We start from the raw sequence: 57330 nt of genomic DNA, 5'->3' as shown, positions 1-57330 counted from the left end.
GGCCTTCAATTCATTCATGGTTGAGATAACGTCTTCAACATTTTTCAGCAACAAGCTTTCCGTGATTTCCAGCTTGAGGCGTGCCGGATTGATGGCGTGTCGTTGCACGACTTCTCGCACCTGGGCAACAAATTGAACCTGACGAAATTGCTTGGCACTCACGTTCACCGCCAAAACCAGATCGCGGGTGCGTGCATCGTTTTGCCAAGCCTTGAGTTGCGCGCAAGCCGTATCCAGTACCCAATAACCGATAGGCAAGATCAACCCGGACTCTTCGGCCAGTGGAATGAATTGCATGGGCGACACCAGCCCTCGCTGTGGCTGCAGCCAGCGGATCAATGCCTCAGCACCCACTGGCCGCGCCATGCCGTCTACCTGAATTTGGTAATACAGACGCAGTTCCTTCTTTTCAAGCGCCTCATACAATTCATTTTCCATTTCCAGCTTTTCATGGGCATGCAGGTTCATGGCTGGTGAAAAGAAGCGAAATCCATTGCCCCCATCTGATTTGGCGACATACATGGCCGTATCGGCATTCCTCATCAGATCGTCAATGTGGTTTGCATTGTCCGGATACAGTGCGATGCCGATGCTGGCCGATGCGCGCAAGGTATGGTTGCCCACCAGGTAGGGCTGGCTGAGACGATGATTGATTTTTTTTGCGACGATGGCGGCATCAGACAATATGTCATGGCCTCGCAAGATGACGACGAACTCGTCGCCGCCCAAGCGCGCCACCGCGTCGTATTCGCGCAGGCAGGACTTCAAACGAGTTGCCACTTGAACCAGCAACGCATCTCCGATTGAATGACCGAGGGTGTCATTGACGACCTTGAATCGATCAAGATCAAGAAACATGACGCCCAATTGTTCCGACATGCGTGTGGCAATCAACATGGATTGCTCCAGGAATATCTGCAGATGTAGCCTGTTTGGCAAGCCAGTCAGGGTATCGTGGTGGGCGAGATGCTCAATGCGTTTTTCGGATTCCTTGTAGTGGCTGACGTCAACGAAATTGGCCAGATGGAATTCGATTTCACCAGCCTTGTCGCGCACCACAGAAATCGTCATCAGCTTGGGGTAAACGCTGCCATCCTTGCGCCGGTCCCACAGCTCACCCTGCCAGACGCCGTCGTTCAGGACGGTCTGCCACATGAGCTTATATTCCTCCTGGCTGGTTCGTCCGGTGGACAGCAGCTTGGGGTTGCAGCCCAGTACGTCGGCCTTGTCGTACCCGGTCAATTTGCTGAAGGCGGCGTTGACATCGACAATGAGGTTATTGCGGTCGGTGATCAGGATCGCTTCACCGCTGTAATGGAAGACGAAAGCGGCCAGCCGTAGTCTGCTGCGTTCCGCATTGCGCTGAATCAAATTGCGTACCCGAATGATCAGCGTGCCTTTGAAAATGGGTTTGACCAGATAGTCATCCGCACCCAGGTTCAGTCCGGCCAGTTCGTTTTGTTCTGAGAGGTCAGCGCTCACCAGAATGACGGGAATATCGCAAGTGCGAGAGTCAAGGCGCATTTGACGGAGCACCTCGATGCCGCTCATGCCGGGCATTTTGACATCCAGTACGACCAGTTTCGGCAACTCAGACTGAGCGGTGAGCAGTGTCAGCGAGGATGCGCCGCTGGTGGCTGTCTTGAGGCGAAAATCAGACTTTAACGCCGACACCAGGACGTGCAGATTGGTCGGTAAATCGTCTACCAGCAGGATCAGCGGTTTTTCGAATTGGATCAACTGAGTGTCCTTCATTGCTGCACCTCGTCCGTGGATTTCAATAGATTCAAGGTCGCCAGGGCCTCTGGATGTTCGAAGCTGTTGAGGTGCTGCTGCAATTCCCGCATCAGCACGGAACAAGGCAAGTGAGCATCGGCGAGCTGAAGTACTGATTCAAATAACGCATCAGGAACAACTTCCTGACCGACGATGAACGGTTCCAGCGAGCGCAAAGTGTCCCGCAGCGAAACGGGTGCTGTAGGCGTCCTTTTAATCGGGCCGGGTTGAACATAATCGGCAACTTGTTGCCGCATTACGTTGATGGTTTCGACCACGGTCGCTTCGAAGGTGGCGCGAGTGAGCAGTGGTGCTTTTGACCTCAATTCCGCAATCAAGCGGCCGCTGGCCCCGGTCAGCGCTCCCGCACCCAGGTTGGCGGCGATCCCCTTGACGGAATGAATGAGATCGATGGCTTCATGGCCACGGTCTTCAGTCAGCAGCACATCCAGGCGTTGGATCAGGTTATGGTAATTCTCGATAAAACTGTGGAGCAGGCGTTGCTGAAGTGCCCGGTCACCGTCGAGTCTGCGCAATCCCTGCACCAGGTCAAGCACCGGTTCACCCGCCTGCACGGCGGACATGGGATTAGACGAACTTTTTGTCCCCGGTTGGGTGTGGGTTCTGAGCACCCGGACGATGTCCTCAGGCTCCACCGGCTTGGGTATGAAGTCGACCATGCCAACGGCCCGGCAGCGCTCCCGGTCTTCCGCCATGACGGCGGCGGTCATGGCAACGATAGGCAGGTTTCTTCCCAGTGGAAGCTGGCGAATCTGGCGAGTGGCTTCAATGCCGCCCATCACTGGCATGTGCAGATCCATCAGCACCATATCAAAGGTTTGGCGTTGCACCAGTTCCACCGCTTCGCCGCCATGCGAGGCAATGGTGAGGGTTGCGCCGCGTTTTCTGATGATGCTGGCAGCCACTTCCTGATTGAGTTCGTTGTCCTCGACCAGCAGCACGCGCAGGCCGTCGAATTGCTGGGTATTGGGTGCTTCCACCGGCTGCACAGCTCGGACGCCGCCGTGCAGCAAGGCATCGAACAAGTAGGAAGGCACCACTGGTTTGGTAAGGACTCCATTGATGCAGGCCGCTTCGGGTTTTAGCAGCAGCGTCGTCTTGTTGTGGGCCGTCACCATCAATATCGGCAATGGTGTGATCAGGCCGCTGGCTTCTTCCTGTGCCCGCAGTTCGGCCGCCACCTCCAGGCCGCTCATGCCGGGCATGTGCCAATCCAGCAACAGGGCGTGGAACGGTCGTCCCGCCTTGTTTGCTGTTGCAACTTGAGCCAGGGCTTGCAGGCCGGTTTCGACCTCGACCACCTCCATGCCCCATGCCATCAGCAACAACAAGAGGATCTGGCGCGAATTCGCCTGGTCGTCCACCACCAGCACCCGCTTGCCACGCATTTGCTGTAAATCCCGATCCGTGTGGTCGACCTGGCCCATCTCGTCCGGTGCGATGCCAACCTCGATGGTGAACGTGACATTCGTCCCGTTGTCAATGGTACTGTCGAGTGTGACGTGGCCACCCAGGAGCTCGACCAATTTCTTGACAATCGCCAGTCCCAAGCCGCTGCCACCGAATTTGCGTGTCGTGCTGGAATCAGCTTGCGAGAAGGGCTGGAACAGGAGACCCACTTGATCCGGCGCGATGCCGATACCGGTGTCGCGCACGTTGAATCGCAGGGTCATGGTGGTCTCGGCCCGATGCTCGATCCGCACACCGATATGGATTTCGCCATGGTCGGTGAACTTGATGGCGTTACCGACCAGATTGTTCAGTACCTGAACCAGGCGAAACGGGTCACCCATCACGAGCAGCGGGGTGTCGTGATCGATATCGAAGAACAGTTCCAGCCCCTTGTCTTCGGCCTGCAGACCGAGCAGCTCCGCGACTTCAATGAGGACCGCCTCCAGCCGCATGGGGATCCGCTCGATTGCCAGGCGCCCGGCTTCGATGCGGGAAAAGTCCAGAATATCGTCGATGATGCGCACCAGTGCCTTGCCTGACCTGTTGACCTTGTCGAGTTGCTCGCGCTGTTCCGGTTTCAGGTCTGACTCCATCACCATGCGCGTGAGCCCCAGGATGGCATTCATCGGGGTTCGGATCTCGTGGCTCATATTGGCCAGAAACTGCGACTTGGCCAGCAAGGCAGCCCGGGCGGTCTCCTCGGCACGCTTGCGCTCGGTGATATCGCGCGCAGCGGCGAAAACGCCCAGCACATTGCCATTGCCATCGCGGTACAGACTGGAGTTGTAGAGCACCTCAGTGACCTTGCCCGAGACATGGCGAATCGCCAAGGGGTAATCGGTCACCGACCCTCGCGAGAACACCTGCCGGTAGCCGTCGCGGGCTTTATCGGGATTGGTGAAATAGTCGGCAAAGTCGCTGCCTATCAGACGGGCTCGGGCCACGCCCGTCACTTGCTCAGTGGCGGCATTGACATCGGTTATTTTGCCTTGCGCACTGATCATCACCAAGGGGTCCAGACTTGCTTCGATCAGACTGCGGGCGTATTGAGAGGCCGCCTGAATTGATTCTTCGGCCTGCTTGCGCGCCGTGTTGTCGGTGCCAATCAGCAAATAGCCAATGATGGCGTTTTGATCGTCTCGCAGGGCCGTCACCGACACCACGGCCGGGAAGCGGCTGCCGTCCTTGCGGATGTAGGTCAGTTCGTAGATGTCCTCGATGCCGCGCGAGGCCTTGAACACCAGCGCCTCGAAGCCCGGCGTGATCGTGGTTGCCAGCTCCCGACTCAGGGCTTTGGCGCGGGCAATCACTTCCTGCGGATCGGAGATATTGGCTGGCGTGATCTTGTTCATCACCTCCAGGGCGGTGTAGCCCAACATGCGCTCGGCGCCCACATTGAAAATCTGGATGACGCCCTTGGCGTCGGTCGCAATGCTGGAAAAATTGGCACTGTTGAAAATAGCACTCTGCAAGGCACCGGCCTTGAGCAAAGCCTCTTCGGCCTGCTTGCGCGCCGTGTTGTCGGTGCCAATCAGCAAATAGCCGATGATGGCGTTTTGATCGTCTCGCAGGGCCGTCACCGACACCACGGCCGGGAAGCGGCTGCCGTCCTTGCGGATGTAGGTCAGTTCGTAAATGTCCTCGATGCCGCGCGAGGCCTTGAACACCAGTGCCTCGAAACCCGGCGTGATGGTGGTTGCCAACTCCCGACTCAGGGCTTTGGCGCGGGCAATCACTTCCTGCGGATCGGAGATATTGGCTGGCGTGATCTTGTTCATCACCTCCAGGGCGGTGTAGCCCAACATGCGCTCGGCGCCCACATTGAAAATCTGGATGACGCCCTTGGCGTCGGTCGCAATGCTGGAAAAATTGGCACTGTTGAAAATAGCGTTTTGCAAAGCCCCCGTGATGGGCAAGGCTTCCTGGCGGCGTACCTCTGCAACGCATTCCTCCGCCCCAGGTGCTGGATTGCCAGAATGGCTAATCTTTTTTGACATCGGCTACCTTTGTTAGATCGAGAAATATTCTCGATGGGTTTGCGTCAGCCTTTCAGGTCAGCCCCTAAATATTTAAACAGACATAAATTTCGGTGCAACCGGCAGCTGTTATTCGCCCATTCTAGAGGCACGGGTCAACATGCATATCCCCCATTTTTGGGATATGCGGTAAGACAGCTATCGTTGCGCAAGCGACGGCCAGGCTGAAATATTGACCGCCGCTGCTGAATGACCGCTCTGGCCTGACCAGGCGAACCCGCGAACGTCAGGTCTTCAGGATCATGGCTGGCTGCTTTGGGCGCTGACCCGGCCGTGGCGAGAACCTGGCGAATGTCATTTGCAGGCTGATCCCTGAAAATGCTACAAAATAAATAGCTACTCCCGCACGTCCCACCTGCGCTACAGCCCGATTTCTTATAAATCCCCTCAATACTTCAAGGCCGTGGATTTGCCCCAGAACACGCGGTAGGCAAACACCGTGTAGCCAATGATGACGGGCAGCACCACCACCACGCCGTAGAAAATGACCTGCAGCGCCTCGGGCGCACTGGCGGCCTGCCAGACGGTGATGCGGTCCACCACCAGCCAGGGGAACAGGCTGTAGGCCAAGCCATAGAACGCCAGCAGAAACACCCCCACCGTGCAGGCAAACGGCACAGCGGCGCCGTACTGGTTGCCTTGGGCCAGGCGGGTGGGCAGGCGTTTCAGGCTGCGCGCCATGACAAAAAACAACACGAGGGTGATGGCCGGAATGGGGAACAGCATGACCAGATTGGGAAAGCTGAACCATTTCTCAAAAATGCGCGGGCTCACCAGCGGCGTGGCCAGCGAGATAGCGGCCACACCGGCGGCGGCAAACCACCAGCTGCCGCGCGCCCAGGCCACGGCTTTGAGTTGCAGCGCGCCTTCGGTTTTCATGATCAGCCAGCCAGCGCCCAGCAGGCAGTAGGCGGCCACCAGGCACAGGCCAATCAGGGCGCTGAACAGCTGGCTCATCAGGTCGCCCTTGAACCCGGTGATCAGCCCACCCAGCATGAAGCCCTGTGACCAGCCCGCCAGCAAGGAGCCGGTGTAAAACGCCCGGTCCCACAGGGGCTTGTGCTCGGCCCGGGCCTTGACCCGAAAGTCAAAAGCCACGCCGCGCAGCGTGAGTGCCATCAGCATCAAGGCCACGGGTAAATACAGCGCGCCCAGGATCACGCCATGGGCCATCGGGAACGCCACCAGCAACACGCCCACGCCCAGCACCAGCCAGGTTTCGTTGGCGTCCCAGAAGGGGCCGATGCTGGCAATCATGGTGTCTTTCTGGTCCGCGTCATCCGCGCGGCGCAGCAGCACGCCCACGCCCAGGTCGTAGCCGTCCAGAATCACATAAGCCAGCATCGCCAGTGCCATGACCAGCGCAAACACCAGGGGCAGCCAGCCGGCGGCTTGGGTCAGGTCAGGAATGTGCTCAAGCATGTTGGACTCCTGCAATGGGTGCTTGCACGCGAGGTGTCGCGGCGGGCGCCACAGGCACGTCTTTCACCGTGGCCTTTTTGGCCAGATGGAAGACGACGCTGACATACGCCACCAAGAGCGCGCCATACAAGCAGAGGTACAGGGCCAGGGTGAGGGCAATATGGGCCGCAGGCACGGTGGAGGCAGCTTGCGCGGCCGTCAACACGCCTTGCACCAGCCAGGGCTGGCGCCCGATTTCCGTCACGTACCAGCCGGCAATCAAGGCCACCCAGCCGGCAAAGGTCATGGCGACCAGCACGCGGGCCAGCCAGGGTTGAATAGCCCGCTGCTGGCGCGTTTGCCAGACGCTGAGCCAGCTCACCGCCAGCATCAGCAGGCCCACGCCCACCATGATCCTGAACGCAAAAAACACGGGGGCCACCGGGGGGTGCTGGTCGCCAAAGTCCTTGATGCCCTTGACCTCGCCATTCCAGTCGTGGGTGAGGTAGAAGGAGGCCAGTTTGGGCACCGCAATCTCGAACCGGTTGGACTGGCTGGCCGCGTCGGGCCATCCCAAGAGCACCGCCGGTGCGCCGCGCTGGGTTTCCCAAATGCCTTCCATGGCGGCAATCTTGGCGGGCTGGTGGTGCAGCGTGTTCACGCCATGCAGGTCACCCACCACGATCTGGATCGGGATAAGCACGGCCGCCACCAGCAGGCCGGTGCGCAGTCCGGCCCGCACGTCCGCGCCCCGGTCATTTTTGAGCCAGCGGTAGGCGCTGATGCCCGCCAGCAAAAACGCCACGGTCAGGCCGGAGGCGATCAGCATGTGGGTGAAGCGGTAGGGAAACGAGGGGTTGAAGATCACCTCCAGCCAACTGGTCACATGGGCCTGCCCGTTGATCATCTCAAACCCGGCCGGGGTGTGCATCCAGGAGTTGAGCGCCAGAATCCAGAAGGCCGAAGCCGTGGTGCCCGCCGCCACCAGGAAGGTGGCGATGGTGTGCACCCTTTCACTCACCCGCCCCCGACCAAACAGCATGATGCCGAGCATGGTGGCTTCCAGAAAAAACGCGGTCAGCACCTCGTAGGCCAGCAGGGGTCCGGCCACATTGCCGACCGTGGTCATGAAGCCCGGCCAGTTGGTGCCAAACTGGAAACTCATGGTGATGCCGCTGACCACGCCCAGCGCAAAGGTGAGTGCAAATATCTTCACCCAGAACTGGTAGGCATCCATCCAGTGCGGCTGGCCGGTGGCCACAAAACGGGTTTTGAAAAACAGCAGCACCCAGCCCATCGAGATGCTGATGGTGGGGAACAGGATGTGAAAGGTCATGTTGGCCGCAAACTGGATGCGGGCCAGGACGACGGGGTCAAAGGCTTCCATTTTTCACCTCGTCAGACGACAGGGAGAACACCTGCTTGACCCGGTCTTTCATCTCCAGCAGCTTCTGCACCTTGGAGCCCAGCTTCATCAGGCTGGCCAGGGTGGCGGAGTCCATCTTTTCCACGTCGTCCAGCCAGTCGGTCATGAGTTCGATGAACTCGTGCATCTGTTTCATGCGGGCCTGGGCGTGGATGTCTTCGGCCACGCTGGGCTGCTCCATCAGCGCATCGCGCAGCATGGAGAGCGTGGGGTCGATTTCACGCTTGCGCCGCTCGACGGCCAGCGTGCGGAAAATCGCCCACACATCTTCAGGCGCCTGAAAGTACTCGCGCCGGTCATTGGGCTGATGGATCAGCCGCACCAGGCTCCAGGACTGCAGCTCCTTGAGCCCCATGCTGACGTTGGAGCGCGAAAACCCCAGCGCCTCGCCCACCTCGTCGGCATTGAGGGGCTTGTTTGACACATACAAGAGGGCATAAATCTGCCCCACGGTGCGGTTGATCCCCCAGCGGCTTCCCATTTCACCGAAGTGCAGGACAAAACGCTGGGTCAAGGGGGGCAGGTTCACGGTGGGCCTTTTCTGAATTTCCCGTATTTTCAGTAATTACTGAAAACTCAGAACACAGCAATGTCAATGACCTAGATCAATCAGGGGTTATTAGTTGTCGGCCGGTTTGGCGCGCATACGGCGACACCTTCTGACAAATGCCGAAGCCCGCTATAGTTCTTATAGCGGGCTTCGCAGGTGGATAAAGGGCTAGACGATGTTTTAGCCTTATTTTTAATCCGCCTTGATATTGCCCGCCTTGATCACCTTGCCGAATTTGGAAAACTCGCTCTGCGTGAAGCTTGCCAGTTCCAGCGGTGTGCCATAGCTGGGCTTGACGGCCAGCCCACGGAGTTTGGCGTCAACCTCCGGCATGCTCATGACCTTGCCCAAATCGGCGCTCAGACGGGCCACGACATCCGCTGGCGTCTTGGCTGGCGCATACAACGCGTACCAGCCTGACACCTCGAAGCCGGGATAACCGGCCTCTGCAAAGGTGGGCACATTGGGCAACTCGGCCAGTCGCGTGGGCGAAGCAACAGCAATCGGGCGAAGCTTGTCGCCCTTGATCATGGGCATGGCCCCGGTGGTGGTGTCAAAAATGACCGACAGGCGTCCACCAATCAGGTCCATGGTGTGGGCGCTGCCACCTTTGTAGGGCACATGGGTCATGTTCACATGTGCCACGTTGGAAAACAGCTCCCCCGCCAGATGCAAGGGAGAGCCGTTGCCGGAGGAGCCATACATCACCTCGCCCGGCCTTTTCTTGGCGTCATCGACCAGGGATTTGAGTGTGGTGTACGGCGACTCCTTGTTGACCGTGGCCACGATCGGCGCCACACCAATGAGGCCGATGGGCGTAAAGTCTTTGACGGCGTCATAGCCCGCTGTTGGGATCAGGTGGGGGCTGACGGCATGGCTTGCCAGCGACCCCAAAACAAGGGTGTATCCGTCTGCCGGGGCCTTGGCCGCCAGGGCCGCGCCGATTGTCGTTCCCGCACCGGGCCGGTTGTCCACCACCACAGGCTGACCCAGGGTTTCGGCCAGTTTCTGGCCAATCAGGCGACCCACAGCATCGTTCGCCCCACCGGCCGGATAAGGAACGATCAAGGTCACGGGGCGGTTGGGGTAGGTCCCCTGGGCCTGCACGGCCACAGGCAGCGTAGCGGCCACGGCTGCGGCCACAGCCATGACAGAAAGCAGCACGCGACGCGTGGGTTGAAGAGGTTCAAACATGGGGGTGTCTCCGGTTGTTATGGCTCGGTTGAGCCAAGGCGTCGCCCGAAAAGGAGGGCTCCGTTCAGTGTTTGCCAATCAATGACTTGCAAACCAGATCAAATTCTTTCACAATCTACCAAATTCAATCAACAAGTATTTGCATAAATAGCGTTTTATTAGGTATAAACCCTATCAAAATCTACCAATCCACATGAATTCTGCAAGCAAACTGAGCGTTATTTCCCTGCTTCCAAGCCAAAGGCGTGACCGAATCGTTGATTTCTTGAGGCGCCACGGTGCCGTGACTTTGCAGCAGCTGGCCCAGGCGATGGATGCCTCGTTGTCCACCCTGCGCCGTGATCTGGACGCGCTGGAGGCAGAAGGCGTGCTGGACCGCACCCACGGCGGCGCCCTGCTGCGCCAACAGCACTACAGCACGTTTGAGCCTGATCCCATCGCCGCCGCCGAGTTGTCGCCGCGTGAAAAAAGGGCCATCGGTTACGCCGCAGCCGCAGACCTGAAAGCCGGGCAAAGCGTTATCTTTGACAGCGGTTCGACCGTGATGGAAGCCGCCCGCGCAGCCGTCGAGCGCCACATTGAGCTGGTGGCCGTGACCAACGACCTGGCCATTGCGCAGGTGCTCGGCAGCAGCGCCCTGATTCGCGTGCATGTGCTGGGCGGCGTGATGCGCCGCGGCAGCAACACCCTCATGGGGGACGAAGTTCTGTCAGGCGCACGCCAGATTCGTGCGGACGTGTTGCTGATGGGCACCCATGCCATCACCGACGGCTTGCTGTCGGAGACCGAGCCCGAAGTGGCGGCCGTGAAACGCGCCTTCCTGCAGGCCGCCACCGCCAAACGCCTGCTGGTGGATTCATCCAAATTCCGGCCCCGTGCCTTCATGACCGTTTGCGGGTTGCAGGATGTCAATGAACTCATCACGGACACCGGCCTGCCGGGCACCGACGCCGACGCCCTGCGGGCAATGGGCCTGCGCGTGACACAAGTGTCCGTGGCATGAGCGTGGCAGAGGCCATGCCCCGCCCCGCGCCCTGTTGGCGCATTCTGGCCGACGACCTGACCGGCGCGCTGGACACCGCAGCGGCCTTCTCCGGGCAACAGGCGGTGCCTGTTTTTATGCAGGCTGTGCAGGCGGACCCTGCGGCCCGCCCTGCCAGCGGCGTTGCCAGCGGTCCCGCGCAGGCCTTGGCCACCGCCACGCGTGATGTGTCGGCATCCCGCCTTGCCCGCGCGCTGGAAGCCAGCATGCCTTGGTTCGCGCCAGACGCCGACCAGGGTTACCGGTCGTTCAAAAAAGTTGACAGCCTGCTGCGGGGCAATACCTTTGCCGAAATTGCATGGCTGGTGCAGCACGGTGGTTTTGACGGTGTGATTTTTGCACCTGCCTACCCGGAGCAAGGCCGCTTCACCCGCCATGGTCAACACTGGGTCGGGCCACCGCAGCAGCCTGATGCGCCCACGGTCGCCCAGCCCATCGCGTTGCGGGAGGCTTTTGCAGCCGTGGGCTTGCCAGCCCGGTTGGTGCGCAACATCGGTGCCGACGATTTTTCCCAGGCCTCAGGCCTGTTGATCCCGGACGTCGTGAACGACGCAGATTTGGCCAGGCTGGCCGCATGGAGCTGCGCTGAAGCACCGACCTCCCGGCGCTGGCTGTGGTGCGGCAGTGCCGGGCTGGCCGGGGCCCTGGCGCGCCATGGGCAGCAAGCACCGGCCAGCACCAGGCTACTCGCCCCAAGCCAGGGCACAACGCTGGTGGTCACCGCCAGTCGGCATCCGGTCTTGCGGGAACAACGCCAGGCCTTGAGCCACGACCAGCGCCTCAAATTGCTGGACCTCTCCAGTGAAGAGACCCTGTCCGCAGCCGCCGCCAGCGCCCGTTTGACTCAGCAAGCACAGCACATCGTCAACACCCTGCCCCGCCCGGCAAATCTGGTGGTGGTGGGTGGTGACACCCTGCTCGCCCTGTGTGAAGCCGCCACCACCCAGAGCCTGTCCGCCCACGCCAGTCCGCGCGCGGGCTGGGGCCGGGCCACGCTGCAAGGCGGCCTCTGGGACGGTGTGACCTGTTATTCACGTTCAGGTGCGTTTGGCGCGCCGGACGACCTGTCAGCGCTACTCGCAACACTCACCGAAAAGGAACACGCCTTATGAACCAACCCATACGACTGGCCATGACCATGGGCGACCCGGCCGGCATTGGCCCCGAAATCATCGTCAAGGCCGCCCACCAGATGCGTGATCTAGTGGCGCAGCGCCGCATCGAACTGACGGTGCTGGGCAGCCGCCAGGCGCTGGAGCGGGCCGCCGACTTGTTTAAGCTGGATGTCACCAGCCAGGCAGCCCCCTTGACGATGATTGACGTCGGCCCCGTGACCGGTCCCATGCCCGTGGGCGAAGTCTCGGCAGCAGGCGGCAAATGGTCTTACCTGGCGGTGGAGCGGGCCGTCCGGATGACCCAGGCGGGCAACATCGACGCCATCGTGACCGCCCCCTTGTGCAAGGAAGCCTTGCACCTCGCGGGCTACCCGTTTGAGGGCCACACCGAAATGCTCGCGCACCTCACCGGCATGCGTGACGGCGTCATGATGCTGGCGCATGGCGGCATGCGTGTGACCCATGTTTCAACTCACTGCCCACTGTCGGAAGTACCCAAACGCCTGACGCCCGTGCGCCTGCGCCGGGTGCTGGACGTCACGCTTGATGCCTTGCGTGCGCTGGGCATCGAACAACCCCGGGTCGCCGTGGCTGGACTCAACCCGCATGCGGGAGAAGGCGGCATTCTAGGTAAGGAAGACGCCGAAATCATTGCGCCCATCGTGGCTGAATACGTGGCGGCCGGGCATCTCGTGACCGGCCCCTGGGCGGGCGACACCGTGTTCATCAAATTGCGCGCTGCACAGTTTGATGCGGTGGTGGCGATGTTCCATGACCAGGGGCATATCCCGGTCAAGCTGCTGGGCTTTTCCATCGACCCCGCCACCGGGGCATGGAACGCGGTGAGCGGCGTCAACATCACGCTGGGCCTGCCCATTTTGCGCACCTCGGTGGACCATGGGACCGCGTTCGACATTGTCGGCAAAGGCATTGCCAGCGCCGACAGCATGGTGGATGCCACCCAATACGCCATGACCCTGGTGGAAGGCCTGCGCCGCACTCACAAACTGGAAACACTTTCATGATCAACCCCTCACACGCTCTCAAATTTGCCGGCCGCAGCATCCTGATCACGGGCGGCGGCTCGGGCATCGGCGCCGCCGTGGCGCAAGCTTTTGGCGCGGCAGGCGCCCAGGTGGCGGTGCACTACTCACGCAACCAGGAAGGCGCCGAGGCAGTGGCTGAAGCCATTCGCCAGTCAGGCGGCACTGCGATCACGCTGGGCGGTGACTTGCAGGACCGCTCGGTGGCCAATCAACTGGTTGAAAAAACCGTTCAGGCCTTTGGCGGGCTCGACGTTCTGGTCAACAACGCAGGCGACATGTTTGGCCGCCGCCCGCTGGAACTGGCCACGGACGAGGACTACGACCGCGTGATGGGCCTCAACGTGCACGCCGCCTTTGCCATCTGCCGCGCCGCTGCGCCCGTGATGCGCACCGCCGGGCACGGCAGCATGATCAACACCACCTCCATTGCGGCCCGCACCGGCGGTGGCGAAGGCGTGGGTCTGTATGGCTCGGCCAAAGCCTTTGTGAGCACCATGACCCGCGTTTTTGCACGCGAAATGGCACCCCACGGCGTGCGCGTCAACGGCGTGGCGCCCGGCGTGATCCTGACCGATTTTCACGTGCGCAATTCGACACCTGAACAATTGGAAGGCGCGCGCAAAAGCATTCCCATGGGCCGCACCGGCAGCCCTGACGACTGTGTGGGCGCCTACCTGTTTCTTGCCGATGACACGCTGTCAGGTTACATCACCGGCCAGATCATTGAGGTTAACGGCGGGCAATTGATGCCTTGATCCGCTGCGAGATTCGTCATTTAAAAACAAAGAGGAGACCCACATGAACAGCCTTCCCCGCAACGAATTCAAACAAGCGTTGGCCTCGGGCCGACCCCTGATCGGCCTGTGGTGCAACTTCGCCTTCCTGCCCACCGTAGAGTGCGTCGCCCACGCCGGTTTTGACTGGTTGCTGCTTGATATGGAGCACACGCAAAGCAACCTGGACATCATCAGCACCCAATTGCTTGCCCTGCGCACCAGCCCCAGTGCAGCGGTGGTGCGGGTGCCGTCCAACGACATGGCCTTCATCAAACGCGCACTGGACGCTGGTACCAGCAACCTGATGATTCCCAACATCCGCAGCGCTTCGGAGGCGCGCGAAGCGGTCTCGTTCACCCGCTTTGCGCCCGAAGGCGTGCGCGGCGTCGCGGGCAGCACACGTGCTGGCGGTTACACCCGCTTCAAGGACTTCATGGCGAGGGCCAATGACGAGATTGCATTGGTGCTGCAAATTGAATCGGTTGAAGCGCTGCAAGACCTGGAGGCCATTTGCCGTGTGCCAGGCGTCGATGCGGTCTTCATCGGCCCATCCGACCTGGCGGCGAGTTTGGGGCACCGCGGGCAATCGGGGCACCCGGAAGTCCAGGCGGCCATCAGCCAGGCCATTGCCATTGGCCGAGCCGCCGGCATGCCCGTTGGCATTTTGACGGTCGATGGCAAGGGGGAGCCCTACCTTGACCAAGGCGCCACCATGGTTGGCGTTGGCACCGACATGCACTTGCTGATCGCAGCGGCAGATGCCTTGGCCGCCCGGTTTAAACCGATGCCTTGATCGGCGCCAACGTCGCCACCACATCGCCGCATTGGGCGCGGTGGCGCAAGGCGTGGTCCATCACCACCAGCGCCAGCATGGCCTCGGCAATGGGTGTGGCGCGGATACCCACACAAGGGTCGTGCCGGCCTTTGGTGATGACTTCGGTGGACTGACCGTTCACATCAATCGACTCGCGTGGCGTGATGATGGAACTGGTGGGCTTGATGGCAATCGAGACCTCCAGGTCTTGCCCGGTGCTGATGCCACCCAGTACCCCACCTGAATTGTTGGACTTGAAGCCCTGCGGCGACAGCGAGTCCCCATGGGTGGTGCCGCGCTGGCTGACGCTGGCAAAACCGGCGCCAATCTCCACGCCTTTGACCGCATTGATGCCCATCATGGCGTAGGCAATGTCGGCGTCCATCTTGTCAAACAGCGGCTCGCCCAGGCCCACGGGCACGTTGGAGGCGGACACCCGGATGCGGGCGCCACAGGAGTCGCCGCCCTTGCGCAAGGCTTCCATGTAGGCTTCCAGCGCGGACACATCGGCCACCGGTGCAAAAAACGGGTTGTTGGGCACGAGGTCCCACGACTCAAAGCCAATGGGCAATTCACCAATCTGGGTCATGCAACCGCGAAACAGCGTGCCGTACTGCTCGAACAGCCACTTCTTGGCCACGGCACCGGCCGCCACCATGGGGGCGGTCAGGCGTGCGGACGAACGGCCGCCGCCGCGTGGGTCGCGAATGCCGTATTTCTGAAAATAGGTGTAGTCGGCATGACCGGGGCGGAAAGACTCCAGGATATTGCCGTAGTCTTTGCTGCGCTGATCGGTGTTTTTGATCAACAGGCAAATGGGCGTTCCCGTGGTTTTGCCCTGGTAGACGCCCGACAAAATCTCGACCGCATCCGGCTCGTTGCGCTGCGTCACAAATTTGGAGGTGCCGGGGCGTCGGCGGTCGAGGTCGCCCTGAATGTCAGCCTCGCTCAAGGTCATGCCCGGCGGGCAGCCGTCAATCACGCAGCCAATGGCCGGACCGTGGGATTCACCAAAGTTGGTGACTGCGAAGAGTTTTCCGAATGTGTTACCGCTCATGCACCGGATTATCCCAGACCCGAATGCACCCGGATGCTGCGCCGCGGCTGGAACAGTTCCTGCTAGATGCTGCACTGCACCATTCGCCTCTTTTTTAATTGACTGAACAGGAGTTCCCCATGCTCGACCGCACCACGACCCAGTTTTCCCATGTCAAACCCGATGACACGCAATTTGTGCCCGGCGGACTGCGCGATTTTTTTCTGTACCGTGACCTGGGTGTTGCCGAAGCCACCAACGGCAAAGTGATTGCGCACCTTGTGAAGGCAAACATGGCACCAGAAACAGGCACGGGCTGGCACCGACATGAGGCAGATTTCCAGATCGTGATCATGACCAAAGGCTGGGCCCGCTTCATGTACGAGGACAAGGAGACCCTGGTGCAGGCCGGTGACGTGGTGCACCAGCGCCCGGGCATACGGCATTTTCTGTTTGACTATTCGCCCGACATGGAATACCTGGAGATCGTCTCCCCAGCCGATTTCAAATCGATTGATGTGGAGCCGGTCTGTGCCATTCCGGCCCCGACCCCGTGGGTGTGATCAGAACTCGGCTTCGAGTTCGTCAATTTCCTCGGGTTCGGCCTGGGCCGCGGCGACCCATTCCTGCATGGGAGGCAAAGCCATGATGTGCTGGCAGTAGGCGGCGCAGACCGGGTCCATGGCCACGTCATAACTCAGAAACCGGGTCACCACGGGGGCGTACATGGCGTCCGCCATGCCCGGGTGATCACCAAACAAATAGGGGCCGCCATAGGTGGACAGGCAGTCCTTCCAAATCTCCAATACCCGGTCAATATCACCTTGCGCCCGTGACCAGACCTTGAAGCCCGGGAAATGGGCCTTGATGTTCATCGGCAGCGAGGCGCGCAGAGAGGCGAATCCCGAGTGCATTTCCCCACAAACGGCCCGGCAATGGGAGCGTGCCTTGGCATCGGCGGGCAGCAATTGGGCTTTGGGTTTGATCTCATGGAGGTATTCCGCAATCGCCAGGGTGTCCCAGACTTTGATCCCGTGGTGCTGCAGCGAGGGCACCAACATGCTGCTGGAGAGCAACAGCATCTCGGCCTTCATGGCCGGGTCGTCCGGGGAAATCACCTCTTCCACAAAGTCCAGCCCGGCCAGTCTGGCCATCAGCCAGCCCCGCAAGGACCAGGCTCCGTAGTTTTTGCTGCTGATTGTCAAAACGGCTTTGGACATGGAAAACTCCTGATTGAGGAAAACTGCACATTCGCAGCGCAAGGGTTGTGCCAACCGCTGACCCCCAAAGATTGGCCCGTAACTTGCCTGCAGGTCAGGCATCTGGGTCACAAGCTCTTCACTCGTCAGGAACACCATGCTTTATCAGGCCTACCAAACCCAATCCGACCTGATGTCACCGTTTCGCATGCTGGCCCGAAGCGGCAGCGCCGCCCTGTGGCTGGATAAGACAGAAGGCAGTTTTCTGCGCAAGATGTCCGCGTCACTGGAGGTTTTTTCGCGCATGCGGCTGACGCATTCGCGTCCGGCTTGGGGCATCACGTCCGTCAGGGTCGGAGATCAGGACTTGGCCGTGACGGAGGAACAGGTGTTGAGCCTGCCCTTTGGCACGCTGCTGCGTTTCAAAAAGGACACCCCGGCTGACCTGCCCCACCAACCCCCGGTGCTGCTGGTGGCACCGCTGTCGGGCCACTTTGCCACGCTGCTGCGTGAAACCGTGCGCACCTTGCTGCAGGACCATGATGTCTACATCACCGACTGGCACAACGCCCGGGACGTGTCGCTCAAGCACGGTGCGTTTGCTCTGGACGACTACATCGACCACATGATCCGCTTTGTGGAAACCATCGGACCGGGCACCCACGTGGTGGCCGTCTGCCAGCCCTGCGTCGCGGCGCTGGCGGCCACGGCCATCATGGCCGAAGACGACCACCCGGCCCAACCGCGCAGCCTCACCTTGATGGCCGGTCCCGTGGACTGCCGGGTGAACCCCACTGGCGTCAACACGCTGGCCACCAGCAAGCCGATTGAGTGGTTTGAAAAAAACCTGATCAGCCATGTGCCGCTGCCTCACGCGGGTCACATGCGCCGGGTTTACCCCGGCTTCATCCAGCTCAGTGCGTTTTTGAGCATGAACCTGGACCGCCACAAAACGTCGTTCAAAGACATGTACCGCCACCTGGTGGAAGGCGACGTCGACAAGGACAACACCCTGCGGACCTTTTATGACGAGTACCTGGCGGTGAATGACCTGCCGGCCGAGTTTTATCTGGAAACGGTGGAAAAAGTGTTTCAGACCTACGACCTGCCGCTGGGCAAGCTCACCTACAAGGACCGCATCGTCAACCCAGGCGCCATCCGGCGCACCGCGCTGATGACGGTGGAAGGCGAGCGAGACGACATTTGCTCAGTCGGCCAGACGGTGGCGGCGCAAGACCTGTGCTGCAACATTCGCCCCTACAAAAAAACGCACCACGTGCAGACAGGCGTGGGGCACTACGGCGTGTTCAGCGGCAAAAAATGGAACCAGCAAATCTATCCGCGCGTGCGGGACATGATTCACGCCAGCATGGGCTGAGCCGTCTGGCGGAACCGGTCACATGTCGGCTTGACCGGGCTCGTCGCCGCCCGGCCAGTCGCGGATATAGGCCTTGAGCATTTTGTTTTCGAAATTTTGGCTGTCCACCACGGCTTTGGCCACGTCGTAAAAACTGATCACGCCCATCAGCATTTTCTTGTCCATGACCGGCATGTAGCGCGCATGCCGGTCCAGCATCATGCGGCGCACTTCGTCCATTTCAGTCTCGGTGGTGCAGGTCAGGGGGGCGTCGTCCATGGCAGTACGCACCGTGGTCGTGCCAATGCTGCCCCCGTTTTTCACAACGGTCTGGATGACTTCACGAAAGGTCAGCATGCCCACCAAGTCGCCATGCTCCATGACGACCAGCGAACCGATGTCCCGGTCAGCCATCAGGTCCAGCGCCCGCGACAGCGGTTCCTCCGGTGTGGCCGTGTACAAGGTGCTGCCCTTGACCCGCAATATATCGCTGACTTTCATAGTGCTCCTCGTGACTCGTTGATGACGCGCAAATAAGCGGTCTTGTCCGAAATATAGCCCACAATAGATCGGTTTTCGCCCCCTGACCGTCAGGGAAAGCACTGAAAGTGCGATACCGCAAAATCAAAGGAAACCCATGCCCGGCTACTCAGACCCCGGTTTTGACACGCTGGCACTGCACGCAGGTGCCGCACCCGACCCCGCCACCGGCGCGCGGGCCGTCCCCATTCATCTCACCACCTCCTTCGTGTTCGAGTCCAGCGACCACGCTGCGGCGCTCTTCAACCTGGAGCGCGCAGGCCATGTGTACTCCCGCATCAGCAACCCGACCAACGCGGTACTGGAGCAGCGCGTGGCGGCGCTGGAGGGTGGCATTGGCGCGGTCAGCACGGCCAGCGGCCAGGCTGCGCTGCACCTGAGCATTGCCACCTTGATGGGCGCGGGCGCCCATATCGTCGCCAGCACCGCCTTGTATGGCGGCTCGCAAAACCTGCTGCACTACACGCTGCGCCGCTTCGGCATTGAGACCACTTTTGTGAAGCCCGGTGATATCGACGGCTGGCGCGCCGCCGTGCGGCCCAACACCAAGCTGTTTTTTGGCGAAACCGTGGGCAACCCCGGGCTGGACGTGCTGGACATCGCCACCGTCTCCGCCATCGCGCACGAGGCGGGCGTGCCCCTGCTGGTGGACTCGACCCTCACCACGCCCTGGCTTATCAAGCCGTTCGACCATGGGGCCGATCTGGTCTACCACTCGGCCACCAAGTTTTTGAGCGGCCACGGCACGGTGATTGGCGGCATCGTGGTCGATGGCGGCAGTTTTGACTGGGACCAGTCGGGCAAATTCCCCGAGCTAAGCGAACCCTATGCCGGTTTTCACAACATGGTTTTCACCGAGGAATCCACCGTGGGCGCCTTCCTGCTGCGCGCCCGGCGCGAGGGCCTGCGCGACTTTGGCGCCTGCCTGAGCCCCCATTCGGCGTGGCTGATTCTGCAGGGGATCGAGACCCTGTCGCTGCGCATGGAGCGCCACATGAGCAACACGCGCAAAGTGGTGGAGTTCCTGGCCAGTCAGCCCTTTGTATCGCGTGTCGGTCATCCGCTGCTGGAAAGCCACCCCAGCCATGCACTGGCGCAAAAACTGCTGCCCCGCGGCGCGGGGTCGGTCTTCAGCTTTGACCTCAAAGGGAGCCGGGAACAAGGCAAAAAATTCGTCGAAGCGCTCAAGGTCTTCAGCCACCTGGCCAATGTGGGGGACTGCCGCAGCCTGGTGATTCACCCGGCCAGCACCACGCACTTTCGCATGAGTGATGAGGCCCTGGAAGCCGGTGGCATCACGCAAGGCACGATCCGCCTGAGCATCGGGCTGGAGGACGCGGACGACCTGATGGACGACCTGAAACGCGCGCTCAAAGTCGCGGAGAAAACAGCATGAACCTGATTGTCAACGGCCACACCACCTACTGCTACACCGGCGGAAAAACGTTTGATGCCGCCAAACCCACCGCCATCTTCATCCACGGCGTGCTGAACGACCACAGCGTCTGGATTCTGCAAACCCGCTACCTGGCCCATCACGGCTGGGACGTGTTGGCCGTTGACCTGCCCGGCCACTGCCGCAGCGCGGGTGAGCCACCCACTACCGTAGAAGCTGCCGCTGATTTTGTGATCGCGCTGATGGCGGCTGCGGGGCTTGAACAAGCCGCGCTGATCGGTCACAGCTTTGGTTCGCTGGTGGCTCTGGAAGCCGCTGCCCGGGCGCCCACGCAGGTGAGCCAGCTGGTGCTGGTGGGCACGGCGTTTCCCATGAAGGTGTCACCCGCCCTGCTGGAATCTTCGCTGAACGAGCCGATGAAGGCACTGGAGATGGTCAATATCTTTTCCCGCGCCACGCTGGCGCCACCGCCCTCGGCGCTGGGGCCGGGCACCTGGATGTATGGGGCCTCGATGGCGCTGGGGCGTCGTGTGCTGGCCAGCAACACCCGCGTCAATCTGTTCTATACCGGCTTCAAAGCGTGTGACAGTTACACCCGTGGCGAAGAGGCCATGGCCGACGTGCAGTGTCCGGTGTTGTTTGTACTGGGCAGCATGGACCAGATGACGCCACCCAAAGCGGCGCAGGGACTGATTCAAAAGGCCCGCCACGCCAGGGTGGTGTACTTGCCCGGCGGTCACCACCAGATGAACGAAACGCCCGAACCCATGCTGCAGGCCTTGAACCATTTTTTGCAGCGTTAAAGCACATCACTCCTGATTTAATAGCACGTCCCGCAATGAAATAGAGGGCCACAGGCTCTTTTCCCATAAATTTTGGGTTGTTTCATCACGCTGCAGCAAGAGGGCGTTGAGCAAGGGCGCCAGCGGTGTGGTCTCGGGGTTGGCCAGCAGCACGTAGCGGGCCGGCTCGCCGTGAAGCTCTTCATGGAGCAAGCCCGTCCAGTCGAGCCCACACAGGGTTTCCAGCACCGGCTCCAGTTGCAAGGCATCCACCCGCAACTGCACCGCCAGCTGGGAAATCGACAAGCCCCGCGTCACGGTGCCCCGCACCCGGTCCAGTTGCTGCAAGGCCTCCAGGGCCAGCTGGAACTGCAGGCCGTGCGACCGGCCCCGCCGCTCCACGCCCGACAACAAGCTGGGCAAATAGGCGGTGATGACGGCGCCGAGCAACACAATCACCCAGGCCACGTAAATCCAGATCAGCATGATCGGCACCGTGGCAAAAGCGCCGTAAACCACCGAATACGTGGGCACCTTGCTCAGGTAAATGGAGAGCAGCCGCTTCGCCAGCTCGAAGCCGGCTGACACAAACAATCCCCCCGTCCACGCATGCCCCCATTTCACCTGGATGTTGGGTACATAGTGGTAGAGCGCGGCCATGCCACCGGCCATCAGGAAGAACTGCAGCACATCGAGCAACAACTGCACCCCACCCGGCACGACGCCGACCACCCCCTTGGAGGCAGAGATGGCATACGAGGTGATGGTCAGGCTGACGCCCAGCAGCAAGGGGCCGAGCGTCATCCCGGACCAATACACCAGCACCCGCTGGCCCAGCGAGCGGGGTTGGCGCACCCGCCAGATGCCATTGAGCGTGCGGTCAATTGTCAAAATCAGGGCCAGCGCGGTCACCAGCAAAATCACCACCCCGGCCACGCCCAGTTTGCTGGCCTGGCCCGCAAACTGCGTCAGGTAGCCCATCACCTGGCGGGCGATGTTGTCGGGAATCAGGCTCTCCAGCAGCCACTTCTGCAGCACGCCCTGAAACTTGCTGAACATCGGGAACGCCGTAAAAATAGCGAGCGCCACCGTGATGAAGGGCACCAGCGCCATGGTGGTGGTGAAGGTCAGGCTGCTGGCCGTGAGGCCCAGGTGATCTTCCCGAAAACGCTCGCGCAAGGTCAGCGCCGTGCTCTTCCAGGGGAAGCGGGACAGGTCCTTCAGGAATTCATCAAGACGCAGGGACAAGCTCAGGGGCGGGGTGGAAAACGAACGCATGGCCGCTATGATGCCATCCCAATGAACACCTCCATCTCAACAGAACAAAACACCGCGCCCCCTCTGGTCACCGCCACCCGTTTCCTGGCCGTGGGCAGCCTGATCGGGCTGATCGTGCTGGGCCTGGCCTGGGAACTCTTTTTGGCGCCGTTGCGCCCCGGTGGCTCCTCGCTGGCGCTGAAAGTCCTGCCCCTGTGCATTCCGCTGGCCGGGCTGCTGAAAAACCGCATGTACACCTACCGCTGGGTCAGTCTGCTGGTCTGGGTTTACTTTACCGAAGGGGCAGTACGGGCCTACAGCGACAAACCGCCGGGCAACTACCTGGCCATGATCGAGGTGCTGCTGTGCCTGACGCTGTTTGTCGCCTGTGCCCTGCATGTGCGCCTGCGCCTGAAGTCGGTCGTCAAAACGGAGTGACCCCATGCAAACCCTGCTCGACGAACTTCGCCACATCGTAGGCAGCGTCCATGTCTTCACCGATGGGGACCTGAGCGCCTGGGAACAGGACTGGCGCAAGCGCTCTCACGGCAAGGCGCTGGCCGTGGTGCGGCCCGCATCGACCGAAGAGGTGGCGCGGGTGGTCAAGGCCTGCGCTGCTTTCCGCATCTTGAATCCGGCAGCCCGTGTCAGCCTCGTGCCCCAGGGCGGCAACACCGGGCTGGTGGTGGGCTCCACACCCGATGCCTCCGGGCGCCAGATTGTCCTGAGCCTGCAACGCATGAACACCGTGCGCCAGCTCGACGGCGCCAACCTGACCATGACCGTCGAGGCCGGCTGCATTTTGCAAAACCTGCAAACCTGCGCCGAAGAAGCCAACTTCCTGTTCCCTTTGAGCCTGGCCGCCGAAGGCGCCTGCACCATCGGCGGCAACCTCGGCACCAATGCGGGCGGCACGCAGGTCGTGCGCTATGGCAACACACGCGATTTGTGTCTCGGCCTGGAAGTGGTGACCGCGCAGGGCGAGGTGTGGCACGGGCTCACGGGCCTGCGCAAAGACAACACCGGCTACGACCTGCGCGACCTGTTCATTGGTTCTGAAGGCACCCTGGGCATCATCACCGCCGCGACCATGAAGCTCTATCCCCGTCCTGCGGCGCAACTCACGGCCTGGGCCGCCGTGCCCTCGCTGGAGGACGCCGTCACGCTGCTGGGGCTGGCGCACCGTCACCTCGGTGCGGGGCTCACTGGCTTTGAGGTCATGGGGCAATTTGCCCTGAGCCTGGTCACGAAACACTTTGCGCAACTGCGCGTGCCTTTGCATCTGGACTCGCCTTTCTGCGTGCTGCTGGAAAACTCGAACCATGAGTCTGAAGCCCATGCGCGCGGCCAGTTGGAGCAACTGCTCGAAATCGCGCTGGAGCAAGGGTGCATGACCGACGCCGTGGTCGCAGAAAGCCTGTCACAGGCCCGGCAGCTGTGGCACATCCGCGAAAGCATTCCCCTGGCGCAGGCCCAGGAAGGGCTCAACATCAAGCACGATATTTCGATCCCGGTCTCCAGGATTCCGGAGTTTGTGCGGGCCGCCGATGCCCGCCTGCAGCAGGCCCTGCCGGGCGTTCGCCTGGTCAACTTCGGGCATCTGGGGGACGGCAATTTGCACTACAACGTGCAGGCGCCGCAAGGCGGTGACGCAGCCCGGTTCCTCAAAGACCATGAAGAACAGGTGAATACCCTGGTGTTTGACACCGTGACGGAATTCGACGGCTCGATCTCCGCCGAGCACGGCGTGGGCAGCCTCAAAGTAGACCATCTGGTGCACTACAAGTCGCCCGTGGCGCTGCAGATGATGCGTGCCCTGAAAGCAGCCCTGGACCCCCAGAACCTGTTCAACCCGGGACGCGTGGTGCAGGTCTAGCATGGCCCATCTCTTTCTCCTGGGCGTCATCTATGTGGCCTTCATCAGCCTGGGGCTGCCCGACAGCATTCTTGGGGTCGCCTGGCCGGCCATGCGGGCCGACCTGGGCCAGCCGCTCGCCTCGGTCGGACTGATCACCATTGCATTGACCATCTGCTCGGCGATGTCGAGCTTTGCCAGCGGCATGGTGGTCAAGCGCATCGGCACGGGTGCGGTGGTCATGCTCAGCGGCTTTCTCACCGGGCTGGCCTTGCTGGGCTTTTCCCTGGCGCCCGGCTTCGGCTGGCTGCTGGTCCTGGCCATCCCGCTGGGTCTGGGCGGTGGCGCGGTGGACGCCAGCCTCAACCACTTTGTCGCCGCGCACTATTCATCCCGGCACATGAACTGGTTGCACGGTTTCTGGGGGGTGGGCGCCACCATCGGCCCCTTCATCATGGGCTCGGCCCTGGCGGGTGCGGCCGGCTGGGCCGGTGGTTACCGCACGGTGGCGCTCATCCAGCTCACCCTTTCCGTGCTCCTGTTGTTAACGCTGCCTTTGTGGCGCCGTGAAAACACCAGCGCACCCGACGAGTCCGACCCCAAGGCTGCAGCCCCCACCTTCAAACCCACGCATGTGGGGGCACTGTGGCTGGCACCGCTGACCTTCCTGCTCTATGTGGCGGCTGAAATGGGCACGGGCCTGTGGGCGGCCAGTATTCTGGTCAACGACCGTCACATGGACGCGCTGACCGCCGGCCTGTGGGTATCGGTTTTTTTTGGCTCGATCACCGCAGGCCGGTTTGGCGTTGGCCTGGTGGCCAACCGCCTGGGCAACCGGCGGCTGGTCCGGTTGGGCATTCTGTGCGCCACCACCGGTGCGGTGCTGTTTGCCATCCCGGGGCTGCCTGCCTATGGGTCACTGGCCGGGCTGATGCTGATGGGCGTGGGCTGCGCGCCGGTATTCCCGTCGCTGATGCATGAAACCTCACGCCGCTTTGCACCCGACACCGCCCGCCAAGTCATCGGCCGCCAGATTGGCGCAGCCTACGTGGGCGGCTCGGTCATGCCTGCGGCCTGCGGGTTGCTGGCCACCTACGCCGGACTGGGCGTCGTCATGCCGTTTGTGGTGGTCTTGCTGCTGCTGTTGCTGGTGGCAACGGAATACCTCAACCGGTTGACTTGACACCTCACCATGCGTTTTTGCCGATTCTGCAGGACGAATTTGAAGCAGGCGACTTGTGATATGCAGGCTTGAACGACCTAAAATACGCCGTTCTGCACCGCCTTTCATGAAGGCGGGCCCCATCCGATTCACAACATTCCCCATGCCCAACACGCCACCGGCCCACCCCGTTCGCAGCCAGTACGAAGACTTCATGCGCCACGTGGACACCCACGGCGTGTTCAAGGCCGACCGCACGGGCACCGGCACCAAAAGCGTGTTTGGCTACCAGATGCGCTTCGACCTGAACGAGGGCTTTCCACTGGTCACCACCAAAAAAGTGCACCTGCGCTCCATCATTCAGGAGTTGTTGTGGTTTCTCACCGGATCGAGCGACAACAACTGGCTCAAGGAGCGCGGTGTGAGCATTTGGGACGAATGGGCGCGGCCGGACGGCGACCTGGGCCCGGTCTATGGCGTGCAATGGCGAAGCTGGCCCACGCCGGATGGCGGCCACATTGACCAGATCACAGAGGTCATAAAAACGCTCAAGGCCAACCCCGATTCGCGCCGCATCATCGTCAGCGCCTGGAACGTGGCGGACCTGGACAAGATGGCGCTGATGCCTTGTCACGCGTTCTTCCAGTTCTACGTCGCCCCGGCCACCGTGCCGGGCGGCAAAGGCAAACTCAGCTGCCAGCTGTACCAGCGCAGCGCCGATATTTTTCTGGGCGTGCCCTTCAACATTGCCAGCTACGCACTGCTCACCCACATGGTGGCGCAGCAATGCGACCTGGAGGTGGGCGATTTCATCTGGACCGGCGGCGACTGCCACATCTACAGCAACCACAGCGAGCAGGTGGCCCTGCAACTGAGCCGTGCGCCGCTGGCCTACCCCACGCTGCACATCAAACGCAAACCGGCGTCCATCTTTGACTACGCGTTTGAAGACTTTGAAGTGCGGGGCTACGAATGCCACCCGGCCATCAAGGCACCCGTGGCGGTTTGACATGGCGCTGCACCTGATATTTGCCCGCGCGGCCAATGGCGTCATCGGCAAGGACAACACCCTGCCCTGGCATTTGCCTGAAGACATGGCGCACTTCAAGCGCACCACGCTGGGCTGCCCGGTGATCATGGGCCGCAAGACCTGGGACTCGCTCCCTCCCAAATTCCGTCCCCTGCCCGGTCGCCTCAACGTCGTGGTGACGCGTCAGGCCGACTGGCAGGCGCAAGGTGCCTTGTGCGCCCATTCGCTGCCCGAGGCGATGGCTTTGTGCCCCGCAGACAGTGAGGCCTGGGTCATCGGCGGTGCCGAGATTTATGCACAAGCGCTACCGCTGGCCAGCACGGCCGTGGTCACCGAAATCGACATGGACTTTGACGGCGACGCTTACGCGCCCACCTTCGGGCCCGAATGGCGTGAAACCGCGCGCGAGCGGCACACCTCCGTCAAGGGATTCAGCTTCAGTTTTGTCACTTACACCAAGCAAACAGGAATTTAAAACATGTCAGGTCATGGATTTCACGTACACGGTCCGCACGACCACGAGCTGGAGCACGCCCAACAAGGCGGGCACGGGGGCGAACACGGCGGCATGATCAACCAGATCGCCATGTTCACCGCCATCATCGCCACCGTGGGCGCGCTGTTTGGCTACATGGGCGGGGCCACGCAGGCCAATGCAGGACTGTTCAAGAACAACGCCGCCATCAAGAAGACTGAAGCCTCCAACCAGTGGAATTTCTTCCAGGCCAAGAGCACCAAACAGTCACTCGCAGAACTGGCGCGTGATTTGGCGCCCGAGGACAAAAAGACCACCTACCAGGCCAAGGTCGAGCGCTACGAAAAGGAAAAAACCGAGATCAAAGCCGGGGCCGACAAACTCGAAGCGCAAGCCACCCAATGGGACCAGCAAAGCGACGAGCAAATGCACCAGCACCACCGCTGGGCGCAGGCCACCACGGTGCTGCAAGTCTCCATCGCGCTGGCCGCCATTTCCCTGCTGACCAAAAAGAAGTGGCTCGAGTACGCCATGTTTGCCGCGGGCGGCGTCGGCGTGGTCGTCGGCGGCCTGGCAGCGCTACATATTTAATAGCTTCCTGCGTATATACAACGGGGGCTAGAGCCTTATTTGACTATGAAATTTGCTACCTGGAACGTGAATTCCCTGACCGTGCGCCTGCCGCAGGTACTGGACTGGCTCGCTGCCCACCCGGTCGATGTGCTGGTGCTGCAGGAACTGAAGATGACGGACGACAAGTTTCCGGCAGAGGCCTTCATGCAAGCGGGTTACCACGCCCAGTGGTTTGGCCAGAAAACCTACAACGGCGTGGCCCTGCTGTCGCGCATCCCGGCCACCCAGGTGGTCAAGAACATCCCGGGTTTTGACGACGACATGGCGCGTGTGATCAGCGCCGACGTGAACGGCGTGCGGGTCATTGGCGGCTATTTCCCCAATGGCCAGGAACCCGGCAGCGACAAGTTTGAATACAAGATGAGTTGGCTTAAAGGCCTGCGCGACTGGATCAAGGCCGAGTTGGTCAAGAACCCCCAGCTGGTGTTGATGGGCGACTACAACATCACCTTTGACGACGAAGACGTGTGGGACCCGGTTGGCCTCAAAGACACCATTCACTGCACGGAAGAAGAGCGCTACCACCTGCGTGCGCTCATTTCGCTCGGCCTGCATGACGCTTACCGGCTGTTCCCGCGCGAGGAGAAAACTTATTCCTGGTGGGACTACCGCGACTTCGCCTTTCGTCGCAACCGGGGCCTGCGCATCGACCATATTCTGGTCAGCGACGCGCTCAAGCCGTTGGTCACGGGCTGTGTGATCGACAAGGCGCCACGCAAGAACGAGCGTCCCAGCGACCACGCTCCGGTGGTTGTGGACATTGCCTTGAGCTAACGCAGACTGCTATTTAATCAATAGCAGTCTGTGTACGTCCTGCCTGGGCTAGTGGCCTTTTTCCTCTAAACCCAGCTCCTGGATCTTGCGGGTGATGGTGTTGCGGCCAATACCGAGTTTTTGCGCGGCTTCGATGCGCCGCCCCCGGGTGGCGGCCAGCGCGGTCAGAATCAGTCGAGACTCAAAACGGCGCGTCAACTCATCCCACACATCGTGCCGGTCGGTCGCGAGCAGGGCGATGGCATCGGCCTCCAAGCCCATCTCCCAACCCAGACCCGCCAATTGCGCCATGGGGTCCATCACCGGCGCCGTACTCGGCGCCGCGGGTGCGGCCGCAACAACCGGTGCCACGCCCTGCGAATGATCCGCAAAAACCGACACGGCCTGCAACACAGGCGCAGCAGCCTCCACGCTTCCTGAGGTGCTGAAACCCACCTCGGGCGGCAAGTCCTTGGGCTCAATCACCTGCGCGGGCGCCATCACGGTCAGCCAGTGGCAGATGTTTTCCAGCTGGCGCACATTGCCCGGAAAGGCAAAGTTGCCCAGCCACAGCAGCGCGGAATCGGCAATGCGCTTGGGCTCCACACCCAGCTGGCCGGCGCTTTGCTGCAGAAAATGGCGCGTGAGCATGGGAATGTCTTCCCGCCGTTCACGCAGCGCCGGCAGACGCAGGCGAATCACGTTGAGGCGGTGAAACAAATCCTCGCGGAACGCGCCGTCCTTGACGCGCTGCTCCAGGTTCTGGTGCGTCGCCGCAATCACGCGCACATTGGTCTTGACCGCGCCATGCCCGCCGACACGGTAGAAATGGCCATCGCTCAACACCCGCAGCAAGCGGGTCTGCAGATCAAACGGCATGTCGCCAATTTCGTCCAGAAACAGCGTGCCCCCGTCGGCCTGCTCAAAGCGGCCGCGGCGCATGGTTTGGGCGCCCGTGAAGGCACCGCGCTCATGACCGAACAACTCGGACTCCAGCAGGTCTTTGGGGATGGCGGCTGTGTTGATCGCCACAAACGGGCCATTGGCGCGGGGCGAGTGCTTGTGCAGCGCACGCGCCACCAGCTCTTTGCCCGAACCGGACTCGCCGGTGATCATCACCGTCACATTGCTCTGGCTCAAGCGACCAATCGCACGAAACACGTCTTGCATGGCGGGTGCCTGACCGAGCATCTCCGGCGTTTCCGCCATGCGCTCTTCAGCCACTTCTTCGCGCAGGCTTTCTTCCACGGCACGGCGAATGAGTTCAACCGCCTTGGGCAAATCAAACGGCTTGGGCAGGTACTCGAAAGCGCCCCCCTGAAAGGCGGACACCGCGCTGTCCAGGTCGGAATACGCGGTCATGATGATCACGGGCAGGCCAGGGTATTTCTCCTTGACCTTCTCCAGCAGGTCCAGCCCCGAGCCGCCGGGCATGCGAATGTCGCTGACCAGCACCTGCGGACCGTTTTCCTCATTGGAGGTGCTGAGCGCGGTCAGGACATCGCGTGGATTGGTGAAGCTGCGGGTAGGAAGGTTCTCACGCAGCAGCGCCTTTTCCAGTACGAAGCGGATGGACTGGTCATCATCTACGATCCAAATCGGCTTCATGGGATTGGGTCACCTCAGGTCAATGGCTAAAAAGCACAGGTTATGGGAGCGGAATCAATATCTTGAAATCCGTGTGGCCTGGCACACTGTCGCACTCGATCAAACCATGGTGCTGCTGAACAAAGGTTTGCGCCAATGTCAGCCCCAGCCCCGAACCTCCATCACGCCCGGACACCAGCGGATAAAAAATACGGTCCTTGATCGAGTCTGGTACACCAGGCCCGTTGTCAATGACATGCAATTCCAATGCCAACCGATAGCGCTGTTTTCCAAAAGTGACCTGGCGCGCAATGCGCGTGCTGAAAGTCAACTGCGCCACCCCTTGCGCAATCTGCTCCGACAAGGCCTGGCAAGCGTTGTGTGCGATGTTGAGCACGGTCTGGATGAGCTGCTCGCGGTCGCCCCGAAACTCGGGAATCGAGGTGTCGTAGTCGCGCACCACGCTTAAGCCCTTGGGGAACTCGGCTGAAATCAGCGAGCGCACCCGCTCACACACCTCATGAATATTCACATCCCCCACCAGATGCGGACGCCGGTGTGGCGCCAGCAGTCGGTCCACCAGAGTCTGCAAGCGGTCTGCCTCATGGATGATGACCTGCGTGTACTCGGTGAGCTCGCGGGATTCAATCTCCATCTCCAGCAACTGCGCAGCGCCGCGGATGCCGCCCAACGGGTTCTTGATCTCATGGGCCAGGTTGCGGATCAACTCCTTGTTGGCCTGGGCCTGCTCCGCCAGACGCTCTTCGCGGTCCTGACGCGCCTGTTGCTCCAGGGGCAGCAACTCGACGATGATTTCATCGGCTTTTTCAGTCTGCGTCACGATCACGTGCACGGGCAGGGCCTCGTGGTTCAGCCGCTTGAGCCAGGCGTCATAACGCAGGGCCGCAAATTCATTGCCCCCGGCGCCCAACAAGCCGTTGCGCAAATGGGTAGGCTCGGTAAAACTGTCCGGAAAATGAGACCCCACGATCGCGCGGCGCGAAATGCCCAACGCGTCTTCCAGCGCCGCGTTGGCAAACAGCACGGAGCCGTTGCTGTGCACCACCGCCACCAGCGTGGCCAACAGGTCGAATGTCTGAAAACGCACGGCGGTCGAGGCCGCCGTGACCGGAGCGGGGACGGGCTTACTCACACGCCCTACTTTGCCGCAGCAGCTGCATTGCTGGGGCCGCGACGCCCCAACTCGCGCCGGATACCGGCAATATCACTCTCATTGCGCGCGAGGCTGGCCTTGAGCTCGGCCACGCGGTCCAGGTACTTTTGATGGTTGCGGGCTTCGCCGCCCATTTTTTCAGGCTCACCGTTGTTGTATTCCTTGAGCAGTTCAGCCTGGCGGACTTCTGCTTTTTTAAGTTCAATTTCAAGAATCTGGCGGGCATCAGAGTCGCGCGACTTCTGGTCATTGTTCTCAACCCGCTGTCCTGGTGCAGAGGTGCCGGAAGGTGCTGCTGATGCGGCAGTGACCGCACGGGCAGGGGCTGGCGCAGCCGGGCGGGCACCGGGCACCACGGTCACACTGGTACCCTCCATGAGCTTGCAGCCTCTGGCCTTGGCATCAGGCAGGGTGTTGGTGTAGTAGTTGTTGTCGCACTTGTACATGGGCTGGGCCAGGCTGCTTTGCGCAAAAGCAGCAACAGCCAAAGAGATCAACACAACATATTTCATACATTTCCCACGCGGTAAAAAAGCACAGTGCATTTTGCCAGTATGCGTCAAGGCCTTACAAAGTGAAAAGTCATGGTTTTTCCAATAAAAAAGGACGGCCGGGGCCGTCCTTTTTTTGCCAATCGCTGTAACAAGTTACAGCACAGGCCGGGCTGGATTACAGCGAGTAGTACATGTCAAACTCAATCGGGTGAGTGGCCATGCGCAAACGCGTGACTTCCTGCATCTTGAGGTCGATGTAAGCGTCGATGTAAGAGTCAGTGAACACACCGCCCTTGGTCAGGAAGCTGCGGTCTGCATCCAGGCAGTCCAGCGCCTGGTCCAGGCTGTGGCAGACCGTTGGGATCAACTTGTCTTCTTCGGGTGGCAAATGGTACAAGTCCTTGCTGGCGGCTTCGCCAGGGTGGATCTTGTTCTCAACGCCGTCCAGACCCGCCATCAGCAGAGCCGAGAAGCCCAGGTACGGGTTCATCAGTGGATCAGGGAAACGTGCCTCAACGCGACGGCCTTTAGGGTTCGCCACGAAGGGGATACGGATCGAAGCCGAGCGGTTCTTGGCCGAGTAAGCCAATTTCACAGGTGCTTCGTAGCCAGGCACCAGGCGCTTGTAGCTGTTGGTACCTGGGTTGGTGATGGCGTTCAGGGCACGGGCGTGCTTGATGATGCCGCCGATGTAGTACAGCGCGAAGTCTGACAGTCCTGCATAGCCGTCGCCAGCAAACAGGTTCTTGCCGTCTTTCCACACCGACTGGTGCACGTGCATGCCGGAACCGTTGTCGCCAACGATGGGTTTGGGCATGAAGGTCGCGGTCTTGCCATAGGCATGGGCCACGTTCTGGATCACGTATTTTTGCAACTGAACCCAATCAGCGCGCTGAACCAGCGTGCTGAACTTGGTGCCGAGTTCCATCTGGCCAGCGTTGGCCACTTCGTGGTGGTGCACTTCAACGGGAATGCCGAGGGCTTCGAGCACCAGGCACATTTCCGAGCGCATGTCCTGGAAGCTGTCCACTGGGGGCACGGGGAAGTAGCCACCTTTGACGGTAGGACGGTGGCCGGTGTTGCCGTGCTCGTATTCCTTGCCGGTGTTCCAGGCGGCTTCTTCAGATTCGATCTTGGAGAAGCAGCCGGACATGTCATTGCCCCAACGCACACCGTCGAACACGAAAAACTCTGGCTCTGGACCGAAGTAGGCGGTATCACCAAAGCCGGAGGCCTTCATGTACGCTTCAGCGCGCTTGGCCAGTGAACGGGGGTCACGCTCGTAGGCTTTGCCGTCGATGGGGTCAACCACATCGCAAGTCAAAATCAGGGTGGGTTCCTGGAAGAAGGGGTCGACGTTGGCCGTGTTCGGGTCAGGCATCAACTGCATGTCGGAGGCTTCAATGCCCTTCCAGCCAGCGATGGACGAACCGTCAAACGCATGACCCGACGTGAACTTGTCTTCATCAAAATGAGAAACAGGCACGGTAACGTGCTGCTCTTTGCCACGGGTGTCGGTGAAACGGAAGTCAACAAACTTGACTTCGTTTTCTTTCACCATCTTCATGACGTCTGCGACGGTCTTGGCCATCAAATACTCCTGGTTGGGTCGTTGTTGAAAATGTTTCAGGGATGCGAATGCAGTTTTTATGCCAAGGCTGACAAAACACCGATTCACCAGTCCCGTATTTTGCCCTGAGTTTGGCCCCGTTTGGACAGCCGAACGCGGAACATGCAGAGCCATTTGGAATTTAAATGCACCAAAAAAGTGCAATTAAATTCAACACCGAAATGGCTCACTTAATTACGCACCAATTCAGGGCCAAGCGTCAATTCAAAGGTGGCCAGCCCGGCCAGCAGCGCCGGATAGGCTTTTGCAACCAGGCCGGGTTCACCTTTGACGCCCAACTCAATGTGACGCCCGTATTGCGGGTGGTCGACGCTGGGCAGGCTGAAGATCTTGACCCCTTCATGGTCGCGCTCAAGGTCTTCCATCAGGGGCGTCAACGCGGCCTCCATGGCGCCAAACACAATGACCGATTTCTCAATCCACGCCGCGGTTTGATGCAGATGCGGGTAGCAGGTGTCAAGCACCCACGCCATCATGGGCCAAGCCATCACCGGGAAACCGGGCACGAAGTGAACGGAGCCACAACTGAAACCGGGAATTTGGTTGAACGGGTTGGGAATGATCTGCGCATCGGCAGGGAACACGCCCATGTTCAACCGGTGAATGTTGTCGGGACGATCTGGCTCATACATGGTGCCCTGCTCTTTGGCCAGGTCACGCATGCGCTGGCGAATCAGGTCCTCAGCCTCGGGGTGAAGCACCAGTTCACGGCCCAGCGCCTTGGCAGCACACTGGCGGGTATGGTCGTCCGGCGTGGCACCAATACCCCCAGTGGAAAACACGATATCGCCCGAGGCAAATGCCCGCTTCAGGGTCGCGGTGATGCGCTCGGGAGAGTCGCCCACGTAGTCAGCGTAGTCAAGCTGCAGACCGCGCTCCTTGAGCAGTTCAATGACCTTGGACAGGTGCTTGTCAGTGCGTTTGCCGGACAGAATCTCGTCACCGACGATGATCAGCCCAAAACGGGGCATGGTGTTAACGCAGGGTGTTGGGGCCGGAGGAGTTGTCATTCGGCCATGTTACCGCCTGCACGTCCAACGTGGCCGGCGCAGGGCCAAGCACCGGGACCGGGACCGAGGCCGCGGTTGCAGCAGCCACCGCGGCCTCGGTACGCAAGAATTGCAAGGCCGCCAGGCAGTAGTGCGCAAACCACAGTGATGAAAACGCGAACACCAAGGTGTAAATCCAGATCGCCACCGGCACTAGGATGGGCGCCATGGCAATGAACATGGCACCGGAGGCCCAGATCAGGCTTGGCGCGGCGCCCAGATAACCGCAAAAAACGCCAATCCCCAGCAGCCACCCCCGGTGCTTGCGAAACAGCTCACGTCGTTCCAGCGGGCTGGCATGCTCGGCCAGCGCATCAAATGCCATGACACGGTAGGTGAGCCAGCCCCAGATCAAAGGAGGAAGTATCAAAATCAGCGGCGGTACCAGCCACAGGGGAATCGAGACGACGATGGCGATGAGGGCCAGCAAGGTCGAGCCGACTGACCAGACAATACTGAACATCATGGAGCCGCCCTTTTTGCGCTCCAACTGCGGGAAACGCCGCTCGGCCACCAGCATGGTGAGCGCAGGCGTCATCAGCACCGCCACCATGAGCAGGGAAAGCACCACGATGATAGGCGTCACGGCAACCACCACCAGCAAGGGCGCCAGCACGGTCTTGAGGCTGCCCGCCCCCACGCTTTGCAGCCAGCCCCAGATGTTGTTGATGATGGAGGACGCTTCGAGCATCGTGCGCACCCAGTCCAGCGTGCTGTCCCAGTAGTAATAGCCCAGGCCCAGTGACAGCGCCACCATCAGGACCAGCGGCAAAAAGGACAGGGCAATGACACGGGGGCGTATGCAGTAGGCCGCCGCACGCCACAAGGAGTCAAGGAACAGATTCATGCGGCGAGCATAACCCGACGCGCCCTGAGCAAAAATGGCGCTACGCGCGCCCTGCCAAACGCTTGAGCCCCAGCCACTGCTGCGCCCAGAAGCCCCGGCCATAATCGCGGCCCTGCTCGACCTGGTCGCGAACACCGGTCGCATCAAACCGGAGTTCGAAGTTGGCCGTGCCAAACAGCATGTCCCACCAAGGCAACAGCACGCCAAAGTTATGCCCACCCAGCGTGTTCTTGCCGGTCGACTCGTGGCCAAGGCCAATACTGTGGTGCAAGCGGTGAAAACGCGGACTGATCCACAGGCGTTCGCCCACACGGCCAAACCAGAGACGCAGGTTGGCATGCTGAAAGCTCTCGCTAAGCTGGGTGAACGCCACAATCGCCACAAACTGGCTGGGTGCGATGCCGATGAGTTGCGCCACCACGACCACGATCACGTCTCTGAGCACGTCATCCAGCAAGTGGTTGCGGTTGTCAGTCCACATCGTCATCTGACGTTGGGAATGGTGCAGGGCGTGCAGCTTCCACCACCATTCAAACTGGTGTTGGCCGCGGTGGATCCAGTAATCCAGCGCATCAATCACCACCAGGTACAGCAGCAAGCTCACCACGGGCCGGTCGGTCACGCCCGGCCACAGGGCATCCAGCTGAAAGGTACTGAGACCTGCCACGCGCAAGGCGCCAAAGAATTCATCGAACAGGGGGTCCAGCGAAAAAAACAAGACCAGCCCAAATAACCCGAGGCGGTGGATGACGGTGTACAGCATGTCGATGCGCACCGCCGCATGGTCGGTCACCGGTTCAACCGGACGCCAGCGTTGCAAGGGCCCGATGACGGCGACCAGAACGACAAGCTGAATCAGCCCCACCAACAGCCAGCCCGCGGCCACATACCCGTCTGACAGGAGATTGCCCATCCCCAGCGCGAACATGACCGGCTGAAAAACAGATTCAAACAGCCAGCCTTGGGCGTCTGAGAACGTATTGGCAAAAAAGTCCATCAACAACTCACGTCTTCAGGGTCGCGGACTAGTGGCCCGGTGCCATCACCCAGGCTTTGTAAGCCGGGTGATCACGCAGCGTGGCAAAGCAAAAGCCCTTGTCCTTGAGACCCATGATGAGCGGCTCCAGCACGGTGGGCGCCCACGGATCTTTGCGCGACCAGATACCCAGATGGGCCATCAGGATGTCGCCTTTTTTGATGTCACGGAGTGCTTTATTGAGCAAGGCTTCATTGCTGAACTTCTCGCTGGGCAACTCGTCGCCCAGAAAACCGGCGGGCGCCCAGCCCACATGCTCGTACCCACAGGCCTTCGCCACCGCCAGGAGGCGTGGCGATGTTTTGCCGCCCGGTGCGCGAAACAAGGACAAAGGTTTTTTGCCCGTGAAGTCTTGCAGGCGCTCATTCGCATAGGCCAATTGGCCGCAGTATTTTTTGGCATCAAAGGTAAATTCACGGCCCTCAAAGGCGCCAGCGGTGGCCTGCATGCGGAACTTGGGCTCGACACCGGGCAGGTCCCCCCGCCAGTACACATGGTCATAGGTGTGCGAGGCAAACTCATGTCCTTCGGCCGACCGGGCTTTCCACCACGGCGCCCAGTGGTTACCCAGACTGCCGTCGCCGACCTTGGTACGCTCATTGGCGGCAAAAAAAGTGACCTTGACGTTTTGGCGTTTGAGCACGTCGGCAATCAAGGAGGCCACTTCCATGTGGCCGGTATCGAAAGTCAGATACAGCGGGTTTTCACAGGCTTTTGGTGCCACAGCGTCCGCCGAACGCGCGGGAGTAGCTATCAAAAATATAGCACCCAGGAGCAACGGGAGTTTATTGCCGGGCAGCATGAGCGAGTGTCCAGACGCCATGTGGTGACTTGCCGACATTGACCTGGCGTACCACCTGGCGTGTTTTGGTGTCGATCACGGTCAGCTTCTTGGCCCAACGCGACGCCACGTAAAGGAACTGGCCGTCAGGCGACAGATCCATACAGTCCGGCCCACTGGGCGCCGGGTAGCTCTCGACAACGGACATGGTCTGGTAATCGATCTTGCTGATGGTATTGGCCACCCGGTTGCTCACAAACACGTGGCGCTTGTCGCCCGCACCGCGAAATGCATGCGCGCCCTGCCCGGTTTTGATCAGCTTGACCAAACGGGGTTCGCGACCGGAGACGTCATACACCTCCACACCCTCGCCGCCGGTCAGGCCCACGAGCAGAAACTTGTCGTCCGGGGTGCCAAACACATCAGCTGGCATGGCGCCGGTCTTGCCGCGCCATTTGAGGGTTTGGCTGACCAGGTCGATCATTACCAACTCGTCGCTGTCCTGCATGGAGGCGTAGACCACGCTGCTTTTGCTGTCAATCCAGAGATGGCTGGGCGTCTTGCCGGTGGCAATGCGTTTGGCCAGCGTCAGGTTGCTGCCATCCCAGCGGTAAATGTCCACATGGTTGAGCCGGTTGGCCACGGTGACAAACCACTTCATGTCGGGCGAGAAACGCAACTGATAGGGGTCCAGAATGTCGCGCACGGTGCGCTGCACCTCGGCCGTCTTCGGGTCCACAAACAACAGGGAGTCGCTCAGCGCATTGGCAATCACCAGCGACTTTTCATCGGGGGTGAGGTACATGTGATGCGGCTCTTTGCCGGTGGGGATGCGCTTGGTCTCGGTCCAGGTCACGGGATCAATCACGCTGACGCTGGCATCCAGCGAATTCAGGACAAAAACGGGTCTGGCTTGGGCATGGGCTGCCAATGGCGCCAAAGCGGCCATCGTCAAGGCCATGACACTGGTGATTCGAGCGGACCGTTGGATCAGGGAAAAAGCAGGAAAACAGGCGGAAAACGTCACAATGCAGCACTCTTTCAGGTAACCGTCAAGTGTAGCTGTCATCTCCCGCCCGCTGCCGCCGCCCCTGCGCCAGCCATCAACGACTTGTTGCCTTAGGTCAACCGGCGATGCTGGCAAGGTCCGCCGGGCTTAACCAGCGCCACTGGCCTGGCGCGAGATCATCGGGCAACTTCAGGCCACCAATCCGGGAGCGCTGCAAACCCTCCACCCGGTTGCTGACAGCGGCTACCATGCGTTTGACCTGGTGGTACTTGCCCTCTGTCAGGGTCAGGCGCAGATGGTGACTGGACACCGCCTCGGCCGCAGCCGCCCGCACGGGCTTGGGGTCATCGTCCAGCACCACACCTGCCAGCAGCTTGCTGACCTGCTGGTCGTCCAGCGGGTGTTTGACAGTCACCTCATACACCTTGGGCACATGGTGGCGCGGTGAACTCATGCGATGGATGAACTTGCCGTCGTCCGTGAGCAGCAGCAGGCCGGTGGTGTCCTGGTCCAGCCGACCGACCGCCTGCACCCCTTGCACCGCACCTTTTTGCGGACGCAGGCGCAGCGGTGACGGCAACAGGGTGTAAATGCTGGGGTAAGTTGACGGCTTCTGGGAGCATTCGGTCGCCGTGGGCTTGTTCAGCATCACATAGGCTTTTTCATGGTAGGGCCAATCGATGCCCTGCACCTGGAAACGCAAACCTTCTGCTACAAATTCAGTAGCTGACTCCGTACATTTAACGGGGGCTACAGCCTCATTTGACTCATAAACCTGCACCAAGCCCTGTTGAACCAGGCCGGCACACACACGTCGGGTTCCGAAACCCTGGGAATAAAGAATGTCTTGTAACTGCATGCCCCGAGTATCGCAAAGCCGGACAAGCAGTCCGGCAAGGTGCAATGAAAACGCCAGGAACAAAACCTGGTGCCCAAAACATTCAGGGAATGATTGAATCCGTCAACGTGATTCGATGAGGATCAGGCCTTTTTGGCGTAGGCGCTGCACCAGCCCTTGCCAGCCACTTGCTTGCCGGCAAACAACGGACAGCCACCCGCTGCATCGGCAGGCTTACCCTGGTACAGCGCACAGTTGCTGCAAACCTGGCCAGCGGCATATTTGGGGAACTTGACTTTGTCAGTCTTGGTAGCGTCTGCCTTGTAGCCCAAAGCGGCCGCTTGTGCGTCTGACTCCGCGACCATGGCACCTTGGGCCATGACGTTACCGGCCATCAAGGCGCCGCTGGCAAAGCTGAGTTGAACGATAAATTCGCGACGGTTAGACATGAGTTTTTCCTGAGTTGTTGAGAATTGATGATATGCCCGCGCCTGAACGCAAACATATAAGCGAATTCTGATCTATCGGACTCCACTTGTCCAAGTCAACCTCAATACCCGGCTAATACAGTCAAGGATGACGGGAATCGCCGCAAGGCCTGCGAGGCCCAAGAACCCACGGAATTCGGGCGATTTTTTGTAACTGGGCGTTAGCGTACAGAAAGGACCAAAACCTGTCCAATCGAGAGAAATCGCGCGATATTGACCGCCAGTCGGCTGACGCCAACCCGGAAATACGTCTCCCAGCCATCGGATGATGCCCGGTAAACCGCGCAACTCCTCCCTGAATTGGCAAGGAAACAAAGCGATACATGCCTCTGTCAACCCGGCTGTAAGCTTCAAACAGCATCAAAATTAATACGTCGGAAGAGGTCATCATGTCATCCAGAACATACCGTCTCGACAACTTTGCATCATTCACCAGCGCGTATCTGCCAGTGGCGGACTCGTCCGAATTCCTTTTACAGGTTGACCGAGCGCTATCCGTGACATTGGGGGAAGTTCAAGAACCGCAGGCCGCCAGATTTACCTTTCGGGTGACGCCTTCTTGGAAAAACGAAGACCATCATGGCAAAACCGAGCCCCATTGACCGATTTTTAATGCAGAAGTCGCAACAAAGAAAAAGGCCTCCGAGTATCGCTACTTGGAGGCCTTTGTCATGCGGTATGGGCTGGGGGGTCAATTGAAAGATACCTTGAAACCCGCATGGATGCTAGATTTTTCATCTTTCATCTCCGTTATGTTCCCCGGTTTGTTCCCCGGTATTGCTTTTGCTACCCCTACAAACTGACCGAAAATGGCCCGGCGTTTAATCTTGCTTGAACTGAAAAATCCTCTGCAACTTCTTTTCAATCTGTTGCAGCCTTGTGACGGTGCCATCCTTGGGCCTGTCCTGCCATTTGCTGATTTTGAATTAATTCAAAAAGGGAAATTTAATCTCTGCGTGGGGTAACAGTTAGTGTCCGGCTTCGCAAAGTGCCAGACTTTGCACCCGCCCCCGCCTCGCGTGCGCGTGTGCGCGATGATCAAAGAAAACCCCCGTCTTTCGCGCACGCGCACGACACGTTTTGTGCGTTAGCGTTATCTCAAACCTTCGCAGTCGGTTGACATCGTGATGAAGCGCAGACTTTTATCAGCCCCTTCCAGACACGGACTCCCCAAACAGAAAACCCCGCCAATGCGGGGTTCGTTGTCAGCCTGATAGCGGCTTAGGTATTAGATTCGTTTTGATCGGCGGGACACTGCGAGTGCCAACAATGCCAGTCCAAAAAGGCCAAGAGTTTCCGGTTCCGGCACCGCGCTGCTATTGATATTGAATACGGCGGCTGCGCCCTGAGAAGCAGACCCGGTATTAAAGTTAAAAGTCATAGCGTGGTCAGTAAACCCGAAATTACTGGTAAACGCAGCGTTAAATCCAGAGTTAGACGCGAGTGACAAGGACGTGATGACGTCATCAAAACCGCTGAACGTATAGGTTCCAAAACCGCCCCAACCTACGCCATTAGCAGTAACCGTGAGTGTATTTGCCCCAAAGTCAAAATTAACGTAGTTCGCGATTCCCTTGAATTCAACTCCGCTGCCAATCGTGGCACTCGCTGGTCCCAAAGAGATTCCGCTTGCTGAAATGGTGTCTCCAACCAACGTTGCATTTGCAAAGGTTGACACAGCGGCGGCGCCAACAAACAGCAATGAAATGGCGATGGACTTGATGGTGGTGAATTTCATATTTGCTTCCAACTTGTTATGGTGATCGATGCAATCAAATATGCACGGATCGCGCCAACGAACGTAACTCATTGATAAATATCAAATACGTGCGAAATTTCACGTATCAGCTGTAACAACATGTAAACTTTCTCGACACATTTAGGGGCCGTTTTTAGGCTGCCACTGGCATTTAGTTGCGGTGTGATTCGGCGCTTTGCGAGACGGCAACTAGTCCTTATCCAACCCCTACAGTCCCATCCTCTGCATCTTGGCTTTCAGCCGCCCCATCGTCACCGCCAGCCCGGCCATGGTCTGCCGCTCATAGCCCTCATAGATGGCCATCAATCGCCAGTAGGTGCGCCAGTGCATCCCCTTGGGTTTGCCGCCTGCCCCATGGATCACGCCAGGCACCCAGCCCAACCGGTCGCGTAGCTTGTTAGCCCGTCGATAGCCACCACTGTTTGCCGTCTCGTTATTGCTGTTGTAGGCCAGCCGGTGGCAGTGCCTGCACGCAAACACCGCGCCCCCGTACAGCACCGCCACACGCCGCCCACAGCCCACCGCCGGGCACAGCCACCAGACACGCTGCCCGCCATAGTTGCAGCCTGTCCAGTCCAGGCGTACCGGGTAATCCATGCGCTTGGGTTCGCCCCCATACGGCGTTGTCTGATAGATCAGCCTCACCTTGTCGGCTTGTACCTGCATTTCAATGGACGCCACTTGTTCACCGTTGCGGCTCCAAGTCCAGTTCAATGACTTGCCCGGCCTCAGACATCCGGCACGCTGGATTTTTCGTACATCCAAGGCCCGTTTATCAGTTGTGCAACTCTTGCCCATGGCCTACCCATTTTTAAAACCGAAATCAATTGGCAAGTTTGGAAACCCGCGACACTGAATTGGCGTCTGACCGTGCGCCGCCAGCGCTCCCCACGACCTTTTGGCTTGCATCGTGGGTGGTAATATTTCCACTCAAGCCGCCGCAGCGTTGCCCCATGTGTCATTGCCAGCACCAGCAGACACGGAATTGACTGCAACAGATGGCATATTTAGATGGCTTCCGTTAGACGGTGTAGAAAGCATCCCCAAATGGGGGGCTATTGCGCCGTGAGACGGTGCTAAGGCCAAACGCTCTACACCGCCAGACGGTTTAAGGCTAGCGTTTTCGTTTTTCGGTTGCCGCCACTTTTCGTAAAGTTCTTCCCGCGTGGGTTTGGCATGGAGCACAACCCCCGATGCGTAGGCCCCTCTACGGAAAGACTCCAATGCGCCCACGTCGTAACCCTTCAACTTGTCCAGGCGTTGCCAGGTCACGGCGTACCAGCTTGCCTTGTTCGGTCGCTGCCCCATAACCGTCTCGAAGATGAAGCCAGCCGCAATCAGTTCTCTTTTGGCACGGGTAATCACGTCGGCACTCTTCCATGCCCGCGTGCGCAGGTACCCGGTGTTCTGACCTGGTGCAGCGCCTGCAAGCGGCGCGGCGTGATTTACGGCTGCCCCAAGAACTGGCCAAGCTGGACCGGTTTGACTTGCTGATTCTGGATGACCTCAGTTACGTGCGTCGTGACCAGGCAGAGACTTCCGTACTGTTCGAGTTGATATCGGAGCGCTATGAGCGAAAGAGTTTGGCCATCACGGCCAATACACCGTTCTCGCAGTGGGGTGCCCGGTCAGTGGCTGGATGCTTCGCAGCAGCGCCACAGCTTGCGTCGGCAATGGTACGGTGTGGGCTTCGCCCTGCTTTTTTTCCAGCTTGGTGCGCTTCATTTTCATGCTGGGGATCGTCCACAACGCCCCGTCTAAATCAAGCTCGCCCCATTCCATCATGCGCAGGTTGCCAGGCCGTTGGTAAAGGTATGGGGTTAGCTGTAAGGCTGTGCGCACAATCGGCCCGCCCTTGTAGCCCTTGATAGCCCGCATCAAGCCGCCCATGCGCACCGGGTCAAGGATGGCCGCAAAGGTTTTGCCACGGTAAGGTGTCAACCGGCCCTTCAGCCCTTCGGTGATGTTGCGTTGCTGGACGTGGGCAGTGGGTAGCCAATAGTCCCAAACCTGCCGCGCCAGCATTAAAACCCGGTCAGCCGTTTCAATCGCGCCGCGTTCCTCTACCTTTTGGAGTGCCGCCAGTAGATCCATCGGGTTAATGTCGGTCATGAGTCGGTCACCGATCCATGGGAACAGGTCACGCTCAAACTGGCGCAGGGACCGCTCTGCGTGGCTTTCGCTCCATTGCGGGGACTGTTTGCCGTACCACTCCAGGGCCACAGCTTTGAAGGTGTCGCCACCGGTTCGCGTCGCTTTCAGCTTTTCAACCTTGCGCACCTGTACGGGATCAGCGCCGGTTGACTTTTGCAGCTTTGCAGCATCACGGGCTTTTCTGGCGTTGGTCAGGCTCACGTCTGGATAACTGCCCAGCGCCAATTGCTTTTCAGCACCAGCAATGCGGTATTTCAGAAACCAGCGTTTGGATCCCGCCGGACTGACTTGCAGATACATCCCACCCGAATCTGCAAACCGGGCTTGTTTCCGGCCTGGTGGACAAACTGCATTGCGGCATTGCGGATCGGTCAGCATGGGGAAAAGCCTCGGGTGAATGTGGGGTGCAACATAGGGAAAGGGGGTACAAAACCGATTTAACCCCTGTTTTCTCTACTTCCCCCCCCGTTTGTACCCCCGCGATGGGCCGACTGTCAATGTATGCCTTTGTAGGCTATTGCACTGTAAGAGGTTGATTTACCAATGAAAAAGGCCTCCGAGTATCGCTACTTGGAGGCCTTTGTCATGCGGTATGGTGGAGCTGGGGGGATTTGAACCCCCGTCCGCAAGCCTTCTTCGGGCAGATCTACATGTTTAGTGGTCTGATTTGAGTCTCGCCCTTGTGAACGCGCAGCCACACGCTTTCACCGTCGCCAGCACCCTATTTTCTCGCCCCCGGTTAAGGTACCCAACCCGGAGCCAGCCCATGTAATTATCTTTACAGCCTGGAATCCCTAACTTGCGTTAAAAACCCCTTGCCCAGCCCATCGGCCTGCTGTTGTAAAGCTCACTGGCAATTAAGCAGCGAGTGCGAAACGTTCGTCGTTTGCAGTTAGTTTGTTTGAATCTGTTTTACGAGCGCATTCAGCTCGACATGCACCACACCGCGTCCGAACCCACGTCGAAACCAGTGCAGCCCCATGATCGCTATTTTAGGCCTTTGCGAGCAATTGCAATAGGCCCTCAGGAGAATTAATAACGGCATGAGCGCCCCACCCCGACGCATTGGCGTTTTGCCCCAGATAACCATAAGTGGCGGCAACCGTAACCATGCCGGCAGCCAGCCCTGCCACGATGTCACGCTCGTCGTCTCCCACATACAGACAGTGGGCAGGGTTGATGGCGAGTTGCCTCGCCGCCTCGAACAAGGGCTCCGGATGCGGCTTGGCATGTGGCGTGGTGTCGCCGCTGATGACTGTACGGGCCGTTGCAAACAAGGGCATGGCTCGCGTCAGAGGGGCGGTAAAACGAGCCGACTTGTTGGTGACCACACCCCACGGCAAATCCTCCGCCAGCAAATGCGTAATGAGCTCTGGAACGCCATCAAAAGCGTATGTTCGCTGCGTCATGCATTGCTCGTAATTTGTGAAGAATTCTTCACGCAAGGCGGCAAAGTCCGCATCTTCAGGAGTCAACCCGAACGCGACACCAATCATTCCGCGCGCACCAGCGCCCGCCATAGGCCGGTAGCGTGCGGCAGGCAACGAAGGCAGGCCGCGGTCCACCCGCATTTTGTCGGCTACCGCGCCCAAGTCGGGGGCACTGTCGATCAAGGTGCCATCAAGGTCAAAAAGTACCGCCTTGACCATGGCAAACATGCCCGTGGTGCCGCTCACAGAATTGGACTCGCAGGCTTTTGGGTGGCAAACAGGTAATTAACGCCAGTGTCGGCACTCATCCAGTATCGGCGGGTCAACGGGTTGTATTCCATGCCACGGGTGTGGTGCAGGTCCAGTTCAGACGCACGGCAATAGCCTGCCAATTCGCTGGGTCGAATCATTTTGGCGTATTCATGGGTGCCACGCGGCAACAAATTGAGCACGTACTCAGCGCCAACAATAGCAAACAAGAAGGATTTGGGGCTGCGGTTCAAGGTCGAGAAAAACACCCAACCACCTGGTTTGACCAAGGTAGCGCATGCTTTCACCACGGACGCAGGGTCGGGTACATGCTCCAGCATTTCCATGCACGTGACGATGTCAAAACTGCCAGGCTGCTCTGCGGCCAGGGCTTCGACGCTAACTTCGCGGTACTGAACATTCAGTGTTTGCGCTTCAAGAGCATGCAATTGGGCCACCCTGAGGGCCTTGGTTGACAGGTCAATCCCAGTAACGTCGGCACCCAACCGGGCCATGCCATCCGCAAGAATGCCACCACCGCAACCCACGTCCAGGACTCGCTGCCCGTTCACCGGGCAAAGACCATTGATCCAATCCAGGCGCAAGGGATTGATCTGATGCAATGGGCGGAACTCGCCATCCTTGTCCCACCAGCGGTGGGCGAGATCAGAAAATTTGGCCAATTCGGCCGGGTCAGCGTTCAGTGTTGAAGTCATGAGAGGATTATCGACAAAAACCAAAGCGCCTGGTCTGCGCGGCAGTAACCAGGCGGCCAGAAACAAAAAACCCCGCCAACGCGGGGTTTTTCGCTGAAGCTGGCTTTACAGCCAGCCTCCAAGTACCGTCAGCAATTACTTGCTAGCGCGGGTACCGACCACTTCGATTTCGACGCGACGGTTCTTGGCGCGGCCTTCGCCGGTCTTGTTGTCAGCAACTGGCTGCTTCTCGCCCTTGCCTTCGGTGTAAACGCGGTTTTTCTCGATGCCCTTGGACACCAAGTAAGCCTTCACGGCTTCCGAACGCTTGACCGACAGCTTCTGGTTGTAAGCATCAGTACCAACGGCGTCAGTGTGACCCACGGCAATGATGACTTCCAGGTTGATGTCCTTGACTTTGCCAACCAGATCGTCGAGCTTGGCTTTGCCTTCTGGCTTGAGGACAGCTTTGTCAAAAGCGAAGAACGCATCAGCTGCGTAAGTCACTTTGGTGGCAGCTGGAGGCGCAACAACTACTGGAGCTGGAGCTGGAGCAACGGATGCAGGAGCGGGTGCAGCCGTGGGGGCCACAGGCGCAGCGACCGGTGCTGGTGCAGGAGCCACGATGGCGCCATCGCAACCAACGGCAGCAGTTGCGGGTGTCCAGTTGGCATCGCGCCAGCACAGCTCATTGGTACCGTTCTTCCATGTAATGCCGTTGCTGCTGACCCAGTTGTCAACAGTTTGAGCGCCAGCCGCGGATGCAAGTGCTGCGGTAGCAATCAGCATTGCCACTTTGTTTAATTTCTTCATTGGTTCTCCTTTGGGGGAAAAAAGCCGCAGCAGCGCTGCGAATAACTTATAAGACGCTCTAAATGACCACCATCTAAAACGCTGCTTCCATTGTGCCACAGGGCCCATTGCGCCTTGAAACCTAGACCATGGCTCGAAGCATTGCGCTGGAAAAGCGTGGAAAAACACACGGCACCGTTGCAAGAACGCCACAAGACACGCCCTTACCTTAGAATAGGAGGTTGCCTTTGACATAGCCAGATACGACCTCCCATGACCCAGTTCGCCAAAGAAACCTTGCCCATCAGCCTTGAAGAGGAAATGCGGCGCAGCTACCTTGATTACGCCATGAGCGTGATTGTGGGGCGCGCACTGCCCGATGCGCGGGACGGTTTAAAACCGGTTCACAGGCGCGTCTTGTTTGCGATGCATGAGCTCAACAACGATTGGAACCGTCCTTACAAGAAGTCAGCGCGTATCGTCGGCGATGTGATCGGTAAATACCACCCGCACGGTGACAGCGCGGTGTATGAAACCATCGTTCGGATGGCGCAGGACTTCTCTCTGCGCCACATGCTGGTGGATGGCCAGGGCAACTTCGGCTCCGTCGACGGTGACAACGCAGCGGCCATGCGATACACGGAAATCCGCATGTCCAAGATCGCGCACGAGTTGCTGGCGGATCTGGACAAGGAAACAGTCGATTTCGGTCCCAACTACGACGGCAGCGAGCAAGAGCCACTGGTCATGCCCGCCCGTTTCCCCAATCTGCTGGTCAATGGCTCCTCCGGCATTGCCGTGGGCATGGCAACCAACATCCCGCCACACAATTTGAATGAGGTGGTCGACGGCTGTCTGCATTTGCTGCGTAACCCACAAGCCAGCATTGACGAGCTGATGGAGCTCATTCCCGCGCCTGACTTTCCGACTGCGGGCATTATTTACGGCATCAGCGGCGTCAAGGACGGGTACCGCACGGGACGAGGCCGCGTTGTCATGCGCGCCAAATGCCACTTTGAAGACATTGACAAGGGCCAGCGCCAAGCCATCATTGTTGATGAGTTGCCCTACCAGTGCAACAAAAAGACCTTGCAGGAACGCATGGCCGAGTTGGTGCATGAGAAGAAGATTGAAGGCATTAGCCACATTCAGGACGAGTCCGACAAATCCGGCATGCGGCTGGTGATTGAACTCAAGCGTGGCGAAGTGCCGGAAGTGGTGCTGAACAACCTGTACAAACAAACGCAGTTGCAAGATACGTTTGGCATGAACATGGTGGCGCTGATCAATGGCCAGCCGAAGCTTTGCAACCTCAAAGACCTGATTGAAGTCTTCCTGGAGCACCGCCGTGAAGTGATCACGCGGCGTACCATTTTCAATCTGCGCAAGGCACGCGAGCGTGGCCATGTGCTGGAAGGCCTGGCTGTTGCCCTTGCCAACATTGATGATTTCATTGCCATCATCCGCAACGCGCCCACGCCTCCCGTAGCCAAGGTTGAGTTGATGAACAGGCCGTGGGACAGCAAGCTGGTGCGCGAGATGCTCACCCGCACCCGCGCCGATGGCGGCATGGTGAATGTCGACGACTACCGTCCTGACGGGCTGGAAAAAGAACTTGGCATGGGCAAAGACGGCCTGTACCGCCTGTCCGAAACCCAAGCCCAGGAAATCCTGCAGATGCGTTTGCAGCGCCTGACCGGGCTGGAACAGGACAAGATCGTGGCGGAATACAAAGAAGTGATGGCCGAGATTGAGGACCTGCTTGATATTTTGGCCAAATCCGAACGCGTCTCCGTCATCATCAGCGAAGAGCTGACTGCCATCAAAACCGAATTCGGCCAGACCAAACTGGGTGCGCGTCGCAGCCATGTAGAGCACAGTTCGTTCGACTTAAGCACTGAAGACCTGATCACCCCGACCGATATGGTGGTGACGCTGTCTCACAGCGGCTACATCAAGAGCCAGCCATTGAGCGAATACCGCGCCCAGAAACGCGGTGGCCGCGGCAAACAAGCGACGGCCACCAAAGAAGACGACTGGGTTGACCAGCTCTTCACCGCCAACACCCACGATTACATCCTGTGCTTCAGCAACCGCGGCCGCCTGTATTGGCTCAAAGTCTGGGAAGTGCCGCAAGGCTCACGTGGGTCCCGCGGTCGCCCGATCGTCAACATGTTCCCGCTGCAAGAAGGCGAGAAGATCACGGTGGTGTTGCCGCTGACAGGCGAGAAACGCAGTTTCCCGGCCGACCAGTATGTGTTCATGGCGACGCGCATGGGTACCGTGAAGAAAACAGCGCTGGATGAATTCAGCAACCCGCGCAAGGCGGGCATCATTGCCGTGGACCTGGACGAAGGCGATTTCCTGATTGGCGCATCCCTCACCGATGGCAGCCACGACGTGATGCTGTTCAGCGACGGTGGCAAGGCCGTGCGCTTTGACGAGAACGACGTGCGCCCGATGGGCCGCCAGGCGCGCGGCGTGCGGGGCATGATGCTCGAAGAAAGTCAAAGCGTGATTGCCATGCTGGTGGCTGAAGACGAGCAGCAAAGCGTCTTGACCGCCACCCAAAACGGCTACGGCAAGCGTACCAACATCACCGAGTACACCCGCCACGGTCGAGGCACCAAAGGCATGATTGCGATTCAACAATCAGAACGCAATGGCAAAGTGGTGGCCGCTACCTTGGTGCACGTCGACGATGAAATCATGCTGATCACCGACAAGGGTGTGCTGGTGCGCACCCGTGTGAGCGAAATTCGCGAGCTCGGTCGTGCCACGCAAGGTGTGACGCTGATCGGTCTGGACGAAGGCTCACAACTGAGCGGACTGCAACGCATTGTCGAGAACGACGCAAACCCGGTAGCGGATGAGACTCCCGGTGAAGACGACGCTGCCACACCCGTCTAAACACTATCTTTTTAATAGCTACCCCCGCATATCCTACGTGGGCTAGAGCACTATTTGACCTATAAAGTTACTGATGAACCGACCCTTTAACTTCTCCGCTGGTCCCGCTGTCATGCCCGCTGAGGTGTTGACCGAAGCAGCTGCTGAAATGCTCGACTGGCATGGCAGCGGTATGAGCGTGATGGAAATGAGTCATCGGGGCAAAGAGTTTGGAGCCATTTACGAGCAGGCGCAAAGCGACATTCGTGAATTGCTGGCCGTGCCTGACAACTTCAAAATTCTGTTCATGCAGGGCGGTGGCTTGGCGGAAAACGCCATCGTGCCGCTCAACCTGTCAGGTCGAGCTGCGCCATCCGGGCAGCCCGGTGCGGTGAACTTTGTAGTCACCGGCAGCTGGAGCCAGAAGTCCCAAAAGGAAGCCCGTAAGTACAGTGCGGTACATGTTGCCGCGAGCACCGAGCCGACCGGGTTCACCACGCTGCCCGCGCCAGGCAGCTGGCAACTCAGCCAAGGTGCAAGCTACGTTCACATCTGCACCAATGAGACGATTGACGGCGTGGAGTACCACGCCCTGCCCGACTTGGCGGCACTGGGCTGTGACGCCCCCCTCGTCATCGACTTTTCTTCGCATGTGGCGTCCCGCACCGTGGACTGGTCCAAAGTGGGCCTGGCCTTTGGCGGCGCCCAGAAAAATCTGGGGCCGGCCGGCTTGACGCTGGTGGTCGTCCGTGACGACCTGCTGGGTCATGCGTTACCCATATGCCCCAGTGCGTTCAACTACAAGACGGTGGCCGACAACCAGTCCATGTACAACACACCGCCTACCTACGGCATTTACATGGCAGGGTTGGTTTTCCAGTGGCTCAAGCGCCAGGGTGGCATCGGGGCCATGGAAGCACGCAATATGGCGAAGGCAAAACTGCTGTATGACGCCATTGACGGCTCGGCTCTTTACCTGAACAAGGTGGCCAAAGACTGCCGCTCGCGCATGAACGTGCCATTTTTTCTGCGTGACGAAAGCCTCAACGAAGCCTTTTTGGCAGGGGCGCGCGATCATGAGCTGTTGCAGCTCAAAGGCCACAAGTCCGTGGGCGGTATGCGCGCCAGCATTTACAACGCCATGCCGATCGAAGGTGTGCAGGCGCTGGTGGGCTTCATGCAGGAATTTGAAAAAACCCATAGCTGACAGCGCAGTCCATCGTCCCAAGCCCTCAACCCGACTTCCAGACTGACCCATGGCGAAAACTCTTCCTGAATTGCGTACCCAGATCGACGCGCTCGACCTGGAGTTACTGGCACTGCTGAACCAGCGGGCCAACCTCGCTCACGAGGTCGGCGAAATCAAACGCATTGATGGTTCACCCGTTTTCCGCCCCGATCGCGAGACCCAGGTCATCGCCGCCTTGCAAGCGGATAACCCGGGGCCTTTGCGAAGCAGTCATGTGGCCGTCATCTGGCGTGAAATCATGTCGGCTTGCCGCGCACTGGAAGCCGCACAGCGCGTTGCTTTTTTGGGGCCAGCTGGCACATTCAGTGAACAGGCTGCATTTCAGTTTTTTGGCTCCAGCATGGAGCGGGTCCCCTGCATCAGCATTGATGAAGTGTTCCGCGCCACCGCCGCGGGTAGCGCCGAATTTGGCGTGGTACCCATTGAAAACTCAACAGAAGGCGTGATCTCCCGCTCGCTCGACCTGCTCCTGAATTCACCCCTGCACATCATTGGTGAAACCAGCTTTCTGGTGCGCCACAACCTGCTTCGCCTGAGTCCTTCGCTCGAAGGCATTGAGGTGGTCTACGCCCACCCGCAAGCGCTGGCCCAGTGCCAGGACTGGCTCACGACCCATCTGCCCCACGCCGAGCGGCGGGCCGCGTCCAGCAATGCCGAAGGCGCGCGCCTGGCGGCCACCAACCCGGCTTGGGCAGGCATTGCGAGTGAACGTGCAGGTAGCGAGTTTGGTCTGCACGTCGCCTCCCATGCCATTCAGGATGACGCGTTCAACCGCACCCGATTTGCTGTCGTCTGCCTGCCCCAAACCTTGCCAGCACCACAAGCCACCGGCAAGGACTGTGTGAGCATGATCGTGTCCGTCCCGAACAAGCCGGGTGCCGTCCACGATCTGTTGATGCCGCTCAAGACACATGGCGTGTCGATGACGCGGTTCGAGTCCCGCCCCGCGCGCTCGGGCCAATGGGAATACTACTTTTACATTGACATTCAGGGCCATCCGTCTGAACCGCATGTGGCAGCAGCGCTCCAGGAACTTCAAGGCCTTTGTGCGTTCTACAAAGTGCTTGGCACCTATCCGGTCGCTGAATGATGAACTCAATGCAAAGGATGCAGGATGTTTGAACAACTTGGGCTCATCGGTTGTGGTTTGATGGGCGGTTCGTTTGCGCTGGCCCTCAAGCGGGCCGGTCTGGTCAAACGGGTGGTTGGCTACAGCAAGTCGCCCTCCACCACCGAGCGCGCCCGCCAAATGGGCGTGATCGACCTGGAAGCCCCCTCAGCATTGCTGGCAGTCTCGGGCGCGGATATTGTGCTGATTGCCGTGCCGGTGGCCTCCACCGAGGCTACTTTGAAGGCCATCAAACACCTGGTGACACCTCAAATGCTGGTCATGGATGTGGGCTCCACCAAGCGTGACGTGGTCGATGCGGGTCGCCGCGCCCTGCGCGAGCAAATTGGCTCCTTCGTGCCTGCACACCCGATTACAGGACGGGAAGTCTCCGGTGTCGAGCATGCCGATGCCGACCTGTACACCGGCAAACAGGTCATCCTGACGCCCATCGAGCGCACCTTGACAGTCCAGTTGCAAAAAGCGGTTGATGTCTGGTCAGCGCTCGGATGTCGCGTGGTCAAGATGTCACCAGAAGCCCACGATGCCGCTTTTGCGGCCGTCAGTCACCTGCCCCACCTGATTTCTTTCGCCCTGATGAACGCCATTTCAGGGCAACCCCTGGGCAAGGACTTTTTGTCATTGGCCGGGCCCGGCTTTAGGGATTTCACCCGTATTGCAGCCAGTGACCCCAAACTGTGGACCGACGTCATGATGTCCAACCGCGAAGAGTTGTTGGGCCAGGCCAAGATTTTCCAGCGCAACCTGCAGGCACTTGAACTCATGATCTCCAGTGGCAACAGCGAAGCCCTTGAGGGCCTGATTGAGCAAGCCAGCGTCACCCGTGCCAACTGGTCCATGACCAAACACCAGAAGTAATGTTTTCAACCGCGTTTCTTGACATCCCCCCACTCGCCACTGCGGGTGGCACCATCGTGCTCCCGGGCTCCAAAAGCATCTCCAACCGGGTATTGCTGCTGTCCGCGCTCAGCCGGGGCACCACCACCCTGCACGACCTGCTGGACTCCGACGACACCCGCGTCATGCTTGACGCACTGTTGCAGCTCGGCTGCGGTGTGAGGCAAAGTGGCACAACGGTCGAAATCGATGGTTTGGGTGGGCAGCTTGGCAACCGCCAGGCACAGCTCTTCATGGGCAACGCCGGCACGGCCATACGCCCGCTGACCGCGGCCTTGGCCGTCATGGGAGGCGATTTTGAGTTGCGCGGTGTGCCCCGAATGCATGAGCGCCCGATTGGCGACTTGGTGGATGCCCTGCGTCAACTCGGTTGCCACATCGACTACCTGGGGCAAGATGGCTTCCCGCCGCTGCACATTGGCAAACCCACGCTCACCCTGGATGCCCCGATCAAAGTACGTGGCGATGTCTCCAGCCAGTTTCTGACAGCCCTGTTGATGGCGCTGCCACTGGTCTCCCAGCAGGAGATCGTGATTGATGTCGTGGGTGAGTTGATCTCACGTCCCTATATCGAGATCACGCTGAACCTGCTGTCGCGCTTCGGTATTCAGGTGCAGCGCGAAGGCTGGCAACGCTTCACGATTCCGGCAGGCAGCCAGTTCACCTCACCCGGCGCACTGCATGTCGAAGCCGATGCATCTTCCGCTAGCTATTTTGTAGCACTAGGCGCAATAACAGCCAGTGCTACAGGCCAAAAAGGCATTCGAATTGAAGGTGTCGGCGCCGCGTCCATTCAGGGCGATATCCGCTTCATTGATGCCGCACAAATGATGGGCGCGCAGGTGACAAGCGGGCCCAATTGGCTGGAAGTGTCGCGAGGCAGCTGGCCGCTGAAGGCGATTGACCTGGACTGCAACCACATCCCGGATGCAGCCATGACACTGGCCGTGATGGCGCTTTATGCCGAGGGCACCACCACGCTGACCAACATTGCCAGCTGGCGGGTCAAGGAAACTGATCGCATTGCTGCCATGGCCAAGGAATTGCGCAAGTTGGGGGCAACGATCGAAGAAGGTGCGGACTACATCCGCGTCACACCGCCCGCCTCGGTCTCCGACTGGAAGCCCGCCAGTATTCATACCTATGACGACCATCGCGTGGCCATGTGCTTCTCGCTCGCCGCCTTCAACCCAGCCGGTCTTCCGGTTCGCATTGAAGACCCGAAATGTGTCGCAAAAACATTCCCCGATTACTTCGAAGCCTTGTTTGCACTGGTGCAGACACCGGTCAATGACATCCCCGTGATCTGCGTTGACGGCCCGACCGCCTCAGGCAAGGGCACTCTGGCAGCGGTGTTGGCCAAGCAGCTGGGCTACCATTTCCTGGATTCAGGCTCGCTTTACCGGATCACCGCGCTGGCAGCCTTGCAGGCTGGCTTGACGCTGGAGGTGTCAGACGAGCAAGCCATTGCCGACCTGTTGCACAAGCTGACTATTCAGTTTGCCGGTGGCCGGGTCCGTGTTGACGGCATGGATGTGAGCGACGCCATCCGCACGGAGGAAGCGGGCATGAATGCCTCCAAGGTGTCCACCTTGCCCAAGGTGCGCCTGGCCCTGTTTGACCTGCAACACGGTTTTCGCGAGCTTCCGGGCCTGGTCGCCGATGGTCGAGACATGGGCACCATCATCTTTCCCGACGCAAATCTCAAGGTGTTTTTGACCGCCAGCGCCGAACGGCGGGCCGAGCGGCGCTTTAAACAATTGATTTCAAAAGGGATTTCAACTACACTCCCATCTCTTCGCGCTGATCTGGAAGCGCGCGACGCGCGGGACTCGTCCCGAAGCGTTGCGCCACTCAAACCAGCACAAGATGCCCGGTTGCTGGACAACTCGGATCTGACGGTTGAAAAATCGGTTGATCTGGTGTTGGATTGGTGGCAGGGCAAACAGCCTTTCAGAGCCATCTGAAAGGTAACCGGTCCACACAGGCCTTCTCGCGCTGCTTAAGCGCACTACTTGTGTGGTTCAACAAACTAACCCCGCGGAATCATCCGCATCAAAAATGTCCGAATCTTTTGCCGCCCTATTCGAAGAATCCCTGCAACGCACCGAAATGCGCCCAGGCGAAGTTATCACTGCTGAAGTGGTACGCATCGAGCACAGCTTTGTTGTTGTCAACGCTGGCCTCAAATCTGAAGCCTACGTGCCGCTCGAAGAATTCAAGAGTGACAAGGGCGAAATCGAAGTTCAGGTTGGCGACTTCGTGTCGGTGGCCATTGGCTCCATCGAAAACGGCTACGGCGATACCATTTTGTCGCGCGACACCGCCAAGCGTCTCGCTTCGTGGATGAGCCTGGAAAAAGCCCTGGAAACCGGCGAATTTGTCACCGGCACCACCAGCGGCAAAGTCAAGGGTGGCCTGACCGTTTTGGTCAATGGCATCCGCGCTTTCCTGCCCGGCTCGTTGGTTGACACCCGTCCTACCAAAGATCTGTCCCCGTACGAAAACAAGACCCTGGAATTCAAGGTCATCAAGCTCGATCGCAAGCGCAACAACGTTGTGTTGTCACGCCGTGCCGTGGTCGAAGCCAGCATGGGCGAAGAGCGCGCCAAGCTGATGCAAACCCTCAAAGAAGGTTCCGTGGTTCAAGGTGTTGTCAAGAACATCACCGAATACGGCGCATTCGTGGACCTGGGCGGTATCGACGGCCTGTTGCACATCACCGACATGGCATGGCGCCGCGTCCGTCACCCATCAGAAGTGGTGACAGCGGGTCAGGAAATCACCGCCAAGATCCTGAAGTTTGACACCGAGAAAAACCGCGTGTCCTTGGGTCTGAAGCAAATGGGTGATGATCCTTGGATGGGCGTGAACCGCCGCTACCCCCAAGGTACACGCATGTTTGGCAAGATCACCAACATCGCCGACTACGGTGCATTTGTGGAACTGGAACCCGGAATCGAAGGCTTGGTGCACGTGTCCGAGATGGACTGGACCAACAAGAACGTTGCGCCTTCAAAGATCGTTGCCCTGGGTGACGAAGTCGAAGTCATGGTTCTGGAAATCGACGAAGACAAGCGTCGCATCTCTCTGGGCATGAAGCAGTGCAAGGCCAACCCTTGGCAAGAATTTGCTCAGAACACCAAGCGCGGCGACCGCGTGAAGGGTCCGATCAAGTCCATCACCGACTTCGGTGTGTTTGTGGGTCTGGCTGCCGGCATCGACGGCTTGGTTCACCTGTCCGATCTGTCATGGAACGAAACCGGCGAAGCCGCTGTTCGCGAATACAAAAAGGGCCAGGAAGTGGAAGCCCTCGTGTTGGCTGTGGACGTGGACCGCGAACGCATCTCCCTGGGCATCAAGCAATTGGACTCCGATCCATTCACTACCTTTGCCACGATCAACGACAAGGGCCAGGTTGTGACCGGCAAGGTCAAGACCGTGGACGCCAAAGGCGCTGAGATCGATCTGGGCGATGACATCATCGGCTACCTGCGCGCCAGCGAAATCTCCCGCGACCGCGTGGAAGATGCCCGTAACGTGCTCAAGGAAGGCGACGAAGTCACTGCAGTGGTCGTCAACGTGGATCGCAAGACCCGCAACATCCAGTTGTCCATCAAGGCCAAGGATGCTGCTGATCAAAACGAAGCCATGTCCACCCTGAGCCAGCAATCGGCTCGTGAAAACGCTGGCACCACCAGCCTGGGCGCCTTGTTGCGCGCTAAATTGGACAACAACAATTAATTGTTGATTCGCCAATAAAGAAACGACCGGTCGCGCAATGCACCGGTCGTTTTTTTGTCCGGATATATATATTTCATGACCCGCTCCGATCTTGTCGAAGAATTAGCAGCCCGATTCAGCCAACTCACCCACCGGGATGCCGAATTTGCGGTCAAAGCCATTCTTGATGCCATGAACGATGCGCTGGTGCGAGGCCACCGAATTGAGATTCGAGGCTTTGGCAGTTTCTCGATCAACCACCGCCCACCCCGCATGGGACGCAATCCGCGAAGTGGCGAGAGTGTCGCGATTCCAGAGAAACGTGTTCCCCACTTCAAGCCCGGCAAAGCCTTGCGCGAAGCGGTTGATGTTCGGACCGCCGAACTGGAATCCAAGAGTACGGCTGAATTGAAGTGATACGTGATGGGGTACGGAACCCACGGCGCTAGAATCGGCTCTTCACTGGGAAGATCAATGAAAAACCTCATGTGGTTGCTTAAGTGGGTACTTAAAGCAGCCATTTTTTTTACCCTGTTTGCCTTCGCGCTGAACAATCAACAGGACACTGTCGTGCACTTTTTCTTTGGCACGCAATGGCGCGCGCCTCAGGTCCTGGTGGTGCTCTCGGCATTTGCAATTGGCCTGGCAGTGGGCGTATTGGGTATGGTGCCTCGCTGGTGGATGCACAGGCGTGCTGCCAGCGATGCCCGCCTGACACCGTTTAACAAAGCCGAAGAACAAAAAAATCAAACGATGCCACAGCCATTGCAGCCACCCCATGGACTTTGAACTGAGTTGGATCCTGCTGGGCTTACCTCTGGTGTTTGCCTTGGGCTGGATTGCCTCCCGCCTGGACCTGCGCCAATTGCGGATCGAGAACCACCAGGCGCCCAAAGCCTATTTCAAAGGTCTGAACTTTCTTCTCAATGAGCAGCAAGACCAGGCCATTGATGCTTTCATCGAAGCCGTCCAGAACGACCCCGACACGTCTGAACTGCACTTCGCCCTGGGCAACCTGTTTCGTCGACGTGGCGAGTACGAGCGCGCCGTGCGCGTGCATGAACACCTGCTGTCTCGCGGCGACTTGAGTCAGGCAGACCGGCAGCGGGCGCAACACGCCCTGGCCTTGGACTATTTGAAGGCTGGCCTGCTCGATCGGGCAGAGGAAGCACTGCTCAAACTTGAAGGAACACCTTTTGAAGCCCAGGCGAGGCTTGCCCTGCTGGCCAACTACGAGAGAAGCCGCGATTGGCCCCAGGCGGCGCTGATTGCCCAAAAACTGGAGCAGTCCGACCAGGGCAGTTTTC

53 protein-coding genes, 1 other RNA gene and 1 pseudogene (2 of these 55 running past the window's edge) are annotated in these 57330 nt (G+C 59.4%); 26 read left to right on the top strand and 29 right to left on the bottom strand.

The window, feature by feature from the left end:
- The 6 genes from AC097N_RS14180 to AC097N_RS14155 form a co-directional block, all read right to left on the bottom strand.
- Window positions 1-1755, bottom strand: partial view of a two-component system response regulator gene (locus tag AC097N_RS14180; protein ID WP_479581946.1) — the 5' portion only. Its footprint begins 375 nt before the window's first position; 1755 of the gene's 2130 nt are visible here — the first part of the coding sequence; the start codon lies at window positions 1753-1755; the stop codon falls past the left edge of the window.
- On the bottom strand, window positions 1752-5246 hold the full coding sequence (locus AC097N_RS14175; RefSeq protein WP_479581944.1) for a PAS domain S-box protein: 3495 nt from the start codon (window positions 5244-5246) through the stop codon (window positions 1752-1754). The genes AC097N_RS14180 and AC097N_RS14175 overlap by 4 nt, the downstream gene beginning before the upstream one ends.
- Before the next feature lie 426 nt (window positions 5247-5672).
- On the bottom strand, window positions 5673-6707 hold the full coding sequence (locus AC097N_RS14170) for a cytochrome d ubiquinol oxidase subunit II (protein ID WP_479581940.1): 1035 nt from the start codon (window positions 6705-6707) through the stop codon (window positions 5673-5675).
- Window positions 6700-8073 (bottom strand): cytochrome ubiquinol oxidase subunit I, encoded by a 1374-nt coding sequence (locus AC097N_RS14165; protein ID WP_479581938.1) that lies wholly within the window; start codon window positions 8071-8073, stop codon window positions 6700-6702. The genes AC097N_RS14170 and AC097N_RS14165 overlap by 8 nt, the downstream gene beginning before the upstream one ends.
- Window positions 8060-8641 carry a GbsR/MarR family transcriptional regulator gene (locus AC097N_RS14160; RefSeq protein WP_479581935.1) on the bottom strand — a complete coding sequence of 194 codons (582 nt, stop codon included), beginning with the start codon at window positions 8639-8641 and terminating at the stop codon, window positions 8060-8062. Before AC097N_RS14160 ends, AC097N_RS14165 begins: the two co-directional genes overlap by 14 nt.
- Window positions 8642-8854: 213 nt before the next feature.
- Window positions 8855-9856 carry a Bug family tripartite tricarboxylate transporter substrate binding protein gene (locus AC097N_RS14155; RefSeq protein ID WP_479581932.1) on the bottom strand — a complete coding sequence of 334 codons (1002 nt, stop codon included), beginning with the start codon at window positions 9854-9856 and terminating at the stop codon, window positions 8855-8857.
- Window positions 9857-10049: 193 nt separating this feature from the next.
- On the opposite strand from AC097N_RS14155, the gene AC097N_RS14150 reads away from it, so the two are divergent.
- From AC097N_RS14150 to AC097N_RS14130, 5 genes are read left to right on the top strand one after another with little or no spacing between them, the layout of a single operon-like run.
- Window positions 10050-10859, top strand: a complete 810-nt coding sequence (locus AC097N_RS14150) for a DeoR/GlpR family DNA-binding transcription regulator (protein ID WP_479581930.1) — start codon at window positions 10050-10052, stop codon at window positions 10857-10859.
- The gene (locus tag AC097N_RS14145; protein WP_479581927.1) at window positions 10856-12010 is read left to right on the top strand and encodes a four-carbon acid sugar kinase family protein; all 1155 of its coding nucleotides are present in this window, start codon (window positions 10856-10858) and stop codon (window positions 12008-12010) included. Before AC097N_RS14150 ends, AC097N_RS14145 begins: the two co-directional genes overlap by 4 nt.
- The gene (pdxA, locus tag AC097N_RS14140; RefSeq protein ID WP_479581925.1) at window positions 12007-13038 is read left to right on the top strand and encodes a 4-hydroxythreonine-4-phosphate dehydrogenase PdxA; all 1032 of its coding nucleotides are present in this window, start codon (window positions 12007-12009) and stop codon (window positions 13036-13038) included. The genes AC097N_RS14145 and pdxA overlap by 4 nt, the downstream gene beginning before the upstream one ends.
- Window positions 13035-13814 carry an SDR family NAD(P)-dependent oxidoreductase gene (locus tag AC097N_RS14135; RefSeq protein WP_479581923.1) on the top strand — a complete coding sequence of 260 codons (780 nt, stop codon included), beginning with the start codon at window positions 13035-13037 and terminating at the stop codon, window positions 13812-13814. The genes pdxA and AC097N_RS14135 overlap by 4 nt, the downstream gene beginning before the upstream one ends.
- A 43-nt stretch (window positions 13815-13857) precedes the next feature.
- On the top strand, window positions 13858-14628 hold the full coding sequence (locus tag AC097N_RS14130; protein WP_479581921.1) for an HpcH/HpaI aldolase family protein: 771 nt from the start codon (window positions 13858-13860) through the stop codon (window positions 14626-14628).
- Here the strand turns inward: AC097N_RS14130 and aroC are convergent.
- On the bottom strand, window positions 14612-15706 hold the full coding sequence (aroC, locus tag AC097N_RS14125) for a chorismate synthase (RefSeq protein WP_479581919.1): 1095 nt from the start codon (window positions 15704-15706) through the stop codon (window positions 14612-14614). The genes AC097N_RS14130 and aroC overlap by 17 nt on opposite strands.
- A 119-nt stretch (window positions 15707-15825) precedes the next feature.
- On the opposite strand from aroC, the gene AC097N_RS14120 reads away from it, so the two are divergent.
- Window positions 15826-16248, top strand: coding sequence for a cupin domain-containing protein (locus AC097N_RS14120; protein WP_479581916.1), 423 nt, complete (start codon window positions 15826-15828; stop codon window positions 16246-16248).
- Here AC097N_RS14120 and AC097N_RS14115 read toward each other — a convergent pair whose 3' ends face one another.
- Window positions 16249-16905: a glutathione S-transferase gene (locus tag AC097N_RS14115; RefSeq protein WP_479581914.1), complete on the bottom strand. Its 657-nt coding sequence runs from the start codon at window positions 16903-16905 to the stop codon at window positions 16249-16251.
- Window positions 16906-17041: 136 nt separating this feature from the next.
- On the opposite strand from AC097N_RS14115, the gene AC097N_RS14110 reads away from it, so the two are divergent.
- Window positions 17042-18262, top strand: a complete 1221-nt coding sequence (locus AC097N_RS14110) for a polyhydroxyalkanoate depolymerase (RefSeq protein WP_479581911.1) — start codon at window positions 17042-17044, stop codon at window positions 18260-18262.
- Between the two features lie 18 nt (window positions 18263-18280).
- Here the strand turns inward: AC097N_RS14110 and AC097N_RS14105 are convergent, their stop codons facing one another.
- Entirely contained in the window at window positions 18281-18742 is a 462-nt protein-coding gene (locus AC097N_RS14105) for a CBS domain-containing protein (RefSeq protein WP_479581909.1), read from the bottom strand.
- Window positions 18743-18878: 136 nt separating this feature from the next.
- Here AC097N_RS14105 and AC097N_RS14100 point away from each other — a divergent pair, with 136 nt between their 5' ends.
- The gene (locus AC097N_RS14100) at window positions 18879-20177 is read left to right on the top strand and encodes an O-acetylhomoserine aminocarboxypropyltransferase (RefSeq protein WP_479581907.1); all 1299 of its coding nucleotides are present in this window, start codon (window positions 18879-18881) and stop codon (window positions 20175-20177) included.
- Window positions 20174-20980 carry an alpha/beta fold hydrolase gene (locus AC097N_RS14095; protein WP_479581905.1) on the top strand — a complete coding sequence of 269 codons (807 nt, stop codon included), beginning with the start codon at window positions 20174-20176 and terminating at the stop codon, window positions 20978-20980. Before AC097N_RS14100 ends, AC097N_RS14095 begins: the two co-directional genes overlap by 4 nt.
- 6 nt (window positions 20981-20986) lie before the next feature.
- On the opposite strand, the gene AC097N_RS14090 is transcribed toward AC097N_RS14095, so the two are convergent.
- On the bottom strand, window positions 20987-22237 hold the full coding sequence (locus tag AC097N_RS14090; protein ID WP_479581903.1) for a YihY family inner membrane protein: 1251 nt from the start codon (window positions 22235-22237) through the stop codon (window positions 20987-20989).
- 21 nt (window positions 22238-22258) lie between these two features.
- Between AC097N_RS14090 and AC097N_RS14085 the strand changes: the two genes are divergently transcribed.
- From AC097N_RS14085 to xth, 7 genes are all read left to right on the top strand, one after another.
- Window positions 22259-22654, top strand: coding sequence for a DUF2069 domain-containing protein (locus tag AC097N_RS14085; protein ID WP_479581900.1), 396 nt, complete (start codon window positions 22259-22261; stop codon window positions 22652-22654).
- A 4-nt stretch (window positions 22655-22658) separates the two neighbouring features.
- The gene (locus tag AC097N_RS14080) at window positions 22659-24092 is read left to right on the top strand and encodes an FAD-binding oxidoreductase (protein ID WP_479581899.1); all 1434 of its coding nucleotides are present in this window, start codon (window positions 22659-22661) and stop codon (window positions 24090-24092) included.
- A gap of 1 nt (window position 24093) precedes the next feature.
- Window positions 24094-25254, top strand: coding sequence for an MFS transporter (locus AC097N_RS14075; RefSeq protein WP_479581896.1), 1161 nt, complete (start codon window positions 24094-24096; stop codon window positions 25252-25254).
- Window positions 25255-25396: 142 nt separating this feature from the next.
- Window positions 25397-26242, top strand: coding sequence for a thymidylate synthase (locus AC097N_RS14070; RefSeq protein ID WP_479581895.1), 846 nt, complete (start codon window positions 25397-25399; stop codon window positions 26240-26242).
- 1 nt (window position 26243) lies between these two features.
- Window positions 26244-26738: a dihydrofolate reductase gene (locus tag AC097N_RS14065; protein WP_479581891.1), complete on the top strand. Its 495-nt coding sequence runs from the start codon at window positions 26244-26246 to the stop codon at window positions 26736-26738.
- 3 nt (window positions 26739-26741) lie between these two features.
- Window positions 26742-27329 (top strand): DUF4337 domain-containing protein, encoded by a 588-nt coding sequence (locus AC097N_RS14060; RefSeq protein WP_479581890.1) that lies wholly within the window; start codon window positions 26742-26744, stop codon window positions 27327-27329.
- Window positions 27330-27374: 45 nt separating this feature from the next.
- Window positions 27375-28145, top strand: a complete 771-nt coding sequence (xth, locus tag AC097N_RS14055) for an exodeoxyribonuclease III (RefSeq protein ID WP_479581887.1) — start codon at window positions 27375-27377, stop codon at window positions 28143-28145.
- A gap of 48 nt (window positions 28146-28193) precedes the next feature.
- Here xth and ntrC read toward each other — a convergent pair whose 3' ends face one another.
- From ntrC to AC097N_RS13985, 14 genes are all read right to left on the bottom strand, one after another.
- Window positions 28194-29732 carry a nitrogen regulation protein NR(I) gene (gene ntrC / locus AC097N_RS14050; protein ID WP_479581886.1) on the bottom strand — a complete coding sequence of 513 codons (1539 nt, stop codon included), beginning with the start codon at window positions 29730-29732 and terminating at the stop codon, window positions 28194-28196.
- A 40-nt stretch (window positions 29733-29772) separates the two neighbouring features.
- Window positions 29773-30864: a nitrogen regulation protein NR(II) gene (glnL, locus tag AC097N_RS14045; protein ID WP_479581885.1), complete on the bottom strand. Its 1092-nt coding sequence runs from the start codon at window positions 30862-30864 to the stop codon at window positions 29773-29775.
- Window positions 30865-30869: 5 nt separating this feature from the next.
- On the bottom strand, window positions 30870-31397 hold the full coding sequence (locus AC097N_RS14040) for a hypothetical protein (protein ID WP_479581883.1): 528 nt from the start codon (window positions 31395-31397) through the stop codon (window positions 30870-30872).
- A 157-nt stretch (window positions 31398-31554) separates the two neighbouring features.
- A complete protein-coding gene (gene glnA, locus AC097N_RS14035; protein WP_479581881.1) occupies window positions 31555-32970 on the bottom strand; it encodes a type I glutamate--ammonia ligase in 1416 nt (471 codons plus the stop codon).
- A 209-nt stretch (window positions 32971-33179) separates the two neighbouring features.
- The gene (locus tag AC097N_RS14030) at window positions 33180-33980 is read right to left on the bottom strand and encodes a competence/damage-inducible protein A (protein WP_479581879.1); all 801 of its coding nucleotides are present in this window, start codon (window positions 33978-33980) and stop codon (window positions 33180-33182) included.
- Between the two features lie 4 nt (window positions 33981-33984).
- Window positions 33985-34905, bottom strand: coding sequence for an EI24 domain-containing protein (locus AC097N_RS14025; RefSeq protein WP_479581877.1), 921 nt, complete (start codon window positions 34903-34905; stop codon window positions 33985-33987).
- Between the two features lie 40 nt (window positions 34906-34945).
- Window positions 34946-35902, bottom strand: a complete 957-nt coding sequence (locus AC097N_RS14020) for a sterol desaturase family protein (protein WP_479581875.1) — start codon at window positions 35900-35902, stop codon at window positions 34946-34948.
- 28 nt (window positions 35903-35930) lie between these two features.
- A complete protein-coding gene (locus AC097N_RS14015; protein WP_479581872.1) occupies window positions 35931-36743 on the bottom strand; it encodes a polysaccharide deacetylase family protein in 813 nt (270 codons plus the stop codon).
- A complete protein-coding gene (locus AC097N_RS14010) occupies window positions 36727-37683 on the bottom strand; it encodes a YncE family protein (protein ID WP_479582046.1) in 957 nt (318 codons plus the stop codon). The genes AC097N_RS14015 and AC097N_RS14010 overlap by 17 nt, the downstream gene beginning before the upstream one ends.
- 163 nt (window positions 37684-37846) lie before the next feature.
- Window positions 37847-38590: a 16S rRNA pseudouridine(516) synthase gene (locus tag AC097N_RS14005; RefSeq protein WP_479581870.1), complete on the bottom strand. Its 744-nt coding sequence runs from the start codon at window positions 38588-38590 to the stop codon at window positions 37847-37849.
- Window positions 38591-38712: 122 nt separating this feature from the next.
- Window positions 38713-39018 carry a high-potential iron-sulfur protein gene (locus AC097N_RS14000; RefSeq protein WP_479581868.1) on the bottom strand — a complete coding sequence of 102 codons (306 nt, stop codon included), beginning with the start codon at window positions 39016-39018 and terminating at the stop codon, window positions 38713-38715.
- 1267 nt (window positions 39019-40285) lie between these two features.
- Complete coding sequence (locus tag AC097N_RS13995) at window positions 40286-40795, bottom strand: PEP-CTERM sorting domain-containing protein (protein ID WP_479581866.1); 510 nt, start codon at window positions 40793-40795, stop codon at window positions 40286-40288.
- A 228-nt stretch (window positions 40796-41023) separates the two neighbouring features.
- On the bottom strand, window positions 41024-41581 hold the full coding sequence (locus AC097N_RS13990; protein WP_479581863.1) for a hypothetical protein: 558 nt from the start codon (window positions 41579-41581) through the stop codon (window positions 41024-41026).
- 165 nt (window positions 41582-41746) lie between these two features.
- The gene (locus AC097N_RS13985) at window positions 41747-42181 is read right to left on the bottom strand and encodes a hypothetical protein (RefSeq protein ID WP_479581862.1); all 435 of its coding nucleotides are present in this window, start codon (window positions 42179-42181) and stop codon (window positions 41747-41749) included.
- A gap of 32 nt (window positions 42182-42213) precedes the next feature.
- Here AC097N_RS13985 and AC097N_RS13980 point away from each other — a divergent pair.
- A pseudogene (locus AC097N_RS13980) lies at window positions 42214-42435 on the top strand (ATP-binding protein); the annotation flags it as partial.
- On the opposite strand, the gene AC097N_RS13975 reads toward AC097N_RS13980, so the two are convergent.
- The 5 genes from AC097N_RS13975 to ompA form a co-directional block, all read right to left on the bottom strand.
- The gene (locus tag AC097N_RS13975; RefSeq protein ID WP_479581860.1) at window positions 42407-43348 is read right to left on the bottom strand and encodes a tyrosine-type recombinase/integrase; all 942 of its coding nucleotides are present in this window, start codon (window positions 43346-43348) and stop codon (window positions 42407-42409) included. The pseudogene AC097N_RS13980 and the gene AC097N_RS13975 sit on opposite strands and share 29 nt — an antisense overlap.
- A 215-nt stretch (window positions 43349-43563) precedes the next feature.
- Window positions 43564-43950, bottom strand: a transfer-messenger RNA (tmRNA) gene (gene ssrA / locus AC097N_RS13970).
- A 12-nt stretch (window positions 43951-43962) separates the two neighbouring features.
- The gene (locus AC097N_RS13965; RefSeq protein ID WP_479582044.1) at window positions 43963-44628 is read right to left on the bottom strand and encodes an HAD-IA family hydrolase; all 666 of its coding nucleotides are present in this window, start codon (window positions 44626-44628) and stop codon (window positions 43963-43965) included.
- Window positions 44629-44642: 14 nt separating this feature from the next.
- The gene (gene ubiG, locus AC097N_RS13960; protein ID WP_479581857.1) at window positions 44643-45365 is read right to left on the bottom strand and encodes a bifunctional 2-polyprenyl-6-hydroxyphenol methylase/3-demethylubiquinol 3-O-methyltransferase UbiG; all 723 of its coding nucleotides are present in this window, start codon (window positions 45363-45365) and stop codon (window positions 44643-44645) included.
- 135 nt (window positions 45366-45500) lie between these two features.
- On the bottom strand, window positions 45501-46157 hold the full coding sequence (gene ompA, locus AC097N_RS13955; protein ID WP_479581854.1) for an outer membrane protein OmpA: 657 nt from the start codon (window positions 46155-46157) through the stop codon (window positions 45501-45503).
- A gap of 252 nt (window positions 46158-46409) precedes the next feature.
- On the opposite strand from ompA, the gene gyrA reads away from it, so the two are divergent.
- The 9 genes from gyrA to lapB all read left to right on the top strand — a co-directional run.
- Window positions 46410-49046, top strand: coding sequence for a DNA gyrase subunit A (gene gyrA, locus AC097N_RS13950; protein WP_479581852.1), 2637 nt, complete (start codon window positions 46410-46412; stop codon window positions 49044-49046).
- Between the two features lie 73 nt (window positions 49047-49119).
- Complete coding sequence (gene serC, locus AC097N_RS13945) at window positions 49120-50232, top strand: 3-phosphoserine/phosphohydroxythreonine transaminase (protein WP_479581850.1); 1113 nt, start codon at window positions 49120-49122, stop codon at window positions 50230-50232.
- 49 nt (window positions 50233-50281) lie between these two features.
- Window positions 50282-51364 carry a prephenate dehydratase gene (gene pheA, locus AC097N_RS13940; protein WP_479581848.1) on the top strand — a complete coding sequence of 361 codons (1083 nt, stop codon included), beginning with the start codon at window positions 50282-50284 and terminating at the stop codon, window positions 51362-51364.
- Window positions 51365-51388: 24 nt separating this feature from the next.
- Window positions 51389-52261 carry a prephenate dehydrogenase gene (locus AC097N_RS13935; RefSeq protein ID WP_479581846.1) on the top strand — a complete coding sequence of 291 codons (873 nt, stop codon included), beginning with the start codon at window positions 51389-51391 and terminating at the stop codon, window positions 52259-52261.
- Window positions 52261-54267, top strand: a complete 2007-nt coding sequence (locus tag AC097N_RS13930) for a bifunctional 3-phosphoshikimate 1-carboxyvinyltransferase/cytidylate kinase (protein ID WP_479581844.1) — start codon at window positions 52261-52263, stop codon at window positions 54265-54267. The genes AC097N_RS13935 and AC097N_RS13930 overlap by 1 nt, the downstream gene beginning before the upstream one ends.
- 52 nt (window positions 54268-54319) lie before the next feature.
- Window positions 54320-56044 carry a 30S ribosomal protein S1 gene (gene rpsA, locus AC097N_RS13925; protein ID WP_479581842.1) on the top strand — a complete coding sequence of 575 codons (1725 nt, stop codon included), beginning with the start codon at window positions 54320-54322 and terminating at the stop codon, window positions 56042-56044.
- A 75-nt stretch (window positions 56045-56119) separates the two neighbouring features.
- A complete protein-coding gene (locus AC097N_RS13920) occupies window positions 56120-56440 on the top strand; it encodes an integration host factor subunit beta (protein WP_479581840.1) in 321 nt (106 codons plus the stop codon).
- A 69-nt stretch (window positions 56441-56509) separates the two neighbouring features.
- On the top strand, window positions 56510-56812 hold the full coding sequence (locus tag AC097N_RS13915) for a LapA family protein (protein WP_479582042.1): 303 nt from the start codon (window positions 56510-56512) through the stop codon (window positions 56810-56812).
- Window positions 56802-57330 carry the beginning of a lipopolysaccharide assembly protein LapB gene (gene lapB / locus AC097N_RS13910; RefSeq protein WP_479581838.1) on the top strand. It continues 629 nt past the right edge of the window, so only the first 529 of its 1158 coding nucleotides appear in the window; the start codon lies at window positions 56802-56804; the stop codon falls past the right edge of the window. Before AC097N_RS13915 ends, lapB begins: the two co-directional genes overlap by 11 nt.

The sequence above is a fragment of the Rhodoferax sp. LS1R11 genome, from assembly GCF_056521395.1.
This window is presented reverse-complemented; position numbering and strand designations above follow the sequence as displayed.

Excerpts from the sequence above, each read along its gene's own strand:
- AC097N_RS14175 (WP_479581944.1), bottom strand. The coding sequence starts at position 5,246 with ATGTCAAAAAAGATTAGCCATTCTGGCAATCCAGCACCTGGGGCGGAG.
- AC097N_RS14170 (WP_479581940.1), bottom strand. The coding sequence starts at position 6,707 with ATGCTTGAGCACATTCCTGACCTGACCCAAGCCGCCGGCTGGCTGCCC.
- AC097N_RS14165 (WP_479581938.1), bottom strand. The coding sequence starts at position 8,073 with ATGGAAGCCTTTGACCCCGTCGTCCTGGCCCGCATCCAGTTTGCGGCC.
- AC097N_RS14155 (WP_479581932.1), bottom strand. The coding sequence starts at position 9,856 with ATGTTTGAACCTCTTCAACCCACGCGTCGCGTGCTGCTTTCTGTCATG.
- AC097N_RS14150 (WP_479581930.1), top strand. The coding sequence starts at position 10,050 with ATGAATTCTGCAAGCAAACTGAGCGTTATTTCCCTGCTTCCAAGCCAA.
- AC097N_RS14145 (WP_479581927.1), top strand. The coding sequence starts at position 10,856 with ATGAGCGTGGCAGAGGCCATGCCCCGCCCCGCGCCCTGTTGGCGCATT.
- pdxA (WP_479581925.1), top strand. The coding sequence starts at position 12,007 with ATGAACCAACCCATACGACTGGCCATGACCATGGGCGACCCGGCCGGC.
- AC097N_RS14135 (WP_479581923.1), top strand. The coding sequence starts at position 13,035 with ATGATCAACCCCTCACACGCTCTCAAATTTGCCGGCCGCAGCATCCTG.
- AC097N_RS14130 (WP_479581921.1), top strand. The coding sequence starts at position 13,858 with ATGAACAGCCTTCCCCGCAACGAATTCAAACAAGCGTTGGCCTCGGGC.
- aroC (WP_479581919.1), bottom strand. The coding sequence starts at position 15,706 with ATGAGCGGTAACACATTCGGAAAACTCTTCGCAGTCACCAACTTTGGT.
- AC097N_RS14120 (WP_479581916.1), top strand. The coding sequence starts at position 15,826 with ATGCTCGACCGCACCACGACCCAGTTTTCCCATGTCAAACCCGATGAC.
- AC097N_RS14115 (WP_479581914.1), bottom strand. The coding sequence starts at position 16,905 with ATGTCCAAAGCCGTTTTGACAATCAGCAGCAAAAACTACGGAGCCTGG.
- AC097N_RS14110 (WP_479581911.1), top strand. The coding sequence starts at position 17,042 with ATGCTTTATCAGGCCTACCAAACCCAATCCGACCTGATGTCACCGTTT.
- AC097N_RS14105 (WP_479581909.1), bottom strand. The coding sequence starts at position 18,742 with ATGAAAGTCAGCGATATATTGCGGGTCAAGGGCAGCACCTTGTACACG.
- AC097N_RS14100 (WP_479581907.1), top strand. The coding sequence starts at position 18,879 with ATGCCCGGCTACTCAGACCCCGGTTTTGACACGCTGGCACTGCACGCA.
- AC097N_RS14095 (WP_479581905.1), top strand. The coding sequence starts at position 20,174 with ATGAACCTGATTGTCAACGGCCACACCACCTACTGCTACACCGGCGGA.
- AC097N_RS14090 (WP_479581903.1), bottom strand. The coding sequence starts at position 22,237 with ATGCGTTCGTTTTCCACCCCGCCCCTGAGCTTGTCCCTGCGTCTTGAT.
- AC097N_RS14085 (WP_479581900.1), top strand. The coding sequence starts at position 22,259 with ATGAACACCTCCATCTCAACAGAACAAAACACCGCGCCCCCTCTGGTC.
- AC097N_RS14080 (WP_479581899.1), top strand. The coding sequence starts at position 22,659 with ATGCAAACCCTGCTCGACGAACTTCGCCACATCGTAGGCAGCGTCCAT.
- AC097N_RS14075 (WP_479581896.1), top strand. The coding sequence starts at position 24,094 with ATGGCCCATCTCTTTCTCCTGGGCGTCATCTATGTGGCCTTCATCAGC.
- AC097N_RS14070 (WP_479581895.1), top strand. The coding sequence starts at position 25,397 with ATGCCCAACACGCCACCGGCCCACCCCGTTCGCAGCCAGTACGAAGAC.
- AC097N_RS14065 (WP_479581891.1), top strand. The coding sequence starts at position 26,244 with ATGGCGCTGCACCTGATATTTGCCCGCGCGGCCAATGGCGTCATCGGC.
- AC097N_RS14060 (WP_479581890.1), top strand. The coding sequence starts at position 26,742 with ATGTCAGGTCATGGATTTCACGTACACGGTCCGCACGACCACGAGCTG.
- xth (WP_479581887.1), top strand. The coding sequence starts at position 27,375 with ATGAAATTTGCTACCTGGAACGTGAATTCCCTGACCGTGCGCCTGCCG.
- ntrC (WP_479581886.1), bottom strand. The coding sequence starts at position 29,732 with ATGAAGCCGATTTGGATCGTAGATGATGACCAGTCCATCCGCTTCGTA.
- AC097N_RS14040 (WP_479581883.1), bottom strand. The coding sequence starts at position 31,397 with ATGAAATATGTTGTGTTGATCTCTTTGGCTGTTGCTGCTTTTGCGCAA.
- glnA (WP_479581881.1), bottom strand. The coding sequence starts at position 32,970 with ATGGCCAAGACCGTCGCAGACGTCATGAAGATGGTGAAAGAAAACGAA.
- AC097N_RS14030 (WP_479581879.1), bottom strand. The coding sequence starts at position 33,980 with ATGCCCCGTTTTGGGCTGATCATCGTCGGTGACGAGATTCTGTCCGGC.
- AC097N_RS14025 (WP_479581877.1), bottom strand. The coding sequence starts at position 34,905 with ATGAATCTGTTCCTTGACTCCTTGTGGCGTGCGGCGGCCTACTGCATA.
- AC097N_RS14020 (WP_479581875.1), bottom strand. The coding sequence starts at position 35,902 with ATGGACTTTTTTGCCAATACGTTCTCAGACGCCCAAGGCTGGCTGTTT.
- AC097N_RS14015 (WP_479581872.1), bottom strand. The coding sequence starts at position 36,743 with ATGCTGCCCGGCAATAAACTCCCGTTGCTCCTGGGTGCTATATTTTTG.
- AC097N_RS14010 (WP_479582046.1), bottom strand. The coding sequence starts at position 37,683 with ATGGCCTTGACGATGGCCGCTTTGGCGCCATTGGCAGCCCATGCCCAA.
- AC097N_RS14005 (WP_479581870.1), bottom strand. The coding sequence starts at position 38,590 with ATGCAGTTACAAGACATTCTTTATTCCCAGGGTTTCGGAACCCGACGT.
- AC097N_RS14000 (WP_479581868.1), bottom strand. The coding sequence starts at position 39,018 with ATGTCTAACCGTCGCGAATTTATCGTTCAACTCAGCTTTGCCAGCGGC.
- AC097N_RS13995 (WP_479581866.1), bottom strand. The coding sequence starts at position 40,795 with ATGAAATTCACCACCATCAAGTCCATCGCCATTTCATTGCTGTTTGTT.
- AC097N_RS13975 (WP_479581860.1), bottom strand. The coding sequence starts at position 43,348 with ATGCTGACCGATCCGCAATGCCGCAATGCAGTTTGTCCACCAGGCCGG.
- AC097N_RS13965 (WP_479582044.1), bottom strand. The coding sequence starts at position 44,628 with ATGTTTGCCATGGTCAAGGCGGTACTTTTTGACCTTGATGGCACCTTG.
- ubiG (WP_479581857.1), bottom strand. The coding sequence starts at position 45,365 with ATGACTTCAACACTGAACGCTGACCCGGCCGAATTGGCCAAATTTTCT.
- ompA (WP_479581854.1), bottom strand. The coding sequence starts at position 46,157 with ATGAAGAAATTAAACAAAGTGGCAATGCTGATTGCTACCGCAGCACTT.
- gyrA (WP_479581852.1), top strand. The coding sequence starts at position 46,410 with ATGACCCAGTTCGCCAAAGAAACCTTGCCCATCAGCCTTGAAGAGGAA.
- serC (WP_479581850.1), top strand. The coding sequence starts at position 49,120 with ATGAACCGACCCTTTAACTTCTCCGCTGGTCCCGCTGTCATGCCCGCT.
- pheA (WP_479581848.1), top strand. The coding sequence starts at position 50,282 with ATGGCGAAAACTCTTCCTGAATTGCGTACCCAGATCGACGCGCTCGAC.
- AC097N_RS13935 (WP_479581846.1), top strand. The coding sequence starts at position 51,389 with ATGTTTGAACAACTTGGGCTCATCGGTTGTGGTTTGATGGGCGGTTCG.
- AC097N_RS13930 (WP_479581844.1), top strand. The coding sequence starts at position 52,261 with ATGTTTTCAACCGCGTTTCTTGACATCCCCCCACTCGCCACTGCGGGT.
- AC097N_RS13920 (WP_479581840.1), top strand. The coding sequence starts at position 56,120 with ATGACCCGCTCCGATCTTGTCGAAGAATTAGCAGCCCGATTCAGCCAA.
- AC097N_RS13915 (WP_479582042.1), top strand. The coding sequence starts at position 56,510 with ATGTGGTTGCTTAAGTGGGTACTTAAAGCAGCCATTTTTTTTACCCTG.